The 57,671-nt window shown below is 51.4% G+C and carries 46 protein-coding genes and 2 pseudogenes (1 of these 48 only partly in view); 31 read left to right on the forward strand and 17 right to left on the reverse strand.

The features are described 5' to 3' along the window. The first annotated feature begins 42 nt into the window (after nt 1-42). The 10 genes from atzF (at nt 43) to AC0IWZ_RS09525 (ending at nt 14,274) form a co-directional block, all read left to right on the forward strand. Nucleotides 43-1,839: an allophanate hydrolase gene (atzF, locus tag AC0IWZ_RS09480; RefSeq protein ID WP_471677481.1), complete on the forward strand. Its 1,797-nt coding sequence runs from the start codon at nt 43-45 to the stop codon at nt 1,837-1,839. A gap of 10 nt (nt 1,840-1,849) precedes the next feature. Then, nucleotides 1,850-5,470, forward strand: coding sequence for an urea carboxylase (gene uca / locus AC0IWZ_RS09485; protein WP_471677480.1), 3,621 nt, complete (start codon nt 1,850-1,852; stop codon nt 5,468-5,470). Then, entirely contained in the window at nt 5,467-6,147 is a 681-nt protein-coding gene (locus AC0IWZ_RS09490; RefSeq protein WP_471677479.1) for a GntR family transcriptional regulator, read from the forward strand. The genes uca and AC0IWZ_RS09490 overlap by 4 nt, the downstream gene beginning before the upstream one ends. 20 nt (nt 6,148-6,167) lie before the next feature. After that, nucleotides 6,168-7,439, forward strand: coding sequence for an urea ABC transporter substrate-binding protein (urtA, locus tag AC0IWZ_RS09495; RefSeq protein WP_034495292.1), 1,272 nt, complete (start codon nt 6,168-6,170; stop codon nt 7,437-7,439). Nucleotides 7,440-7,522: 83 nt separating this feature from the next. Beyond that, nucleotides 7,523-9,031 carry an urea ABC transporter permease subunit UrtB gene (urtB, locus tag AC0IWZ_RS09500; protein WP_471679069.1) on the forward strand — a complete coding sequence of 503 codons (1,509 nt, stop codon included), beginning with the start codon at nt 7,523-7,525 and terminating at the stop codon, nt 9,029-9,031. Next, nucleotides 9,031-10,104 carry an urea ABC transporter permease subunit UrtC gene (gene urtC / locus AC0IWZ_RS09505; RefSeq protein ID WP_471677478.1) on the forward strand — a complete coding sequence of 358 codons (1,074 nt, stop codon included), beginning with the start codon at nt 9,031-9,033 and terminating at the stop codon, nt 10,102-10,104. Before urtB ends, urtC begins: the two co-directional genes overlap by 1 nt. Continuing rightward, nucleotides 10,104-10,901 (forward strand): urea ABC transporter ATP-binding protein UrtD, encoded by a 798-nt coding sequence (gene urtD / locus AC0IWZ_RS09510; RefSeq protein WP_471677477.1) that lies wholly within the window; start codon nt 10,104-10,106, stop codon nt 10,899-10,901. Before urtC ends, urtD begins: the two co-directional genes overlap by 1 nt. Nucleotides 10,902-10,997: 96 nt before the next feature. Next, the gene (gene urtE, locus AC0IWZ_RS09515; RefSeq protein WP_471677476.1) at nt 10,998-11,696 is read left to right on the forward strand and encodes an urea ABC transporter ATP-binding subunit UrtE; all 699 of its coding nucleotides are present in this window, start codon (nt 10,998-11,000) and stop codon (nt 11,694-11,696) included. Between the two features lie 118 nt (nt 11,697-11,814). Then, nucleotides 11,815-12,618, forward strand: coding sequence for a hypothetical protein (locus AC0IWZ_RS09520; RefSeq protein ID WP_471677475.1), 804 nt, complete (start codon nt 11,815-11,817; stop codon nt 12,616-12,618). A gap of 480 nt (nt 12,619-13,098) precedes the next feature. Then, entirely contained in the window at nt 13,099-14,274 is a 1,176-nt protein-coding gene (locus tag AC0IWZ_RS09525) for a GNAT family N-acetyltransferase (RefSeq protein ID WP_471677474.1), read from the forward strand. A gap of 76 nt (nt 14,275-14,350) precedes the next feature. Here AC0IWZ_RS09525 and ydeE read toward each other — a convergent pair whose 3' ends face one another. Then, the gene (gene ydeE, locus AC0IWZ_RS09530) at nt 14,351-15,553 is read right to left on the reverse strand and encodes an efflux MFS transporter YdeE (protein ID WP_471677473.1); all 1,203 of its coding nucleotides are present in this window, start codon (nt 15,551-15,553) and stop codon (nt 14,351-14,353) included. A 188-nt stretch (nt 15,554-15,741) separates the two neighbouring features. Here ydeE and eamA point away from each other — a divergent pair, with 188 nt between their 5' ends. After that, nucleotides 15,742-16,635 carry an O-acetylserine/cysteine exporter gene (eamA, locus tag AC0IWZ_RS09535; protein WP_471677472.1) on the forward strand — a complete coding sequence of 298 codons (894 nt, stop codon included), beginning with the start codon at nt 15,742-15,744 and terminating at the stop codon, nt 16,633-16,635. Between the two features lie 45 nt (nt 16,636-16,680). Here eamA and marB read toward each other — a convergent pair whose 3' ends face one another. Genes marB through marR form a run of 3 tightly spaced genes read right to left on the reverse strand, consistent with a single transcriptional unit; the run spans nt 16,681 to nt 17,772 of the window. Then, a complete protein-coding gene (gene marB, locus AC0IWZ_RS09540) occupies nt 16,681-16,890 on the reverse strand; it encodes a multiple antibiotic resistance regulatory protein MarB (protein ID WP_034495306.1) in 210 nt (69 codons plus the stop codon). Nucleotides 16,891-16,942: 52 nt separating this feature from the next. Next, a complete protein-coding gene (gene marA, locus AC0IWZ_RS09545) occupies nt 16,943-17,317 on the reverse strand; it encodes an MDR efflux pump AcrAB transcriptional activator MarA (RefSeq protein WP_034495308.1) in 375 nt (124 codons plus the stop codon). A 20-nt stretch (nt 17,318-17,337) separates the two neighbouring features. Further along, the gene (marR, locus tag AC0IWZ_RS09550) at nt 17,338-17,772 is read right to left on the reverse strand and encodes a multiple antibiotic resistance transcriptional regulator MarR (RefSeq protein ID WP_034495310.1); all 435 of its coding nucleotides are present in this window, start codon (nt 17,770-17,772) and stop codon (nt 17,338-17,340) included. Between the two features lie 200 nt (nt 17,773-17,972). Here marR and AC0IWZ_RS09555 point away from each other — a divergent pair, with 200 nt between their 5' ends. Further along, the gene (locus AC0IWZ_RS09555) at nt 17,973-18,644 is read left to right on the forward strand and encodes a MarC family NAAT transporter (protein ID WP_034495311.1); all 672 of its coding nucleotides are present in this window, start codon (nt 17,973-17,975) and stop codon (nt 18,642-18,644) included. A gap of 43 nt (nt 18,645-18,687) precedes the next feature. On the opposite strand, the gene AC0IWZ_RS09560 is transcribed toward AC0IWZ_RS09555, so the two are convergent. Beyond that, nucleotides 18,688-19,881, reverse strand: a complete 1,194-nt coding sequence (locus AC0IWZ_RS09560; RefSeq protein WP_034495313.1) for a sugar transporter — start codon at nt 19,879-19,881, stop codon at nt 18,688-18,690. A gap of 167 nt (nt 19,882-20,048) precedes the next feature. Here AC0IWZ_RS09560 and AC0IWZ_RS09565 point away from each other — a divergent pair, with 167 nt between their 5' ends. Further along, nucleotides 20,049-20,843, forward strand: coding sequence for a PhzF family phenazine biosynthesis protein (locus AC0IWZ_RS09565; protein ID WP_471677471.1), 795 nt, complete (start codon nt 20,049-20,051; stop codon nt 20,841-20,843). Here AC0IWZ_RS09565 and ptrR read toward each other — a convergent pair. Continuing rightward, nucleotides 20,840-21,700, reverse strand: a complete 861-nt coding sequence (ptrR, locus tag AC0IWZ_RS09570; RefSeq protein WP_471679068.1) for a putrescine utilization regulator PtrR — start codon at nt 21,698-21,700, stop codon at nt 20,840-20,842. The genes AC0IWZ_RS09565 and ptrR overlap by 4 nt on opposite strands. A 101-nt stretch (nt 21,701-21,801) precedes the next feature. On the opposite strand from ptrR, the gene sad reads away from it, so the two are divergent. From sad to AC0IWZ_RS09595, 5 genes are all read left to right on the forward strand, one after another. Next, nucleotides 21,802-23,178, forward strand: coding sequence for a succinate-semialdehyde dehydrogenase (gene sad, locus AC0IWZ_RS09575; protein WP_471677470.1), 1,377 nt, complete (start codon nt 21,802-21,804; stop codon nt 23,176-23,178). A 49-nt stretch (nt 23,179-23,227) separates the two neighbouring features. Continuing rightward, entirely contained in the window at nt 23,228-24,154 is a 927-nt protein-coding gene (gene glsB / locus AC0IWZ_RS09580) for a glutaminase B (RefSeq protein ID WP_034495321.1), read from the forward strand. Nucleotides 24,155-24,298: 144 nt separating this feature from the next. Next, complete coding sequence (locus AC0IWZ_RS09585) at nt 24,299-25,738, forward strand: GGDEF domain-containing protein (protein WP_471677469.1); 1,440 nt, start codon at nt 24,299-24,301, stop codon at nt 25,736-25,738. A gap of 152 nt (nt 25,739-25,890) precedes the next feature. After that, nucleotides 25,891-27,342, forward strand: a complete 1,452-nt coding sequence (locus tag AC0IWZ_RS09590) for a tagaturonate reductase (protein WP_471677468.1) — start codon at nt 25,891-25,893, stop codon at nt 27,340-27,342. Between the two features lie 169 nt (nt 27,343-27,511). After that, the gene (locus tag AC0IWZ_RS09595) at nt 27,512-28,447 is read left to right on the forward strand and encodes a zinc-dependent alcohol dehydrogenase family protein (protein WP_471677467.1); all 936 of its coding nucleotides are present in this window, start codon (nt 27,512-27,514) and stop codon (nt 28,445-28,447) included. Nucleotides 28,448-28,471: 24 nt separating this feature from the next. Here the strand turns inward: AC0IWZ_RS09595 and dsbG are convergent, their stop codons facing one another. Further along, nucleotides 28,472-29,236: a thiol:disulfide interchange protein DsbG gene (dsbG, locus tag AC0IWZ_RS09600; RefSeq protein WP_471677466.1), complete on the reverse strand. Its 765-nt coding sequence runs from the start codon at nt 29,234-29,236 to the stop codon at nt 28,472-28,474. 134 nt (nt 29,237-29,370) lie between these two features. On the opposite strand from dsbG, the gene AC0IWZ_RS09605 reads away from it, so the two are divergent. Continuing rightward, complete coding sequence (locus AC0IWZ_RS09605) at nt 29,371-29,658, forward strand: VF530 family protein (protein WP_410372466.1); 288 nt, start codon at nt 29,371-29,373, stop codon at nt 29,656-29,658. 47 nt (nt 29,659-29,705) lie between these two features. Here the strand turns inward: AC0IWZ_RS09605 and AC0IWZ_RS09610 are convergent, their stop codons facing one another. Continuing rightward, complete coding sequence (locus tag AC0IWZ_RS09610; RefSeq protein WP_471677465.1) at nt 29,706-30,905, reverse strand: NAD(P)/FAD-dependent oxidoreductase; 1,200 nt, start codon at nt 30,903-30,905, stop codon at nt 29,706-29,708. A gap of 224 nt (nt 30,906-31,129) precedes the next feature. Between AC0IWZ_RS09610 and AC0IWZ_RS09615 the strand changes: the two genes are divergently transcribed. Beyond that, the gene (locus AC0IWZ_RS09615; RefSeq protein WP_034495333.1) at nt 31,130-31,639 is read left to right on the forward strand and encodes an RrF2 family transcriptional regulator; all 510 of its coding nucleotides are present in this window, start codon (nt 31,130-31,132) and stop codon (nt 31,637-31,639) included. Between the two features lie 3 nt (nt 31,640-31,642). Here the strand turns inward: AC0IWZ_RS09615 and AC0IWZ_RS09620 are convergent, their stop codons facing one another. From AC0IWZ_RS09620 to AC0IWZ_RS09630, 3 genes are all read right to left on the reverse strand, one after another. Next, nucleotides 31,643-32,647, reverse strand: coding sequence for a FecCD family ABC transporter permease (locus AC0IWZ_RS09620; RefSeq protein WP_471677464.1), 1,005 nt, complete (start codon nt 32,645-32,647; stop codon nt 31,643-31,645). After that, nucleotides 32,647-33,603: an ABC transporter substrate-binding protein gene (locus AC0IWZ_RS09625; protein WP_471677463.1), complete on the reverse strand. Its 957-nt coding sequence runs from the start codon at nt 33,601-33,603 to the stop codon at nt 32,647-32,649. The genes AC0IWZ_RS09620 and AC0IWZ_RS09625 overlap by 1 nt, the downstream gene beginning before the upstream one ends. A gap of 113 nt (nt 33,604-33,716) precedes the next feature. Then, entirely contained in the window at nt 33,717-34,430 is a 714-nt protein-coding gene (locus AC0IWZ_RS09630) for an ABC transporter ATP-binding protein (RefSeq protein WP_471677462.1), read from the reverse strand. Between the two features lie 380 nt (nt 34,431-34,810). On the opposite strand from AC0IWZ_RS09630, the gene AC0IWZ_RS09635 reads away from it, so the two are divergent. The 3 genes from AC0IWZ_RS09635 (at nt 34,811) to AC0IWZ_RS09645 (ending at nt 37,497) form a co-directional block, all read left to right on the forward strand. Further along, a complete protein-coding gene (locus AC0IWZ_RS09635) occupies nt 34,811-35,401 on the forward strand; it encodes a lipid-binding SYLF domain-containing protein (protein ID WP_034495347.1) in 591 nt (196 codons plus the stop codon). A 230-nt stretch (nt 35,402-35,631) separates the two neighbouring features. Beyond that, a complete protein-coding gene (locus tag AC0IWZ_RS09640) occupies nt 35,632-36,798 on the forward strand; it encodes a methyl-accepting chemotaxis protein (RefSeq protein ID WP_410372461.1) in 1,167 nt (388 codons plus the stop codon). Between the two features lie 246 nt (nt 36,799-37,044). After that, nucleotides 37,045-37,497: an SgcJ/EcaC family oxidoreductase gene (locus AC0IWZ_RS09645; RefSeq protein ID WP_471677461.1), complete on the forward strand. Its 453-nt coding sequence runs from the start codon at nt 37,045-37,047 to the stop codon at nt 37,495-37,497. Between the two features lie 66 nt (nt 37,498-37,563). On the opposite strand, the gene AC0IWZ_RS09650 is transcribed toward AC0IWZ_RS09645, so the two are convergent. Continuing rightward, on the reverse strand, nt 37,564-39,177 hold the full coding sequence (locus AC0IWZ_RS09650; protein WP_471677460.1) for an ABC-F family ATP-binding cassette domain-containing protein: 1,614 nt from the start codon (nt 39,175-39,177) through the stop codon (nt 37,564-37,566). Nucleotides 39,178-39,377: 200 nt separating this feature from the next. Between AC0IWZ_RS09650 and AC0IWZ_RS09655 the strand changes: the two genes are divergently transcribed. The 5 genes from AC0IWZ_RS09655 to AC0IWZ_RS09675 all read left to right on the forward strand — a co-directional run bounded on the left by AC0IWZ_RS09655 (nt 39,378) and on the right by AC0IWZ_RS09675 (nt 50,591). Next, nucleotides 39,378-39,833 (forward strand): NUDIX hydrolase, encoded by a 456-nt coding sequence (locus AC0IWZ_RS09655; protein ID WP_034495352.1) that lies wholly within the window; start codon nt 39,378-39,380, stop codon nt 39,831-39,833. A 10-nt stretch (nt 39,834-39,843) separates the two neighbouring features. Beyond that, the gene (locus tag AC0IWZ_RS09660; RefSeq protein ID WP_034495354.1) at nt 39,844-40,206 is read left to right on the forward strand and encodes a VOC family protein; all 363 of its coding nucleotides are present in this window, start codon (nt 39,844-39,846) and stop codon (nt 40,204-40,206) included. A 120-nt stretch (nt 40,207-40,326) separates the two neighbouring features. Next, nucleotides 40,327-40,491 carry a YnfU family zinc-binding protein gene (locus tag AC0IWZ_RS09665; protein WP_156104872.1) on the forward strand — a complete coding sequence of 55 codons (165 nt, stop codon included), beginning with the start codon at nt 40,327-40,329 and terminating at the stop codon, nt 40,489-40,491. A 182-nt stretch (nt 40,492-40,673) separates the two neighbouring features. After that, nucleotides 40,674-49,262 (forward strand): GH36-type glycosyl hydrolase domain-containing protein, encoded by an 8,589-nt coding sequence (locus AC0IWZ_RS09670; RefSeq protein ID WP_471677459.1) that lies wholly within the window; start codon nt 40,674-40,676, stop codon nt 49,260-49,262. A 477-nt stretch (nt 49,263-49,739) separates the two neighbouring features. Then, on the forward strand, nt 49,740-50,591 hold the full coding sequence (locus AC0IWZ_RS09675; protein ID WP_471677458.1) for an FKBP-type peptidyl-prolyl cis-trans isomerase N-terminal domain-containing protein: 852 nt from the start codon (nt 49,740-49,742) through the stop codon (nt 50,589-50,591). A 30-nt stretch (nt 50,592-50,621) separates the two neighbouring features. Here AC0IWZ_RS09675 and AC0IWZ_RS09680 read toward each other — a convergent pair. The 5 genes and pseudogenes from AC0IWZ_RS09680 to AC0IWZ_RS09700 all read right to left on the reverse strand — a co-directional run. Then, nucleotides 50,622-50,798: pseudogene (locus tag AC0IWZ_RS09680) on the reverse strand (IS3-like element ISKpn37 family transposase); the annotation flags it as partial. Between the two features lie 257 nt (nt 50,799-51,055). Beyond that, nucleotides 51,056-51,706 (reverse strand): helix-turn-helix domain-containing protein, encoded by a 651-nt coding sequence (locus tag AC0IWZ_RS09685; protein WP_471677457.1) that lies wholly within the window; start codon nt 51,704-51,706, stop codon nt 51,056-51,058. 272 nt (nt 51,707-51,978) lie between these two features. Next, nucleotides 51,979-52,095, reverse strand: a pseudogene (locus AC0IWZ_RS09690) (transposase); the annotation flags it as partial. A gap of 26 nt (nt 52,096-52,121) precedes the next feature. Continuing rightward, complete coding sequence (locus AC0IWZ_RS09695) at nt 52,122-53,759, reverse strand: PglL family O-oligosaccharyltransferase (RefSeq protein ID WP_471677456.1); 1,638 nt, start codon at nt 53,757-53,759, stop codon at nt 52,122-52,124. A 110-nt stretch (nt 53,760-53,869) separates the two neighbouring features. After that, entirely contained in the window at nt 53,870-54,511 is a 642-nt protein-coding gene (locus AC0IWZ_RS09700; protein ID WP_471677455.1) for a helix-turn-helix domain-containing protein, read from the reverse strand. Nucleotides 54,512-54,903: 392 nt separating this feature from the next. On the opposite strand from AC0IWZ_RS09700, the gene AC0IWZ_RS09705 reads away from it, so the two are divergent. The 3 genes in view from AC0IWZ_RS09705 to AC0IWZ_RS09715 are tightly spaced (at most 49 nt apart) and all read left to right on the forward strand, a layout consistent with a single transcriptional unit that may run on beyond the window. Next, nucleotides 54,904-55,440, forward strand: coding sequence for a fimbrial protein (locus AC0IWZ_RS09705; RefSeq protein ID WP_471677454.1), 537 nt, complete (start codon nt 54,904-54,906; stop codon nt 55,438-55,440). A 49-nt stretch (nt 55,441-55,489) separates the two neighbouring features. Beyond that, nucleotides 55,490-56,041, forward strand: coding sequence for a fimbrial protein (locus AC0IWZ_RS09710; RefSeq protein ID WP_471677453.1), 552 nt, complete (start codon nt 55,490-55,492; stop codon nt 56,039-56,041). Next, nucleotides 56,041-57,671, forward strand: the 5' portion of a protein-coding gene (locus AC0IWZ_RS09715) for an outer membrane usher protein (RefSeq protein ID WP_471677452.1). It continues 889 nt past the right edge of the window; 1,631 of the gene's 2,520 nt are visible here — the first part of the coding sequence; its start codon is at nt 56,041-56,043; its stop codon lies off the right edge, out of view. The genes AC0IWZ_RS09710 and AC0IWZ_RS09715 overlap by 1 nt, the downstream gene beginning before the upstream one ends.

The following is a 57,671-nucleotide window of genomic DNA, read 5'->3' on the forward strand; positions in this document are numbered from 1 at the left end:
CTTTATTGATTCCATCTTGTATACCAGATGGGATTCCAGTTTATGTCTGTAGCAACTTTGTCTGAATGGGTCGCGAGTTACCGCCAGCACCCGCAACAACTAGTGGCGGCATATCAGCAATTAAATGCGAAGTTATCCCGCGATGATAATGCGTGGATATATATCGCCACGCAGGATGAAATCTATGCGCAATTAACCACAGTTTTTCAGGCAATTAATTCTGGTGAAAAGCAGGCAGCAGACTTTCCATTATTAGGCGTTCCTTTTGCGGCGAAAGATAATATTAATGTCGCCGGAATGCCCACCAGCGCGGCGTGCCCGGCATTTACTTACACCCCTGGAAAAGATGCGACTGTGATAGCCCGCCTGAAAGCGGCGGGGGCCATTGTGGTAGGCAAAACAAATCTCGACCAATTCGCTACCGGGCTTGTCGGCACCCGCTCACCGTTTGGCGCAGTCAAAAATACCTTCAACCCTGAATACGTGAGCGGCGGCTCAAGCTCCGGTTCTGCATCGGTGGTAGCGCGCGGCCTGGTCTGCTTCTCATTGGGTACCGATACCGCCGGTTCCGGGCGCGTACCGGCGGGCTTCAATAATATCGTTGGCCTGAAACCGACAAAAGGCTGGATTTCCACCGCAGGCGTGGTGCCTGCTTGCCGCCTGAATGACTGTGTTTCGGTGTTCGCATTAACGGTAGAAGATGCTGAAACGGTCGCCGCCGTGGCGGGCGGGTACGATCCACAAGATCCGTACTCGCGTTCGAACCCGCATACGGCCCCGGCACGTTTTAATGAAAAACCTCGTTTTGCCATTCCCGACCAGCTTGAGTTTTTTGGCGACAAATATAGCGAGGCGGCGTTTGCCAAAACGTTGCAACGCCTGGAGCAGCAGGGCGCAGAACTTATTCCGATCGATTTCACCGCCTTTAACCAGTTAGCCGAGCAGCTTTATTACGGCGCATGGGTGGCGGAGCGAACCGTTGCGGTAGGCGAAATTTTCAAAAATCAGCCTGAAGCGATGGACCCCACCGTGCGCGGTATTGTGGCCAACGGCCTGAAGTACACGGCTTGCGATGCCTGGCAGGCGGAATACACCCGCGCGGAACTGGCGCAAAAAATCAACGCGCAACTGAGCGAGTTTGATGCGCTGGTAGTGCCAACGTCGCCGACCATCCATACCCTCGCTGAAATGGCGCAGGAACCGGTGCGATACAACTCGCAATTTGGCACCTACACCAACTTCACCAATCTGGCCGACCTCTGCGCGCTGGCGCTGCCGGGAGATTTCCGTGAAGACGGCTTACCAGCAGGCATCACGATTATCGCCCCCGCATGGCACGACCAGGCCTTGAGCCACTTCGGGAAAAGCTGGCAACAGGCGCTGAACCTGCCGCTGGGTGCCACTGAAAAAACGCTTCCTGCGACCCTTGCCGCAAAAATCTCTGCAAACCACGTTCGCGTTGCCGTTGTCGGCGCACATTTGCGTGGAATGCCGCTCAACCACCAGCTCACCACACGTCATGCGGTGTTTATCGAAGAATCCCGCACCGCGGCCAATTATCGCCTTTACGCGCTGGCCAATACTCAGCCGCCAAAACCCGGCCTTGCCAAAAGCCCCTCCGGGCAGCCGATTGCCGTCGAGCTATGGGATATCCCGCTGGCTCGTTTTGGGGAATTTGTGGCGGAAATCCCCGCGCCGCTTGGGATCGGCACTTTGACTCTGGAAGACGGCAGGAGCGTGAAAGGGTTTATTTGCGAACCCGCAGCACTACACGACGCCACGGATATTACCGCGTGGGGCGGCTGGAAAGCCTGGCTTGCCCGTCACCACAGCGCCTGAGGAGATGAAAATGTTTAGCTCAGTATTGATAGCAAACCGCGGTGAAATTGCTGTTCGCGCCATTAAAACACTCAAGAAAATGGGTATCGCCAGCGTTGCGGTGTACTCCGAACCCGATGCCAATGCACAGCATGTGATGGACGCCGACGTCGCCATCGCGCTGGGTGGCGAAAAAGCAGCGGACAGTTACCTCGATATCGGGAAAATCATCGCGGCAGCCAAACAAAGCGGCGCCCAGGCGATATTCCCTGGCTACGGTTTTTTGTCCGAACGGGCTGAATTTGCCCAGGCGTGCGCCGAAAACGGCCTTGTTTTTATCGGCCCCACGGCGGAACAAATCCGTGACTTTGGGCTGAAACATTGCGCTCGTGACCTGGCGTTTAAAGCCGATGTGCCGATGACGCCGGGAACCGGTTTGCTGTTAACCCTCAAAGAAGCGCAGCTAGCGGCGGCAGAAATTGGCTATCCGGTGATGCTAAAAACCACGGCGGGCGGCGGCGGAATAGGGCTGACTCGCTGTGATGATGAAGCGAACCTGATTGAAGCCTGGTCGAGCGTAAAGCGTATGGGTCAGCAGTTTTTCAGCGATGATGGCGTGTTTATCGAGCGTTTTGTCGACCGCGCTCGCCATCTCGAAGTGCAAATTTTTGGCGATGGTAAAGGCAAAGTAGTGGCGCTGGGCGAGCGTGATTGTTCATTGCAACGCCGCAATCAGAAAGTGGTGGAAGAAACTCCCGCGCCAAATCTGCCGCAAGCCACGCGTGAAGCGATTCACGCCGCCGCCGTGGCACTCGGCGAATCAGTCAATTACCGCAGCGCAGGCACCGTGGAATTTATCTACGACGCCGCCCGCGATGCGTTTTACTTCCTCGAAGTGAACACCCGTTTGCAGGTCGAGCACCCGGTGACAGAAATGGTCACGGGTCTGGATCTTATCGAATGCATGATTAACGTGGCCGCGGGCGTCACGCTTGACTGGCAGCGTTTAGCACAGCCACCCAAAGGTGCCGCCATTGAAGTGCGAATTTATGCCGAAGACGCGCTGAAAAACTTCCAGCCAAGCCCTGGCGTGCTGACCGACGTTTTCTTCCCGGATGATGTTCGCGTCGATGGATGGGTTAGCACCGGCAGCGAGGTGAGCGCGTTTTACGATCCGATGATCGCCAAAGTGATCGTTTATGGCGACGATCGCCAGCAGGCGTTAAGTAAATTGAACACGGCGTTGGCCGCCACGCGTTTACACGGTATTGCGACTAACCTCGATTACCTGCGCCAAATCGTCCAACTGGCTGAATTTAAAGCCGGAATGATGTGGACGCGCCTGCTGGATAGCGTGGTTTATCAGGCTCATGCCATTGAAGTGCTGGAACCCGGCACATGGAGTAGCGTGCAGGATAGCCCTGGCCGCCTCGGTTATTGGGATATCGGCGTGCCGCCGTCTGGCCCGATGGACGATTTTGCGTTTCGCCTCGCAAACCGCATTGTCGGCAACCATCCGTCAGCCGCCGGGCTGGAATTTACCCTGCAAGGGCCAACCCTGCGTTTCCATAGCGCTGCGACCATTGCGCTAACCGGCGCTGATTGCCCGGCAACACTTGATGATGAAGCGGTTCCTTACTGGCAGCCGGTGATTGTGAAAGCGGGGCAAACGCTAAAACTGGGGCGTGCGACTTCAGGCTGCCGCACCTATCTGGCGGTGCGTAACGGTATTGATGTTCCAGTTTATCTCGGGAGCCGTTCGACGTTTGCCCTCGGGCAGTTTGGCGGACACGCAGGGCGCACCTTGCGCGTGGCGGATGTGCTGGCAATTTCTCAGCCGTGCTTGCCAGCCTGCACCACGCCTGCGCCGATTTCACTGCCGCAAACGCCGGAGCCGGCCGTGATTCCGCAGTACAGCGATGTGTGGGAAATCGGCGTGTTGTACGGGCCACACGGCGCGCCGGATTTCTTCACGCCGGAATCCATGCAAACGTTTTTTGAGTCCGAATGGCAGGTTCACTACAACTCCAACCGCCTCGGCGTGCGGTTAGTTGGCCCGAAACCGGAGTGGACGCGTGCTGACGGTGGCGAAGCGGGCCTGCACCCTTCCAATGTTCATGACTGCGAATATGCGATTGGCGCGGTGAATTTTACCGGAGATTTCCCGGTGATTTTGACGCGTGACGGCCCAAGCCTCGGCGGGTTTGTTTGCCCGGTGACTATCGCGAAAGCGGAGCTGTGGAAAGTCGGGCAGGTGAAGCCGGGCGATCGTATTCGCTTCCATGCGATCACCTTTGAACACGCTCAGTCGCTGGAAATCGCCCAGGACGTGGCGGTGACTAATTTGCTGCATGTGCTCAATCTGCCAGATTTGCACCCGTCGATTACACCGACTACCACGTCGAGTGCGGCAATCCTCGCAGAACTGGACGCACAACAAGGGTTGCCTGCGGTGGTTTACCGCCAGGCGGGCGATAACTATGTGCTGATTGAATACGGCGACAACGTGCTGGATTTGGCATTGCGCCTGCGAATTTACCTGCTGATGAAAGCCATTAAACAGGCTGGCGTTTCCGGTGTTGAAGAGCTTTCCCCCGGCGTGCGTTCACTTCAGGTGCGTTATGACAGCCAGCATATTTCCCAGTCGCAACTGCTGACGTTACTGCTCGGGCTGGAGAAACAGCTCGGCGATGTCACGAAACTCAAAATCCCGTCGCGCATTGTCCATTTGCCGATGGCTTTTGAAGACAGCGCCACGCTTGCGGCGGTGGAACGTTACAAAGAAACCGTACGCGCCGATGCACCGTGGCTGCCCAACAACGTTGATTTTATTCAGCGCACCAATGGGTTGGCGCACCGCGATGAGGTGAAACAGATCCTGTTTGATGCCAGCTACCTGATTCTCGGCCTCGGGGATGTGTATCTCGGCGCACCTTGCGCTGTGCCGTTAGATCCGCGCCATCGCTTGTTGAGTTCGAAATACAACCCGGCCCGCACCTGGACTGCCGAAGGCACCGTCGGTATCGGCGGCATGTATATGTGCATCTACGGCATGGATTCACCGGGCGGATACCAACTGGTCGGGCGTACGCTGCCCATATGGAACAAATTCCTCAAAAACGAACAGTTTGGTGACGAGCCGTGGCTGCTGAAGTTCTTTGACCAGGTGCGTTTCTACCCGGTTTCTGAAGACGAGTTGACCGAGTTGCGCAGCGCATTCCGCGAAGGACGCGCCCAGGTTCGTGTCGATGACGTCGATTTTGATTTCGCCGCTTATAACGCGTTTTTGAACGATAACGCCGATGACATTACAGATTTCCGCCGCCGCCAGCAGTTGGCCTTTAAGCGGGAAGTGGCGAACTGGAAAGAGCAGGAAACGGCCGCCGTTGCCAGCGCGATGTCCGTGGAACAAGCCGTGCCAGACGAACAAGAAGGTCAGTTAGTGAGCGCGGATCTGAACGGCAATATCTGGAAGATCCTCGTCGAACCGGGCCAAACCGTGAAGCAGGGCGATCCGTTGATTGTGGTGGAAGCCATGAAGATGGAGCTGATGGTGAGCGCACCATGCAACGGAACGGTTATCCGCATTAGTTGCCAGCAGGGCCGTCCGGTGGGGCCGGGTGATGCGTTGTTGTGGCTGGAGGCGGTGTGAATAAGAAAACCGAGGGCGTTGCCGAGCGTATCTACCGCTTACTGAAACAGGAAATCTTCGATTTCCAGCTGCTGCCGGGCGATCGCTTTAGCGAAAACGATATCGCGCTACGCATGGCTGCCAGCCGAACTCCGGTGCGTCAGGCGTTGTATGCCCTTGAACAAGAAGGCTATGTCGAGGTGCAGCCGCGCAGCGGTTGGCAGATAAAAGCGGTGGACTTCGACTATCTCGAGTCGCTCTACGATCTGCGCATTGTGCTGGAGCTTGAGGCGGTGAAACGGCTGTGTGCATTACCCGCCGAAGTACGCCCGCTGCCGTTACAGGCGCTCAAGCAGTTCTGGATAGATTCCGCACCGCTACCCGATGGCGGGGAAGTCGCCAGTCACGACGAGGTTTTCCACATGACGCTGGTAGAAGCGGCGGGAAACCCGGAAATGGCGCGAGTTCACCGGGACATTACTGAAAAAATTCGCATTGTGCGGCGGCTGGATTTTACCCAACGGCCTCGCGTTAGTGCGACTTATCTCGAGCATGGGCAGATTTTGCTCGCTATTTTGAACCGTCAACTTCAGGAGGCGCAAACCCGCTTACACGACCATATCGCCGCAAGTCAGAAAGAGGTTCGTCAAATTACTCTCCATATGCTTCATCAGGCGAAGCATGGGGTTTTACCTTAATACTTTTGGAGTGAAACATTATGCAGCGTCGCACCTTTATTAAAGCCTTTGCGCTCTCAGCGTCCGTTATCAGCATGGGTTTGGCCTTTAGCGCTCAGGCCGCCGACACCATCAAAGTGGGCATCATGCATTCGCTTTCCGGCACGATGGCGATTTCTGAAACGCCGCTCAAAGATGTGGCGCTGATGACCATCGCCGACATCAACGCCAAAGGCGGCGTGCTGGGCAAGCAACTGGAACCGGTGGTGGTTGATCCGGCCTCAAACTGGCCGTTGTTCGCTGAAAAAGCCCGCCAGTTACTGAGCCAGGACAAAGCGGCAGTGGTGTTCGGCTGTTGGACATCAGTCTCACGCAAGTCGGTGTTGCCAGTGTTTGAAGAGCTGAACGGGCTGCTGTTCTACCCGGTGCAGTATGAAGGCGAAGAGATGTCGCCAAACGTGTTCTATACCGGGGCGGCGCCGAATCAGCAGGCGATTCCGGCGGTGGAATACCTGATGAGCGAGGACGGCGGGGCGGCGAAACGCTACTTCCTGCTGGGCACGGATTACGTTTATCCGCGCACCACCAACAAAATTCTGCGCGCGTTCCTGCATTCCAAAGGCGTGCAGGATAAAGATATCGAAGAGGTGTATACGCCGTTTGGTTACAGCGATTACCAGACCATTGTTTCCAATATCAAGAAGTTCTCCGCTGGCGGCAAAACCGCCGTTATCTCCACCATTAATGGCGACTCCAACGTGCCGTTCTACAAAGAACTGGCAAACCAGGGCCTGAAAGCGACCGATGTTCCGGTGGTGGCGTTCTCGGTCGGCGAAGAAGAGTTGCGCGGTATCGACACCAAACCGTTAGTCGGCAACCTGGCGGCGTGGAACTACTTTGAGTCCGTGGATAACCCGACCAACAAAGCGTTTGTCGCCGAATGGAAAGCGTATGCCAAAGCTCACAAGCTGCCGAATGCCGATACGGTTGTGACCAACGACCCGATGGAAGCGACGTACGTCGGTATCCATATGTGGGCGCAGGCCGTTGAGAAAGCGGGGACTACAGATGTGGACAAAGTTCGCGCGGCGATGGCGGGGCAAACCTACAAGGCACCGTCTGGTTTTACGCTGACTATGGACGCCACTAATCACCATCTGCATAAGCCGGTGATGATTGGTGAAATCGAAGGGAACGGCCAGTTCAACGTGGTGTGGCAGACCGATGCTCCGGTACGCGCCCAGCCGTGGAGTCCGTTCATTACTGGCAACGATAAAAAATCTGACGAGCCTGTGAAAATGGCGAGTAACTAAAGCAAAAACAGTGTCGGGTGACGCTAACGCTTACCCGACCTACAAAAGCCTTTGTAGGGTGGATAAGCGCAGCGTCATCCACCATAAATCCAGGAGCCATCATGAAACTATTTCGCTGCCTGTTAATCGCATTCTGGCTGCTGCCGTGTTTCGCTCATGCCGGAGACGCTGAGGATTTTGCCGCGGCGAACCGCGCGCAACAGGCGAAAATGCTGCAAACCTGGGCGGCGGCACCGGACGCAAAACGTTTACCGTTACTCAACGCTCTGGCGCAAGAAAATCTGGTGATTAACGCTAAAAAAGTCCGCCTGACTAACCGCTTACGCATTCTTGCGGGCAGCGCGCTCGCCAGTCATCGCCTGATAAGTGACAATGTCACTGAGCGGTTGCAAGCGGCAAAAGCGCTACAACGCGACGTACAGCCTGATTTGCTGCCGCTTGTGCAGCAACGGCTAAAAGCTGAACCTGATGAAAATGTCCGCCATGCGCTTGAAGGCGTGCTGGCACAACTGCAACTCGCCAGCACCGATGCGAAAGTGCGCCTGAACGCGGTGGAGTTACTCAGCCATTCCTCGGCCCCTGATACCCAGGCGTTGCTCAAACCGCTTACCGATCCGCAAATCGAAACTAACGAGCCGGTGCGCAAAGCCGCAGCGGAAGGGCTGCAAAAAATCCAGCATCGTTTAATGCTGGGCGACATTCTCGGCCAGGCGTTTATGGGGTTGTCGCTGGGGTCCATTTTGCTGTTAGCCGCACTCGGGCTGGCGATTACCTACGGTTTGCTCGGCGTGATTAATATGGCACATGGCGAAATGCTGATGCTCGGCGCGTATTCCGCCTGGCTGGTGCAGAGCGCTTTCCAGCACTACGCCCCGGCATGGCTGACGTTTTACCCGATAGTGGCGCTGCCCGTGGCGTTTGCCATCACTGCCGGAATCGGCATGGCGCTGGAACGCACGATTATTCGTCATCTGTATGGTCGCCCGCTCGAAACGCTGCTGGCGACCTGGGGCATCAGCCTGATGCTGATTCAAATTGTGCGCATGGTGTTTGGTGCGCAAAACATGGAAGTCGCCAACCCGGCCTGGCTGTCGGGTGGCGTGCAGGTGTTGCCGAACCTGATTCTGCCGTGGAACCGCCTTGTGGTGATCGGTTTTGTGATGCTGGTGCTGCTGTTTACCTGGCTGCTACTGAACAAAACGCGTCTTGGCATGAATGTGCGAGCCGTGACGCAAAACCGCGCCATGGCCGCCTGCTGCGGAGTGCCAACCGGGCGCGTGGATATGCTGGCATTTGGCCTTGGTTCTGGCATTGCCGGGCTTGGCGGTGTGGCGCTTTCGCAGCTCGGCAACGTCGGCCCGGAACTGGGGCAAGGCTACATCATCGACTCCTTCCTGGTGGTGGTGCTCGGCGGCGTTGGGCAACTGGCGGGAACCGTGGCCGCCGCCTTCGGGTTGGGTATCTTTAACAAAATACTGGAGCCGCAAATTGGTGCGGTGCTGGGCAAAATTCTCATCCTTGTGCTGATTATTCTGTTTATCCAGAAGCGCCCGCAAGGCCTGTTCGCCCTGAAAGGGAGGGTTATTGATTGATGAGCCAGCCGCTAACGTTAACGCTCGCCCGCAAAGCGCCGCGCCTCTCTATGGCGCTGGGTTCTCTGATTGTGGTGCTGATGCTGACATTGCCGTTCTTAACGCTATTGCCAGCCAGCCACCCGCTAAGTCTTTCCACTTATACGCTCACATTGGTCGGCAAAATTCTCTGCTATGCCATCGTCGCCGTGGCGCTGGATTTGGTGTGGGGATATGCCGGGCTACTGTCACTCGGGCATGGGATTTTCTTCGCCCTCGGCGGTTACGCGATGGGCATGTATCTGATGCGCCAGGCCGCTGGTGACGGGCTTCCTGCTTTTATGTCGTTTTTATCCTGGGATGAGTTGCCATGGTTCTGGTGGGGCACTGAACATTTTGCCTGGGCGCTGGCTTTGATTGTGCTGGTGCCGGGGCTGCTTGCGCTGGTGTTTGGCTTTTTTGCCTTCCGCTCAAAAATCAAAGGGGTCTATTTTTCGATTATGACCCAGGCGCTGACCTATGCGGGCATGCTGCTGTTTTTCCGCAATGAAACCGGCTTTGGCGGCAACAACGGTTTTACCGGGTTCACCACGATTTTAGGCATGCCGATCACCGCGACAGGCACACGCATCGGGCTGTTTATCGCCACGGTTTTGCTCCTGATGGCAAGCCTGGGGATAGGTTTTGCTCTTGCGCGCAGCAAGTTTGGCCGCGTGTTGACGGCGGTGCGTGATGCAGAAAACCGCCTGGTATTCTGCGGGTATGATCCGAAAGGTTTCAAGCTGCTGGTATGGACGTTATCTGCCGTATTGTGCGGGCTGGCGGGGGCGCTGTATGTCCCGCAGGTGGGGATTATTAACCCCGGAGAAATGTCGCCGACCAATTCCATCGAAGCGGCAATTTGGGTGGCACTCGGTGGGCGCGGCACATTGATCGGCCCGATCCTGGGTGCTGGCCTGGTGAATGGTGCAAAAAGCTATTTCACCATGGCGGTGCCGGAGTACTGGCAAGTGTTCCTCGGCCTGATTTTCATCGTCGTGACGCTGTTTTTACCGCGTGGCGTGATTGGCCTGCTGCGTAAAGGAGAGAAATAATGCAACCCGGCGAACCGCTATTTACCCGCCAGCATGAAGCTGACCGCTTCCGTGACCAGACCGACCCGGTGCTGATGCTGGAGAATATCAATGTCAGTTTTGACGGTTTCAAAGCGCTGACGGACTTGTCGCTCAATATCGGCGTGGGCGAGTTGCGCTGCGTGATTGGCCCAAACGGCGCCGGGAAAACGACGTTGATGGATGTGATCACCGGCAAAACCAAACCGCAAAGCGGCAGAGCTTTTTACGATCAATCCACCGATTTAATGCGTTTAGAACCTGCGGATATTGCTCAATGCGGCATTGGTCGCAAATTCCAGAAACCAACGGTGTTTGAAGCGCTGACGGTGTTTGAGAACCTGGAAATTGCCCAGAAAGCCGATAAATCAGTCTGGGCGAGCCTGCGGGCAAAACTCAATTCTGAACAGCGTGACCGCATCGACGAAATGCTAACGACTTTGCGGCTTGGCGCGGAACGAAATCGTAAAGCGGGGTTGCTTTCACACGGGCAAAAGCAGTTTCTTGAAATCGGCATGTTGCTGGTGCAGGAACCTCATTTGCTGCTGCTCGATGAACCCGCCGCAGGCATGACGGACGCGGAAACGGAATACACCGCCGAGTTGTTTCGCGGGCTGGCGGGGAAGCATTCGCTGATGGTGGTGGAACACGATATGGGGTTTGTCGAAACCATTGCTGACCACGTGACGGTGTTGCACCAGGGGCAAGTGCTGGCGGAGGGTTCGCTGCGTGAAGTGCAGGCTAACGAGCAGGTGATTGAGGTTTATTTGGGGCGGTGATTTTGTGGTGGGGGATTGATGCCCTCTCCCTCAGGAGAGGGGATCGTTCGTTTTTCTCCTTCTCCCTCAGGGAGAAGACCGGGATGAGGGTGGTTAATGCTACAAGTCAACGATCTAAACCAATACTACGGCGGCAGCCATATTCTGCGCGGTGTTTCTTTTGAAGCCAAAATCGGCGAAGTCACCTGCCTGCTGGGGCGCAATGGCGTGGGCAAAAGCACGCTGCTCAAATGCCTGATGGGGCTGATCCCGGCGAAATCGGGTGTCATCAACTGGCAGCAAAATAATATTACCGCGCGTAAACCGCATCAGCGCGTGCAAGCGGGCATTGCCTACGTGCCGCAAGGGCGGGAGATTTTCCCGCGCCTGACGGTGGAAGAAAATCTGCTGATGGGCCTTTCGCGCTTTAGCGGGCGTGAGGCTAAACAGGTATCGGAAGAGATTTATCAGCTCTTTCCGGTGCTAAAAGAGATGAAACAGCGTCGCGGTGGGGATCTTTCCGGCGGGCAACAACAGCAACTGGCGATTGGTCGCGCCCTGGCCTGTAAGCCGCAACTCTTAATCCTCGATGAACCCACCGAAGGGATTCAGCCTTCGGTGATTAAAGAGATCGGACAGGTTATTAGCAGCCTCGCTGCAAAAGGCGATATGGCTATTTTACTGGTCGAACAGTTTTATGATTTTGCCGCTGAACTTGCCGACAATTATTTAGTGATGTCGCGCGGGGCAATTATTCAGCGTGGCGCAGGTGCGAATATGGAAACCGATGGGGTCAGGGGGCTGGTGGCGATTTAGACACATTCTCTTAAGATAATTAATCCCGAAAGTTAATTTTAATGAAGGATAAATGTTTTCTCTGAATTAATATCGTCCCGATATTTTATTGGGATTGATATTATCAGGAGGGAATGTTTTGAAGAAATCCATTCATATAATAAATGGTAATGCGTATGCCTTTACTACCGAAGCGAATAAAACGTATTTGACATTTAAATCTACGAGTCGTCCCGCAACTGAGAATTACGTCGAAAATTGTACCCTTCCGGGTTGCAAGAATGTCACCAGAAACAATGGTGATATTCTTTTTGCGCTTGCCCTAAAGAAAGGGACTGACGAGAAATTTGAAATCCTCACCGCGCAGCAACTCTATGATATCTATGCCTGGCAGTGGTTTGAACCTTTGGCTGATAATTATCATGAGTTGATTTATTTGAGCAATGCACCTGAAACCTATCCGGTTTATAAGCATTTTAGACGGCAGGATATTGTAGATTTTTCTGCGATTGACCGTTTATCAGCCTCGTACTATACGGGCATGCCTGGAGACTGGAAGTCCAGCGCAAATGGTGGTGATGGATACTTAATGGTTATGATCAACGAGGTTCCTTATTGGACGGATGCAGTAGGACAGATTCCTTTTGCGGTGGATACATATAGGTCAAATCGGGATATGAAATATGTCGTTCGTACAGGGATAACGTGGGGAGGTGGTTCAGTAACCAGCGAAGCTGATGTAAGCAATAGATATGACAACTTTTTTGTACTGAGAGGGGCTTTATTTGCAAGTAAAAAATACAGTTATTACTTCTCAACTTCACCAGGGAACTACACTAACACGCAAGTTAATGAAGTCATTAATAATGTTGATAGTAATTGTATTTCACAACCTATTACCGAATTGGAATTGATGACTTACGGGGTGTGGAATGAAAAATAAATGGGTGTTATTTTTCATTAGAATCAGCTCTGCTTTATTGGCTGGTTTTATTATGATTTTTATTCATGACTACGGGCGTTATCTCTATATAAAAAATTTCCAACCCGTAAGCCATGGAGTGATGCTCGGATTTGTTGCGTTTTTTATTTTATATATTATGTTGCCCTCGTTGTTTGTCATGAGTTTCGTAAGCAGAGCGTTATTCTTGTCTATATATTGTGTTGTTTCAATTTTATTGATTTTTTTATGGTTTACTGGGAATCCATTGAGAGTCTCTCTAATGTTGATGGCATACGCAGTAGCCTCTCTATGTCTGTTTTTTATGACCCGTTATCTGGACAAAAAAAGCATCCCTATTCCATAGCGTAAGTCGTATTGATTTATGGCCTGCCAACTCCCCCAAATTATGGTTCTGTTAGTTATGCCATAACTTGTTTATATTCAGGTAACTTATCGTCATTGCGCCCGTGGAGGCCTGAATTGACTGGCATAACAAATGAATATCAGCAACCTGTGGGCAACTCTCTTCCCGACTGGAAACCATGCCCTCGCCCGGAGCGGATCACGCTGCAAGGGCGCTATTGTCGCCTGGAGCCTTTATCTCGTACCCACACCGATGATTTATGGGCGGCGTGGAGCACCGCGAAAGATAGCCGGGGCTGGACGTATCTGAGCATCGGGCCATTTAGCGGGAAGCAGCAATTTTCTGAATTTATTGAAACCGCGGCGCAGAGCAACGATCCGCTGCATTATGCGGTGGTCGATAACAGCGGCAAGGCGGTGGGTACGCTGTCGTTAATGCGTATCGACCCGGCAAACGGCGTGGTGGAAGTCGGGTTCGTGATGTATACCCCATTGCTGCAACGCACGGTTCAGGCGACCGAAGCCCATTATCTGTTGATGAAATATGCTTTCGAGCTGGGTTATCGTCGCTATGAATGGAAATGTGACAGCCTGAATGGCCCGTCGCGCCATGCGGCAATCCGTCTTGGGTTCCGTTACGAAGGTTTGTTCCGCCAGGCGGTGGTGTATAAACAGCGCACCCGCGATACCGCGTGGTTTTCGATTCTCGACAGCGAATGGCCGCAGATTAAGCTGGCATTTGAAACATGGCTGTCGGCTGAAAATATGCCGGAGGGTGTGCAGCAGCAGGGTCTGACGCAGATTCGTGAAAGTCTGAAGGGCAGTATCCCAGCTAAGAACAGAACCGTGGTGCAGGTCAGGGCGCTTGAAGCAAATGACCGGGCGGCATGGTTGCCGCTGTGGCAGGGTTATCTGACGTTCTACAATTCGCAACTGCGTGAAGACATCACCGAACTGACATGGCAGCGCATGCTTGATGCATCTGAACCCATGTTTGCGCTGGGTGCGTTTGATGAGCAGGGGAAAATGCTCGGGTTTACGCATATGGTTTACCACCGGGGCACATGGTCGGCGGAGGATCATTGTTATCTTGAGGATCTGTTTACTGCAGCGCTTTCACGCGGCAAAGGCGTTGGACGGGCGTTGATTGAAGGCGTTTATCAACATGCGCAGAGCAAAGGCTGTGGGCGCGTGTACTGGCATACTCATGAAACCAACGCGGCAGGCCAGGCGCTATACGACAAAATGGCGGATAAGCCAGGGTTTATTCAGTACCGTAAAGATCTTAAGTAGTTTTGTCGGATGACGCTTCGCTTATCTGACCTACGATTCGATTTGTAGGGTGGATAAGCGAAGCGTCATCCACCATTTAGTTCAAAGCCAGTTGCGGTTTCACCGCCATCCCTTTCACAATCATCAGGTAAGACAAACCAATCGCCACCATCAGCGCCACGAACAGCATATAGGGCGGCAACCAGGTCAGAATCAAACCGGTGAAAAGTGGGGTGCACGCGCCGCCTAACCAGCCGAGTTGCTGGGCTGAGAAGTAGCTGGCTTTCAGTCCTGCGGGGGCGATGTTGTCCACCAGCATATATTCACCCGGTGCAAAGATTAGCTCGCCGAGGGTAAATACCGCAGCAGAAATGCCCCACAGCAGCAGGTTATCGCCCGAAATCATAAAGCCCGCCAATCCTGCCATAAAGAACAGTGTGCCGTAGCCCATCAGCTTTTTGATATTGTCCGGGCGAATACGTTTGCCGACCATATACTGAAAAACCACCACCACAAACGCATTCACCGGCAGCACAACGCCAACCACTTTTTGCGCCAGATCCGAATCCGAGATAGCAATCGCGTACTGGGATAAGCAGGCGGCGAAAGAGCCAAACACCAGTGAACCGAGGAATGCCGAAAGCGTGAAATACATCAATGCTTTGTCTTTGAGCATCTGCACCGGTGAAAGCCTGACGTTGTTGTTTTCCTGCGTTTCGCTCGCCGACACGCTGTGTACATAGCGGCTAATCACGATAAACGGAATGATGGCGGTTAATGCGGATAACCAGAACGGCAAATTAGTGCTGTAAAGCACCGCCAGCGTGCCAATCGGCGGGCCAACCGTCCAGCCGATATTGGCAAAGGTGTAGTTGAGCGAGAAGATTTTCGGCTTCTGGTGAATTTCCAGCACATCGGAGAAATAGCCTTTTAACACCGTGGCGAACACCGAGTACGCGCAGTTTATCAGCGAATAAAACACCACCACCAGAACGGCATTATTGACCAATGGGATCGCCACAAACCCGCCGAGGAAAATAATAATCGACAGCAGCATGTACATTTTTTTGTCGAATTTATCAGCCAGAATGCCAAACCACAGGCTAAATACCACGCCTGTCGTCAGGGCGATGGTGAGCGCCATCCCGATTTCATTTAGCGGCATGCCGTACTGCCGGGAGAGATAAATCGTCATAAACGGCAGCGTTAAACCGCGCCCCACGGTGAGGAGCAGCGAAGAGAGCAGTAAAACGCTGATGGAGAGTTGCTTGCCAGAAAAGCGTGTCGTCAGGGAAACCATTTTATCGTTTTTTTTAGAATGTATTTGTTGGGGGGAGACAAGATTTATCATGAAGGATCAACAAAGTATAGGTTGTGCTTATGTTAATTTTCTCTCTGTACCGCCACTGAAAAGTGCGATCTGTATCTATTCATTTTTTGGGTATAGCCTTAGATTTTAACAAAATTGCAATAAAACAGGGGCCGGGTATGACGCGCAAAGATGGGCTGCTGGCGATGCTGGTGGTCGTGGTGTGGGGACTGAATTTCGTAGTGATTAAAATGGGGCTGCACAATATGCCTCCGCTGTTACTGGCCGGTTTGCGTTTTCTGCTGGTGGCCTTCCCCGCGCTGTTGTTTGTCGCTCGCCCTAAAATTCCTTTTCGCCTGCTGGCCGCGTACGCACTGACTATCAGCTTCGGCCAGTTTGCGTTTCTCTTCAGCGCGATAAAGTTCGGTATGCCTGCCGGGCTTGCGTCACTGGTGCTTCAAGCGCAGGCATTCTTTACCATTATTCTCGGTGCGTGTGTGTTCGGGGAACGCCTGCAAGGCAAGCAACTGGCGGGGATCACGCTCGCGGTTATCGGCGTATTGGTTTTGATTGAAGGCAGTCTTGGCGGCCAGCACGTTGCCTTGCTCGGGTTTATGCTGACGCTGGCAGCCGCCTTTAGCTGGGCCTGCGGCAACATTTTCAATAAGAAGATTATGCAGCTCGAGCAGCGCCCGCCGATTATGTCTTTGGTGGTGTGGAGCGCGTTAATTCCGGTCATCCCGTTTTTTGTCGCCAGTTTGCTACTCGACGGTCCGGCGCTGATGTGGCAAAGCCTGATTACGATTGATATGACGACGGTGTTATCGCTGATGTATCTGGCATTTGTGGCAACGATTGTGGGTTACGGTATTTGGGGAAGCCTGCTTGGGCGCTACGAAACCTGGCGTGTGGCTCCGCTGTCGCTGCTGGTGCCGGTGGTGGGAATGGCCAGTGCGGCATGGTTGCTGGATGAAACGCTGTCTGCGACACAACTTGCGGGTGCGGCGTTAATTATGGGTGGGTTGTATATCAACGTATTTGGTTTGCGGATCCGGCGGGCGGTGGTGAGTTAAACCGGAAAGCTGGCGGGCAAAAATGAAGGCCCGCCAAACAGAGAATCAGTTGGCATTTTCCTGGTAGTACGGTGTACCCAGGAATTCTGACTTATCGCCAATCGTGTTGCTATTCTGTGCGCGGCTTTCAGACGGGGGAATGATCATGCCGCCGTGATTAGCCTGGGTGGTGCTGAAATTGCCTGATTGCTCCGCCATAACGTTTGCGGAAGCCAGAATCAGAAGCAGGCTCGCAGCGGAGATAATACGTTTCATAAATCCTCGGTGTCTGGATAACCAGACGGTTGCATAGCGTTTGTTAACTGTTTTAATGATTTAGCGGATGAATATACTTTCCTTCGCCACCTGAACATGCAACGCGGAATCTGTGAGGTGGCACAGAGAAGTAATTCTTGAACGTGCGGGTCAGTGTCTGTTGCGACTCAAACCCATAGCGCTCCGCTAAGTACAGAATCGGCTCGTTGCTTTCTTTAAGCTTGAGGGCGATTTCCGTCAGTTTTCGATTACGGATGTATTGGCCTAACGAATGACCGGTCTCTTTTTTAAACATCCTTTGCAGGTGCCACTTCGAGTAACCAGAACGCTGTGAAACCTTCTCAAGTGAGAGGGGGTTTTCCAGGTTCTCTTCAATCCAGTCCAATATGCTTTGTATTGTTATTGAATCATTGTTCCGTCTGGACATCGTTTCACCTCTTTTCAGGTTTACGGTAATACCTTTGTTAACAGTTGATAAAGCGTGTCGACTTCATCAGCGGTCAGATTTTTTATCAGTTCCTGGTGCATGCTTTTCCCCAAAAGGCTGCGGCATTTCTCGCAAAGCGTGGCTCCTTCCGGAGTCAGTCTTATCAGCACACCACGTTTGTCGTTGGGATTCGGTAAGCGTGCGACCCATCCTTTGCAAATCAGGCGGTCTAACATGCGAGTTAACGCACCGAGGTCCACAGAAAGCGATTTCTTCAACTCCATCGGGGTAATGCATTCTTCGCGATAGATGGTGCAGAGCACTTTAAATTGGGTCGAGGTGACATCCAGCGGGGAAAGATGCTCGTTGAGCAGGCGCTCCTTGTACTGGTTAACCATGTAGATCAGTTGTCCGAGAGGGATCATTTCGTTGAACAGATCGTTTTTATCTTTCACTATGGTTGCCCAGGCAAGTATATTTAATCACGGCAGATATTATTGCTCAGGCAAGCATAAGTCAACGTTATGAATTAGTGATGACACGAATAGCTAAAACGGTTCAGTTTTTAACATTGATACAATTCTGATAACCAACGCAGAGCAGGTTGGCTGCTATACTCTGCAGCGCAAAAAGACACCGAAATAAAGGACAGCAGATGATGGATTTGGTTAAGGCTATTGGGCTGGGGTTAGTGGTATTACTGCCGCTTGCTAACCCGTTGACCACAGTAGCATTGTTCCTCGGGCTTGCCGGAGATATGAACAAACAGGCGCGCGATAAAACCTCGTTGATGGCCTCCATCAATGTCTTCATCATCATGATGGTTGCGTACTACGCCGGGCAAGTTGTGATGAATACGTTTGGTATCTCCATTCCCGGTTTGCGTATCGCTGGCGGTTTAATTGTTGCGTTTATTGGTTTCCGCATGCTTTTCCCGCAACAAAAAGCCCATGAGTCGCCGGAGGCTCACAGCAAAGCGGAGGAGCTTGAACAAGAACCTGATACCAATATCGCCTTTGTCCCACTCGCCATGCCAAGCACGGCCGGGCCGGGTACGATTGCGATGATAATCAGTTCTTCTTCAACCGTGGAACACGGTGTGAACTTCCCGGGCTGGGTTGTGCTGGTGGCTCCGCCAATCATTTTTGCACTGGTTGGCCTGATTCTGTGGGGCAGTTTACGCAGTTCCGGGGCGATAATGCGGCTGGTAGGTAAGAGCGGTATTGAAGCGATTTCTCGTCTGATGGGCTTTTTATTAGTCTGTATGGGTGTGCAGTTTATTATTAACGGCATACTGGAAATAGTGACCCATTTCCCGGCAAATTAAGCGGTAAAAAGGGCGACGGTTTATTGCCGTCGCCCTTATTTCATTAATGGTTATGCTGTTCTTCTAAAGATACCGGCCAGCGGCGGAAAATTAATACTGACCCAATCAGGGCGATCAAAGCTGGCACTGCTCCCACCATGCCAATGCTGGACATCTCAAAATGCAGGCTCACCTGGTTACCGACTAACGCGCCCGCGCCAATCCCGATATTGAAAATCCCTGAGAATAGCGCCATCGACACATCGGTCGCATCCGATGCCAGCGCCAGAACTTTCACCTGCACTCCCAGCGTGATAACCATAACCGCGATGCCCCAGAACAGACACAGAATGGTGAGGTTCACGGTGCTTTGGGCCGCAGGTAACAACAAGGCGAGGCACAGAACCAGCAGGCCGATGGAGCTGCTGACCAGGGTCGATGAATGTCGGTTGCCCAATTTGCCGAACATCACGCTGCCAATAATCCCGGCACCACCCAACACTAACAGCAGGAAAGTCGCCATATTGGCGCTCAAGCCCGCAACGTTTTGCACGAACGGTTCAATGTAGCTGTAGGCGGTGTAATGCGCGGTGACGACCACAGCGACTAACGCATACAAGCTCACCAGCGCCGGGCGTTTGAACAGTTCAGGCACACTTTTCAGCGAGCCCGAATGCTCGCTTGGCAATTTTGGCAGCAGCTTAATGACATAAAACAGTGTCAGGGCGGCGATTGCGCCAATACCTAAGAAGGTGGTGCGCCAGCCGAAATATTGCCCCACCATGCGCCCGAGCGGCAAACCTAAGACCATCGCCAGCGCGGTTCCCGTGGCAATCAGGCTCATCGCCTGCGCCTTTTTACCGGCAGGAGCCATACGAATGGCCAGTGATACGGTAATCGACCAGAAAATTGCGTGGGCAAAGGCGATACCGATGCGGCTGATCACCAGTACGGTGAAGTTCCAGGCGGCAAAAGAGACGACGTGGCTGGCGATAAACAGAGCGAAAATGCAAATCAACAACCGCTTACGCTCGACCTTATTCGTCAGCAGCATAAACGGCAGCGACATCAACGCGACGACCCACGCGTAAATCGTCAGCATGATCCCGACTTGTGGCGTTTGCATACCAAAACTATCGGCGATGTCAGAAAGCAAACCAACCGGAACAAACTCCGTGGTATTAAAAATAAAGGCGGCGACCGCCAGCGTAACGACGCGTAGCCACGCCGTTTTGCGTGATACGTTGCTTGTTGTCATAGATGGGTTTCGCGCTGATAAATGAAAGGTTTGGTGAGCAGGCGATCATAAAACCATCAATCCAGCCATACAACTGATTTTGTGATTTAACTCTCATTTTATTGTTCCGCGAATCACGCAAGGCGTGGCATGGTAGATGTTATCAGGCCACACAGGAAGAAAAGACCATGCAGCAAATTGATTTTTATATGGTTGATGCGTTCACCGATACCACTTTCGGTGGCAACGCCGCGGCGGTATGTCCACTCACCGAATGGCTGCCAGATGAAACGTTACTGGCGATGACACGCCAGCATAACCAGTCGGAAACGGCATTTTTTATTACCACCGACAGCGGTTTTGAATTGCGCTGGTTCACCACGCAAGGGGAGATCAATCTCTGTGGCCACGCGACACTGGCTTCGGCTCATGTGATTTTCGAGTACCTGAATTACCCGGAAACCACGATCCATTTTGAGACGCGTTTTGTTGGCCCGCTGACGGTGACGCGCAATGGCGACTGGTTGACACTTGATTTTCCGGCGTCGGGCAGTGAACCCATTGAACCGCCGCAGTTGCTGCTGGACTCGCTCGGGATCAGCGAATACCAGGAAGTGCGGCTGGGGCGCACCTATACCGTGCTGCTCGCGAGCCAGGCGCAGGTTGAGGCGATTAATCCTGATTTTGATCTGATGCGTCAGCTGGATCAAAAAGTGTGTATCACCGCGCCCGCGCAAACAGAAGGCTATGATTTTGTCAGCCGTTTCTTTTCTCCGAAGGCGGCGCTGACAGAAGACCCGGTTACCGGGTCGACTCACACCATGTTGATTCCGTACTGGGCGGAAAAGTTGGGTAAAACGCAGATGCTGGCGCGTCAGGTTTCCGCGCGCGGCGGGGATATACGTTGCCAACTGGTGGGCGACAGGGTGTTAATGTCCGGCCAGGCGACCACCTATTTAGTCGGCAAAGTATTACTGCGCTAAGACGTTTGCTCAAGCAGCCCGATAAACGCCTCAAGTTGTCGGGTTTTTGCCCCTCGTCGCCAGATAAGCCAGGTGTTGAGATAACGCCAGTCAGCTGGCAACGGCGATATCGACACCTGGTGGCTGCCGGGCATGCTTTCCAGCATGCTGCGCGGCATTAGCGCAATACCCGCTCCGGCAATCACGCACGCCAGCATTCCGTGATACGACTCCATTTCATGAATTTTGCCCGGCACCGAGTGGTGGGCGTGAAACCAGCTTTCAAAATGCCTGCGGTACGAACAGTTGGCGCGAAACGCATAAATGCTGGCGCCGCTGACCTGATTTGCATCCGTAATGGCGTCATGATCCGCCGGGGCGACAATCACCATTTCTTCTTCGTAAACCGCAATACCGTCAAGGGAAGGATGCAATATCGGGCCGTCGACAAAGGCCGCCGATAGCCGCCCATCCAACACGCCATCAATCTGATCGCCCGAAGGCCCGGTGGCAAGCGAGAGCTGAATTTTCGGGAAACGCTGGTTAAACATCGCGAGCAAACCCGGAATCCGCACCGCTGCAGTGCTTTCCAGCGAACCTAGCGGCAGCGTCCCTTGTGGCTCGTCACCGGAAACCGCCATCCGCGCTTCATCAACCAAAGCCAGAATACGTTTGCTGTAGCTGAGAAAACTGTGCCCGGTTGGGGCGAGGCGCAAACGCTGGTTTTCGCGAATAAACAACTCAACACCGAGATCGGCCTCAAGCTGTTTAATGCGCGTGGTGAGATTGGACGGCACCCGGTGAACCTTCGCCGCTGCCGCGCTGATGCTGCCGGTTTCCGCTACCGCATTAAACATTTCAAGCTGCGTGAGATCCATAAGCCTTTCTCGATACGTGAATGACTCGCTCATTATTATTCATTTTTCATGATTGTCACGCAGGTTTAAGGTATGGGCATAACGCGAACACAGGAGCAACCATGAACCATTACGCTATTTCAATGAACCCGGCCACCGGCGAGCAGCTTTCTGCCATGCCGTTTGCAACGCCCGAGCAGCTCGATACCGCGCTGGCGGGGAACCACGCGGCATTTAACGTCTGGCGCAATGTGCCGCTGGCTCTGCGGGCGGATAAATTACGCCATCTGGGCGCGGCGTTGCGTCAGCACGCTGAAACGCTGGCACAAATGATCACCGCAGAAATGGGTAAGCCGATTACCCAGGCTCGTGCGGAAGTGGCGAAAACGGCGAATTTGTGTGACTGGTATGCAGAACACGGGCCAGCCATGCTGGCAACCGAAGGCACTCTGGTGGAAAACCATCAGGCGGTGATTGAGTACCGGCCTTTGGGTGCCATTCTGGCGGTGATGCCGTGGAATTTCCCGCTTTGGCAAGTCCTGCGCGGTGCGGTGCCGATTCTGTTGGCGGGCAACAGTTACGTTCTCAAACATGCGCCAAACGTCATGGGATGCGCGTTACTGATTAAACACATGTTCGCCGAAGCGGGATTCCCGCAGGGCGTATTTGAAGTAATTAATGTCACGCCTGAAGGGGTAAGCCATGCGATTAATGATGCGCGAATTGCGGCTGTCACCGTGACGGGAAGCGGGCGTGCGGGGGCGGCGATTGGTGCGCAGGCAGGTGCTGCATTGAAAAAATGCGTGCTGGAACTCGGCGGTTCAGACCCGTTTATCGTGCTCAATGACGCTGATATTGATGAGGCGGTGAAGGCGGCAGTTGCAGGGCGATTCCAGAACACCGGGCAAGTCTGTGCGGCAGCGAAACGCTTTATCATCGAAGAAGGGATTGCGGACACATTCACCCAGAGGTTTGTTGCAGCCGTTCAGGCGCTGCAAATCGGCGATCCCACTCTTGATACAACGACTATCGGCCCGATGGCGCGTTACGATCTGCGTGATGAATTGCATAAGCAGGTGACAACGTCACTTGTGCAGGGGGCGACATTACTGCTCGGCGGCGAGAAAATGGCAGGCAAGGGCAATTTCTACGCGCCAACCGTTTTAGCGAATGTCACGCCTGATATGGTGGCATTTCGTGAAGAGTTGTTTGGCCCGGTGGCGGCTATTACCAGAGCGCGTAATGCCGAACATGCCCTGGAACTGGCAAATGACAGTGACTTCGGCCTTTCAGCCACGTTATTCACTTCTGATACTGATCTTGCCGATGACTTTGCGGCACGTCTTGAATGCGGTGGCGTGTTTATCAATGGCTATAGCGCCAGCGATCCACGTGTGGCGTTTGGCGGCGTGAAGAAAAGTGGCTTCGGGCGCGAGCTTTCGCATTTTGGCCTGCATGAGTTTTGTAATGTGCAGACAGTATGGAAAGACCGCCGCTAGTTGCTGATATACTGGCGGGCGTAAAATACCCGCCAATCAGGAGTTTGCAGTGCCAGGTCTGTTAGATAATCAATTGCTGGAAGATATTCTCGCCCAGGTTCGCCCGCTTATTGGCCGCGGTAAAGTGGCTGATTACATTCCAGCTCTGGCAGAAATTCCCGGCAACAAACTGGGAATTTCAGTGTGTACCGTCGATGGTGAAGTTTTTAGCGCAGGGGATGCGACGGAACGTTTCTCGATACAGTCCATTTCCAAAGTGCTGAGTCTCACGCTTGCCATGGGACGTTACGATGAACATGAAATCTGGCAGCGCGTGGGGAAAGAGCCTTCGGGGCAACCGTTTAACTCTTTGCTCCAGCTAGAACTTGAACAAGGCAAACCGCGCAACCCGTTTATCAATGCGGGCGCGTTAGTGGTGTGCGATATGTTGCAGACTCGCCTGAGTGCGCCGAAACAGCGCATGCTGGAAGTGGTGCGCGCGTTGGCGGAACAACCCGATCTGGCTTACGACGGCAGAGTCGCGAAATCTGAGTTTGAACATTCGGCGCGTAATGCCGCGATTGCCTGGCTGATGAAATCCTTCGGTAATTTTGATAACGACGTGATTACCGTGCTGCACAACTACTTCCATTATTGCGCGCTGAAAATGAGCTGCCTGGAGCTGGCGAAAACGTTTCTGTTTCTGGCAAACCAGGGGCGGGCATTGCATCTTGATGAACCGATTATCACCGCACAGCAAGCGCGGCAGATTAACGCGTTGATGGTGACGAGCGGCATGTATGACGGTGCGGGTGAATTTGCGTATCGGGTAGGGATGCCGGGGAAATCCGGTGTTGGCGGCGGGATCATTGCTATCGTTCCGCATGAGATGTCTATTGCGGTCTGGTGCCCGGAGCTGGATGCATCAGGAAATTCGCTTGCCGGTACCGCCGCACTCGAAATCCTGGCTCAGCGAATCGGGCGTTCAATCTTTTAAACTGCAAGCCTGGCATATTTGTCTATATCGATTGGGCCACAGGCCGTACCAGATAAAATATGCTAAGCTAAAAATTATTTTTTGCACTCATACAGTTGTATTAAATTATTGCGCAGTGCACGTATAAATACGAGTCAAAATAGCATGGCTAATCTAGCTAAGTTTATGTTCTGTTCGCCTGAAAAACGGTTGGCTAACGCCGTTTCTATTTTTGTCATTACGACATTGTTTTACTTTTTTGGCGCCTCGCTTCGCCTGATTGATGAGTTGTCGCTCTTCTGGCCGCTGAATGCGGTACTGGCCGCGGTGTTCGTGCGCTCCCCGTTCCTCAATCGCCCGGTTTATTATTTCGTTTGTTATAGCGCAATGATTGTCTATGACGCACTCACTACGAATTGGGGATGGCAGTCAGCGATAATCAATCTCTCTAACATGGTGTTTATTATTGTTGTTGCCCGCTTATTACTGCGTTATTCCCGTACGCAAGATGAAAGTAATTGGGCGCTGAATGCTTTTAATCTTTTCTACGCCTGCCTTATTGGTGCGATTCTTAGCTCTTTATTAGGATCGATGGGATCGACCGGGCCTTCGTCGGATTATCGTCAATTTATCTCACTGTTTGCCGACTGGTTTAGCGAACAATTTTCAACTGGCGTGTTGATGATGCCATTTTTGCTGATGGCGAAATGGCCGCAGTGGAGTAAGTTGCCCGCTTTTCATTTGTCGAAAATTTATCCGCTGGTGGCGGTTGTCGTCTCTGTGATGGCCTCGGTGGTGATTGGCGGGGCCGGGAGCCTTGCGTTTCCGCTCCCGGCACTGATCTGGTGCGCGATTCGTTATCCGCTTCCGATAACCGCATTAATCACGTTTTTGACGGGCGGCACGGAAATCATTCTTGTAGCAAACTCGATTGTCGTGATTCATCACAATGTCCCACTGGTGGTGACGGAGATGTTCTCCGCACGTCTTGGGATTGCCACGATGGCGATTTGCCCGCTGATTGTGTCGGTGAGCGTTGATGCGATTAACCGCCTAATTCAGCAAACCTCGCTGCGAGCAGATTACGACTATCTTACCGGCGTTTATTCCCGTTCCGGTCTGTATGAAGCGCTAAAAACCAACATGCCGACGAAGCATCTGCCCAACCAAAAACTGTGCGTGATGCTGCTGGATATTGATTATTTCAAACGCATCAACGACAGCTATGGTCATGAATGCGGTGACGTGGTGCTGGCCGCGTTTGCCGAGCAATTGCGAAAAGTGGTGGGGGATGAAGGGCTGGTGGCCCGTTTGGGTGGCGAAGAGTTTGTGGTGGCTTGTAGCACTTGTACCGAAGAAAAAGGTCTCGCTATCGCCGAGAAAATTCGCCAGACCATTGAGCTTACGGCGTTTCGTTATCAGCAACAGACGTTGTTCATTACGGTGAGTATCGGCCTTGCAACCGTGACGCCCGAAAAGCAAACCCTGCTTGATGCGTTTAACTCGCTGCTGGCAGAAGCGGATAAATATCTCTATTTATCCAAGCGTAATGGTCGTAATCAGACCAGTACCGCGTCGTATAAAGAGCTTGCGCTGAATAGTTAGCGCCTGTTGAGAGTTGTTCTACCAAAAAACATCAATAAAAAAATTGGTATAACAACTCTAGTTTGATCAAAACGGGGTTTCACATTGTTGAGTTCTGATAGTTTGGAGAGGATTTTTATTCGCCCATCCTGTACTCACCAAGGAACAACATAGTGAAAACACTTAATCGTCAAGACTTCCCTGGCGCTCAATACCCTGAACGTATTATCCAGTTTGGTGAAGGTAACTTTTTGCGTGCATTCATTGACTGGCAAGTTGATTTACTGAATGAACACACCGATCTGAATGCGGGTGTTGTTATCGTACGTCCAATCGACAGCGCATTCCCGCCGTCGCTGTCTACTCAGGATGGGCTGTATACCACGGTCATCCGTGGCCTGAACGAGCAGGGCGAAGCGGTAAGCGACGCGCGTCTGATTCGCTCAGTGAACCGTGAAATCAATGTTTATCAAGAATATGAAACCTTCCTGAAACTGGCTCATAACCCAGAGATGCGTTTCGTCTTCTCCAACACCACCGAAGCGGGCATCAGCTACCACGCAGGCGACAAATTTGAAGATGCACCAGCGGTAAGCTACCCGGCAAAACTGACGCGTTTGCTGTTCGAACGTTTCAGCCACTTCAACGGCGCTGCGGACAAAGGTTGGACCATCATTCCTTGCGAACTGATTGATTACAACGGCGACGCGCTGCAAGAACTGGTTCTGCGTTACGCGCAAGAGTGGGAGCTGCCAGCAGCGTTTACCCAATGGCTGAACGAGGCTAATACGTTCTGTTCTACGCTGGTTGACCGTATCGTTACCGGTTATCCGCGCGACGAAGCATCAGCAATTGAAGAATCTTTGGGTTACAAAGACAGCTTCCTGGCTGCGGCTGAACATTTCTACCTGTTCGTGATTCAGGGGCCAGCAACGCTTGCGCAAGAACTGCGTCTGGATAAGTTCCCGCTGAACGTGCTGATTGTCGATGACATCAAACCTTATAAAGAACGCAAAGTGGCGATTCTGAACGGTGCTCACACTGCGCTGGTGCCAGTCGCTTATCTTGCGGGCCTGAACACCGTGGGCGAGTCCATGAACGATGCTGAGGTTTGCGCATTCGTGGAAAAAACTATCGCGGAAGAGATTATTCCGGTGCTGGATTTGCCTCGCGACGAGCTGCAATCCTTTGCACAAGCGGTGACCAGTCGTTTCCAGAACCCGTACATTCAGCATCAGTTGCTGTCTATCGCGCTTAACGGCATGACGAAGTTCCGTACCCGTATTCTGCCGCAATTGCTGGCAGGCCAGCAGGCGACCGGCACTTTGCCTCCGCGTCTGACTTTCGCCCTGGCAGCGCTGATTGCTTTCTACAAAGGCGAGCGCGGCGAAGAAACCTATCCGTTGCAGGATGACGAGCACTGGCTGGTGCGTTATCAGCAGCTGTGGGCGGCTCTGGGTGACAAACAAATCAACGAACAGCAGCTGGTTGAAGCGGTACTGAGCGACAGCGTTCACTGGGATCAAGACCTGACTAAGGTTCCGGGTCTGGTGGCGAAAGTGAGCGAAGATTTACAGGCGATTCAAAGCCTGGGCATGCGTGCTGCGCTCGCACGTTACTGCTAAGTTTTGTGATATCGGTGGATGACGCTTGCGCTTATCCACCCAACAAAGGCCGAATGGCGTTTGGGTTTATCCACCCGAGATGTAGGTCGGATAAGCGAAGCGTCATCCGACTGAACTAAGGGTAAAACCTTGATATAGTGCCTGTAACGTTGCTTACAGGCATTTTTTTATGCACAACACTGCTCTTTGGTTTCGCCAGTTTGGCCAACCTGAACACGTTATCACCCTCGAACATTCACAAATCTTACCGCGCCCGAGCGGTATGCTGCGCGTGCTAATGCGTTATGCGCCGATTAACCCCTCCGATTTAATCCCCGTTACCGGTGCCTATCGTCATCGCGTTAGCCCGCCGCGCGTTGTTGGCTATGAAGGGATGGGCGTGGTGACGGATGCCGACAATCCCGCGATGATTGGCCAGCGCGTGCTCCCGTTACGGGGCGAAGGAACATGGCAGCGTTGGCTGGATTGCTCTCCGCTTTGGGCGGTTCCGGTTCCTGATGCGATTCCCGACCTGTTAGCGGCGCGAGGTTACATCAACCCGCTGGCGGCATTTGTGATGCTAAAAAAATGGCCGGTAAAAGGAAAAATAGTATTGCTGACCGCGGCGAACTCCTCCTGTGCGGCGCTGCTGGCGCAGTGGGCGGTGATTTATGGCGCGGTGCATGTCTACGGTGTTTGTCGGAGTGAAGGGCAAAAAGCGGCTTTGCTCCAGAACGGCATTACGCCCGTTCTTATTAACGACACCGCAATGCTTCGCGGTGTCGCACAACAGGCTGATGTGGTGTTTGATGCCGTCGGGGGAGCACTTGCTACATTGTTACTGACCAATCTGAACGCAGAAGCTGATTTTGTTTCATACGGTTTATTGAGCGGGCAACCTTACGATGCGCGCAGTGCGCAGGCAAAACCGCAGCGTTTTCATTTGCGGGATACCCTGGCCGTGACGGATTCGCTTGAATGGCAGTCGTGGTTTTCCGATCTATGGCCCTTGCTTGCGAATAGCCGATTGCCGGAAGTGAAGGTGTTTAACCTGGAAGAATGGCGGGATGCGCTACGTGAGTTTGCTACGCAAGGGCGACGTTGCAAGCCAGTACTGGCTCTTTAGCGTGACAACGTCATCTTTAAAGCGTTACTTATCGCTGCCCATGATTGCTTTCATGGTTTCTTCATCAGGTAAGCCCTGATGTTGTTGCAGTCGTCCGTCTTTATTCAGGTAATAAATAGAAGGCGTGGCCGTTCCTCCTAATGTATCCATCAGCGCCAGGTTGTCTTCCAGTGCTTTCGTGATTTCAGGCTTGATGGCGGCAGGGATTGCCAGCTCCATTTTCCCTTTGGAATTTTCATATTCTGCAAGGGTTTTGGCCGGATCTTTCGCCATCATTATCGCTGCGGCTTTCTGGCCGCTATCCGGGCGCAACATGCCGACCATTAGCACGCGCAGTTGCACTTTGCCTGATTTCAGCCACGGCTGCGCATTTTCCCAGAACTGTGTGCAATACGGGCAGTACGGGTCAGCAAAGGTGTAAACCACATGGGGGGCATCCGCTTTGCCCGCGGCTATCCAATGATTTTTCTCGAGTTTTTGCCACATTTCTTTTGCCATGGGCGCATAAACCCATTTCTCGACCTGCTCATCACTGAGGTTTTTCCCCGCGGCATCGACCAGATTTCCCATAATGGCGTGCTGTTTATCGGGCGTCAGGAACACCGTGGTGCCTTGCCCCTGGATTTGCATCACGTAGCCAGGTAAATCGCCGGGGCCTTTAAATTCGCCTTTAAGCTCAAAGCCTTGCTGCTGTAGGGCGATGATTGGAGCAGGGAGCTTAACTTCTGCGGCCAGAACGGAAGAACTGAGGCACAGGGCAACCGAGAGAGTCCATACTGCTTTTTTCATTACGTAATCCTTATCATTCTCTTGATGAATGTATGCCCAGCTAGGCTACAGGTCGTTGGCACGGAAGGAAAGAAAGATGAATCTGCGTTATTTTGTTATGGTATGCGCAATTTTTTAGAATCACTGGACTCACTATGACCCATCCTTCAAAAGATCCTCTACACGGCATGACTCTTGAAGCCATTGTCAATGCGCTGGTTGCGCGTTTTGGCTGGGAAGAACTGGCGAAACGTATCAACATTAATTGTTTTAAAAGCGATCCAAGCGTTAAATCCAGCCTGAAATTTTTGCGACGCACGCCGTGGGCGCGAAAAGAAGTCGAAGATTTGTATATCGATTCGTTAGAAATGGATGGGGTTGAAAACGATATTCCGGCTGATAGCCCGTGGGCGAACTGGCAGAGTAAGAAAGGGCAGGAATAATAGAAGGCGAGTGAAATCTCACTCGCCATGATTTTTTAGATTAGAACTTAAACAAACGCCGCCAGCGGATCGGCCGCCGCAAAGGCAATTTCTTTCTCAGCTTTCGGCGGGTAAATCAGTTCGTTGGTAATCGCTACTTTGATTTTCTTGCCTTCTGAGCGCGTCGATTTCACCACCTGATCCCAACCTTCGGTGTAAACCGCGCCAAATCCGCCCAAATCCAGACAGGTGACGTAATTCACCTGGCGATACGGGTGCGGAGCCACACCGAGCAGTTCAGCGGCGACGTTGTTACCAACAAAACGCCCTAACATAATCGCATGTTGGCAGGTCATCAGCGCGGTATTGCCCAGGTCATCGGTACGGGCGAACGCCACATCGCCGGTCGCGTAAATGTCATCCTGGCCTACTACTTTTAAGTTTTCATCGACATGTAAACGGCCTTGCGCGTCGCGTGTGGCAGGGATTTGTGACGTCAACGGACTGGCCTGCACACCCATGGTCATCACCACGGTGTTGGACGCGATAAAATCGCCATTCTTGAACGTCACACCTTGTGCATCTATTGCCGCAATTTCAGCATTGAGTTTCCATTCCACGCCCAGCTCTTCACTTGCCTGGGTGATAACAGCGCTCAGTTCTTCACTATAACGGCCACCCACAACCGGGCTGCGGTCGGCGATAATCACACGTGTTGATGCACGTTCACCCAAAATAGCACGCAAGCGCGCAGGCAGTTCTGTCGCTAGTTCGATACCGGTAAAGCCGCCGCCACAAACCACCACCGTATTACGCGCATCACTTTCTGGTAGCTGTGCCAGCTGATTTAAATGCTGCTCAAAGCGTGCAGCACTTTCCAGTTGATCGACATCGAAGGCATGTTCTTTCGCGCCGGGGAACATCGGGTTGATGTGACTCCCGGTCGCCAGCACGAGGCGGTCGTAATGCATGGCGGACAGGTTTTCTTGCGCGGTGTGATACCAGACCTGTTTGTTCGCCACGTCAATCTCACTGGCAGAACCGGCAATAAACTTAACGCCAGTCGCGGCAAATAACGGCAGCAGCGGTGCGGCAAAGTTTTCAACACCATCTTCATAAAAACGCGGGCGAATGCGCAGTTCTGGCTGCGGTGCCAGGACGGTGATTTCAATATCGTTGCTGTCGTGAAGATCGGTTAAACGTGCTGCACTCAGTGCCGCCCACATGCCTGCAAAACCTGCACCCAAAATAAGAACTTGCTGTTTCATGATGTATCCCTGGTATCTAAGTGGTCATTTGATTTCTTAACTGCGATCATATTTGTCGTAGTTAATGTTTTCAAGGTTTTTGCGTGCTGAATACAAGCAATTACATATAACAATTTGAATTTATTTGATATTTAAAACTTAACTGAAATTTACCGCATGCGGTAATTGCCTGGGCAGAAGGAAGGATTTATCATCTAACTAAGAATCATTCGGGCGGAGAATTTATGGCGTTTTACAGTTCAGGTGTGGAATATGGCATCCATAGCCTCATGTGTTTAGTGGATAGCAAAGGCGACGGGCGTGAGATGAGCGTGCGTGAAATTGCAGAGTTGCAAAATGTTCCTTACGACTACCTGGCTAAAATTTTCACCAAGCTCTCTAAGGCCCAACTGGTTGAAAGTACAGAAGGAAAAGGCGGGGGCTTTCGCCTCGCGAAACCTGCCGACCGGATAACCGTGCTCGATATTGTGGCGGCAATTGATGGGGAAAAATCCATTTTCGATTGTAAGGAGATCCGCCAACGCATGGCTATTTTCGATGAGCCAGCTCCCGCATGGGCATGTGAGGGCATCTGCGGCGTGCGCCAGGTGATGCAGGTTGCTCAGCAGCGGATGGAAGAAGCACTAGCGCAGCATACGGTGTTAGATCTGGCGCGCAGAATGTTCAGAAAAGCGCCGGAAGCGTTGCCCATCCAGATTGAAGAGTGGATAGGCAACCGCCGTAAAGATGCGTGAGTGCTAACCGGTGCGGCGCAGCAAAATGACCAGCACAAACACACCGCCAACACCCGCCGTGATAATCCCTATCGGCAATTCCTGAGGGGCAGTGAGGGTTCGGCTAAGAATGTCGCCTGCGGAAAGCAGTATTGCGCCGAGAACGCCCACCAACGGTAACAGTCGCCTGTGGCGAACGCCGGTAAATGGCCGCGCCAGATGTGGCACCATCAAGCCGACAAAACCAATCACTCCGGTCAGAGAAACCAAAATTGCGGTCGCCATCGAACAACAGATAAACACTTCGGTTCTTAAGCGACTGACATTAATGCCCAGTGACCAGGCCGTTTGCTCACCCGCCAGTAAGGCATCCAGGGCGCGGCCGCGCCTTGAAATCAGCACGATAAGGATAACTAGCGCGGCGGCAGCAAATCCCAGGTTTTCCCAACGAGCAAGACCTAAACCTCCCAGCGCCCAAAACAGGGCATTGCTGGCTGCACGCTGGTCGCCGGAAAAGATCAGGAAATTGGTTAAGGCGCCAAATAAAAATGACACCGCCAGCCCGCAAATAATCAGCTTTTCCGTGCCTTTATGTGATTGAGACATAAAGATGATGATCACCGCTGCGGCCGATAACATGCCGCCGACAAAAGCGGCAATAGGCAGCGTCCAGGCACCAAGGCTGTCGCCCAGGCGGGTTATCACCAGCACCACACCCGCAGACGCGCCGGAGGACAGGCCGAATAAAAAGGGGTCGGCAAGGTCGTTACGCGTCGTGGTTTGCAGTAGTGCGCCGACGAGCGCCAGCCCAGCCCCGGCAATGATGCCGAGCAAAGTGCGTGGCAAACGTAGCTCCAGCACAATGCTTTTGGTCATCTCGTTGATATCGCCGTGTGCCAGACCCAGTGCCGTTAAAACGTCGTTAAACGAGAGCGGCACGCTACCTGTCGCGACGCTGGTAAGAATCAGCCCCAGCAGCAGAAGTGGGGCCACAATCCATGCCAGTATGTAGCGTTTATTGCCGAACATTAATTAAATGCAGCCGGATAGAGCGCCCGGGCAAGTTTGTTAATGGCGGTAATGTTGGCGGGGCCTGGGGTCAATTCCTGGTATTTCAATTTGAGATAACGATGATGAAGCACCGCAGGCGTTTTTTTCATCAACGGATGCTGTTCCAGGAAGCGCCGTAGCCCGTCGGCACCCCCGTTATAATCAGACTGATAATCCATTAGAATAATGAATTCCGGTTCCGTGGCGGCGACACTTTCCCAGTTGGTGTTCGCCCAGCTTTTATTCAGGGTATCCATTACATTTTTGCCACCCGCTGCTTCGATAATCGCCGTGGGCATGGCGTACGCACCGCTGGTAAAGGGTTTGTCTTCGCCAGAGTCATAAAGAAAAACGCGTACGGGTTTAAGCCCTGCGGTTTTTGCCCGTGTGGTGGCTACCTGTTTTTTCCAGCTATTAACCAGTTTTACTGCGTCTTCTTCTTTGCCAAATACTTTGCCCAAACGCACCATATCTCCGTACAGCAGCTCCATGCTGGCACGTGGACGATGGCTATCAACATGAATACAACTTTCAGTCAGGATCAGCGTTTTGATATTGAATTTTGCCAGCGCCTGAGGCGTGACATCGCCCCGTAAACCGTAGTTCCAGCCTGCAAAAAACAGATCGGGTTTCACTGCCAGCAGCGTTTCCATCGAAGGATATTTAGGCGCAATTTCAGGGATGGAACCCTGTAGGCGGTTAAATGCCGGGATATCTTTGTACCAGCCGGTAATTCCGCTGACGCCCACCATGCGGGGTTGCAAGTGCAAGTCGAATGCCATTTCAGACATGTTGATATCATGAACCACCATGCGTTTTGGCGCTTCGGTGAAGGTCAATGATTGCCCGCAGTTATCAATGGTGACGGGAAAACCGGAGGCGATAGCCGGGCTGGACATCACGACCAGTAACGACGGGATGGCTAATTTGTTCACATATACTCCTGATTCATGAGGAATTACACCTCACTTAACAGCCGGAATAATTCCAGCCGCTGCACCATACAGGAATTGATGCACTGAATAGGTCTGCTGAGATCAAACTATGATTAATTAATTTCGCCAGGCAGGGCTTCGAAGATGCGCAGGGTTTTACCGCTCAACGGATGTGTGACGTGCAGACTTTGCATGCCGAAAACCTGCTCCAGCCACGATGAGTCCAGAACTTGTGCAGGCGTTCCGCTGCACACCAGTTCCCCCTGATTCATCATCAGAACCCGGTCGGAGAAGGGCTGAATCAATTCCAGGTCGTGCAACACGGCAACGGTCGTCATATTTTTGTGTTTGATAAGGCTAAGTAACTGGTGCCGGGCCAACGGGTCGAGGTGATTCGTCGGTTCATCAAGCAATAGCAGCGCTGGCTGCTGGGCTAAAACGCGTGCAAACCCCGCGCGCTGGCGCTCACCGCCGGATAATTTCCCTAAAGAAACATGCTGTAAATGCGCGATACCGACCTCGTTGATCGCATCGGTAATCACTTTTTCATGTTCACCATTCGAGTATTCAGCCTGCCAGGGAATACGCCCCAGGGCCACATATTCACTGACCGTAAGACGCAAATCGGCGTTGTCATGCTGAGTCAGAAGTGCCACGGTGCGAGCGCGTTCCAGCGGCTTCATGGTTTGGAGCGTTTTACCCTGAATGACAATCTCACCGCCGGCGGGTTGCAGTTCGCTGATGATCAGCCGTAACACGGTAGATTTCCCGCTCCCGTTCGGCCCGATGATCGACACAAATTCTCCGGCATCAATATCGAAAGACACCGAATTAACCTGCGGAGTTTTACCGGAAAAACAGTGTGTAAGGTGACGAACTGAGAGTAAGGATTCAGGCTGTGGCGATTTCATCGGGCATGTCATTTACTAAAAATTTGGCGGGTAGCATAACAGCCATGTTGCCCTGGGCAAGTCAAAAGCCGCGATAATCAGTTGCCAGATAGGCATGATTCCTAAGAGTCGGAGATAAATGCAGGTGGGGCGATTAATCCAGCCCTAATTTATGCAAAATTAAACAATTTAGATTCAGAACTCGCACAAAAAAATAATAGTTTAGTGGCTCATTCCTCTAACATGCGCGCTCTTTTTGGCAGCTTTACCCGCTAAGTGCTTAAGGTTGCCGATTGTCTTTTTGTTTTAGGGTGCACATGAATTATAAAAAATTGATCCTTATTGCTGTATTGGCGATGGCAGGTTGTAGTGCGAAAGGGGATACCGCGAGTCAGCAACGAAATAGTATCCAGCATATGCGAATTGATACGCTATCGAAACTGTATAAGATTCATCCCGAAGCGCGAAGTGAAATTCTGAACTCAAAAGGGTATGCCGTTTTCTCCAATAACAGCAGCAAGATTTTTGTCTTCGGATTTGGCAGTGGCTACGGCGTGGTAAAAGACCTCAAAACGGGCAAAGACACATACATGAAAATGGCTCAGGCCGGTGCCGGGGTGGGTATCGGCGTGAAACAATTGCGTACCGTACTGGTGTTCAATGACAGCAAAGCGTTGAGCGATTTTGTTAAGAATGGCTATATCGTGGGGGCAGATGCAAATGCCGCCGCTAAATATGACGATAAAGGATTGCCAGCCGTTGGCGCATCAGCCAGCGCCGTAGCACCGGGTACTATCTCGGTTCCAAAACCTGTCGATGTGTATGAGATTACTGAAAAAGGCCTTGCTGCCCAGGCGATGGTCAACGGCTATAAATACTGGCCTGATGACGCTCTGAACGGTAAATAATGTCGGTCGGATAATCGAAGCGTCATCCGGCATCACAAAGGTAAACGGTGGATGGGGCTTGCGCTTATCCACCCTACAAAACCCATTTATCACGCGACAAGTAAAGAAGTTTAAAAGACTCCTTCATTTACTTATGTCAGGAGATAGCTTCAATTTGTATTCCGGACTGGATTTTCCCTGAATACCCGCAATAAATAAAGGTACCAACAAAATAGTCTCCAGAGTTAAACATGCTTAACAATTACAGCGTCAGAACCGTTATCATTGTTTTTACAGCAGCCTCTCTGGTCATGATGGATGTCATGGCGTATTTATTATCAGCAAATATGCATTTTTACCTCATGCTGAATGGGATCGGCATCGTATTACTTTTAACGCTTTGGTTTTATATGACGCGATATCTGGTGAAGCCGATTAATGAAGTAAAAAGAAATATTGATGAAATCAACTCCGGGAATTTATCAATATCTATCCGCGAATTTGGTAATAACTGTGCAGGTAAATTAATCCCTGGCATAAACAGCCTCGCTAGAGAAATTTCCAGTCTGGTGATGGATATTAGAAAGTCTTCTAATTCGGCCAGTGTATTATCCGCAACGCTTGCTAATCAGAGTGCCGAACTGTCAGTAAAAACAGAACAGCAATCCGCCATGCTGATGCAAACCGCATCAAGCATGGAAGAAATCTCGGCTGGGACGAAAAGTAACGCCGAAAACACCCGTCAATTAAATACCATTACCAGCGAGGCTCATCAGTCCGCAGGCCATGGCAGCGAGCTAATGCAGAAGCTGACCGAGAACATGGTATCGATTACCCATTGCTCGAAGAAAATGACGGAAATCATCAGCATCATTGATGGCATTGCCTTCCAGACCAATATTTTAGCCCTGAATGCCGCCGTTGAAGCCGCGAGAGCTGGCGAACACGGTAAAGGTTTTGCGGTGGTCGCTGGTGAGGTCAGGGTGCTGGCGCAAAAAAGCTCAGAATCGGCGAAAAACATTAAATCGCTGATTGAAACGACCAATACCAATGTTTTGCAGGGGGCCAAACTGGTCTCAGAGGCAGAAAAAAATATGCAGGCCATCGTATCGGGGTCAGAAGATCTTAATGTTTTGATGGAGCATATTTTCTTATCGACAAACGAGCAGGAAAAAGGGATTCAGCAAATCACGATTGCCTTGTCCGAGTTGGAAAAGGTCACGCTGAGTAATGCCGCAGTCGTTGATGAACTCGCTGAATCCTCTGACGTGCTTAAAAACCAGGTCGTCGAATTGCAAAACAGAACCAGCAATTTGCGTTTGAGTGATGAGCAAAATGTCGCGGCGGCGGTAATTGCACAACCGGTGCCAAAGAAGTTAATTAAAAATGCACCAGAAGGGCACTGGCAGACATTTTAACTCGTAGGTCTTACAGCAGCGTCATCCGACACCACTGGTGTAAAGGGTGGATGACGCTAACGCTTATTCACCCTGGCTAACCTGAACGCTATATGTACAACCACGCGCAAAAACCACACAAAATTAATTGCTATACGTGAGTTATAGTAAATGCATGTAACTATTCTTAAGTTGAATTGCTTCCCTTAGGCTAAATTGATATTTCTGTACACGAAAAATTTAACCTCATAATCAAAGGGATAGAGCATGAAAAAGTTACTCGGCATCGTTGGTTCACTTGTTTTGATTTCTGGTTCAGCGATGGCTTCGACAACGCCGGATTGCGTTAAAGTAGATAAAGCTCAAATTGAAGGTCTGTTTGATAAATGGAATGATTCCTTGCAGACAGGTGATGCGAAGAAAGTCAGCGAAAACTATATGAGCGACGCCGTTTTGCTGCCAACCGTCTCAAATAAAGTGCGCCTCACCGATGCTGAACGCGTGGATTATTTCGAGCACTTCCTCGAGAAGAAACCATTTGGCAAAATTGACTCACGCACTGTGCGCCTTGGCTGTAATAAAGCGGTAGATGCAGGCACCTATACGTTTACCTTCGCGGATAAGTCGAAAGTTTCAGCCCGTTATACTTTCACTTATGCGTGGGATGGAAAGGACTGGAAAATCTCCACTCACCACTCCTCTGCAATGCCAGAAGCATAAAAAGCGGAGCAGTTTGAATATATCGCCCCCGGCCAGGGGGCTTTTTATTTGGGCGACTTAACTCAATCACCAGTCTTCAAGACACCAACTCCCTTCAGCAAGCGATAAACGCTCGGTTAAATTCAGATTCTTCAGGAACACCTCATCGTGTGAAACCACAACTATTGCCCCCTGGTAGTGGCACAACATGGTTTCGAGTGCCTGAATTGACGGTAAATCCAGATGGTTGCCAGGTTCATCAAGCAAAAGTAATTGCGGCGTGGGATCGGCATACAGCACACAAGCTAGCGCGGCTTTCAGGCGTTCGCCGCCGCTCAGTGAGCCGCTGGGCGCCTGGATTTTATCTGCGTCCAGGCCAATCTGCGCCAGCCGCATACGCAAATCGGCTTCCCCTGATATGCGATTGGTTTCCAGGATTTGCTCAAGAACCGTGCGCCGTGGATCAAGTGTGGCGAGGTGTTGATCAAGCCAGACACTCTGCTCAACAACCCGGCACTCTCCGGCTGAAGGCTTGAGTTTCCTCGCCAGAACTTTCAATAAGGTGGATTTCCCACAGCCGTTATTCCCGACGACACCGATACGTTGCTGGGCGGTTAACGTCAGATTCAACGGCGAGACAAAGTTAGCCACGAAGGGAAGTTGGACATCATTTAGTTCGCCAATCTGGCGACGCGAGGGCGAACTCACTGCCAGCGAATGCACGACGATGGCGGCGTTTTCCTCCACCTGGCTTGCCGCTTCGCGCACCCGTTGGTCGAGAGTCGAGAGCGTGGCGGCATGCTGCTGGTGCAATTTACCCGCTGACGCTTCACTTCGTTGCTTCTGTCCGCCGAGTAAAATTTTAGCCTGATTGGCTTCGCGCCCCTGGCGGTTTCCTCGCGCCTGCCGTTTTTCAAGGCGTTCTTTTTGCTCGCGAAGGGCTTTTTGTTCACGCTGACGCTCGCGTTTGCGTAATTCATACTGTTGCAGCGTGGCTTGTGTTTCCTGCGCTTTGAGCTGTGCATAGAGCGAATAGTTACCGCCGTAGCTGCTCAATCCTTGCGATGATAGCTCCACAATTCGCGGTAGGGATTGCAGTAAATCCCGGTCATGACTGACTACCAGTAATCCTCCGGGCCAGCGCTGTAACTGTGCAATCAGTGCCTGTCGGGCGGCGCGGTCGAGGTGGTTGCTGGGTTCATCCAGAATCAAAAAATCGGCGTCGGAAAGCCATGCGCCAATCAGCGAAACGCGCATAGATTCACCGCCGCTTAACCGTTGGGCGGGCGTTGATGCTTCCAGGTATCCCAGGCCGCAGCGCTCCAGTTCATGTTGTAGCTGCTGACGGATATCCCAACGGTTGCCGACAGTATCAAAATCCAGGGGAGACACACTGCCCATTTCGATACGTTCCAGCGCAGCAATAATATTCCCGACACCCGCCAGTTCAGCGACGGTTTTGTCTGCCCAGGCGGTAACTTGTTGCGCCAGGTAATACACCGAGCCTGAACGGATACAGCGCCCGGACGACGGAGGGATTTTGCCCGCCAGAATTTGTGCAAGCACGCTTTTCCCCACGCCATTGCGCCCGACCAGGCCAGTGTGTCGTGAGTCGAAACTTTCGTTAAGTTGGGTGAACAGCGGTGTGCCGTCAGGTAAGGTAAAACCAACGCTTTCCAGCGCGATATAAATATTCGTCATAGGTACTCCACAGATGCCAGAAACTGACCCGGGAAGCCGGGGCAAGAACATTGGCCGTCACGGTGACGGCAGCATCAATAGCGCATTGGACGAATACCTATAGAGAAGAAATGAAGTGAGCTATTTTAATTCAGGAAACGATAAAGTAAAGAATCGGATTTTTTTTGAGCAGAATCGCCTCGTCAGACAGGAGACTAAAATTGAGAAAGCGACCCGCAGCCAGATTGTTGATTATTGACGAAGCAGGGCGACTATTACTGTTCAGATACACCCACAAGGATGATGCGCTGGCAGGCAAGTCTTATTGGGCCACGCCGGGTGGTGGAGTTGAAGCAGGTGAATCCTTCGAGCAAGCCGCCATTAGGGAACTACAGGAAGAAACGGGCATTGTTTGCCAGGATATGGGGGAGTCTGTCGCGCGCAGAGACTTCATCATGAAGCTACCCAGCGGGGAAATCGTTCAGGCGCAGGAACGGTATTACGTGGTGCGCTCGGGCAGTCATGCGATAAATACCCAGTGCTGGAGCCATAATGAAGTTAAAATTATCAGCGACCATCACTGGTGGAGTGCGGACGAGTTACGCGCGACTTCTGATTTGGTTTATCCGCACAATCTGACTGAAATGATCGAAACAGCGTTTAAAAGCCATCAATAAGGAGAACTTTATGAGCGCAGAATTTAAAGGTGGGATTGATATTGCCATCAAAGTTCCGCCCCATCAGTTTCAACAGACACTCGATTTTTACCGCAATGTTCTCGGGCTTCCTGAGATCACCGATAAACCGCCTGCCACCGGGTTCGAACTTGGCCCGAACCGCTTGTGGATAGATGAAGCGCCTGCATTAAGCCAGGCTGAAGTTTGGCTCGAACTGTTTACCCCGGATTTCAAGCAGGCTGAAAAACATATTGCTGATTCTGGCGTTGTTCGCTGTGATGCGGTCGAGCCACTACCAGAGGGTTTTAAAGGAGGATGGGTGATGAGCCCATGCAATATCGTTCATATGCTTCGCGAACCTGAGGCCTGGTGAGATTTCGTTAACGGCGCACAAAAACGCAAACTAATCTATTGAAGCAGAGCAACCGATAACTGTGCGTTATTTATTCAGGGCGTGATACGATGAACCTCATTCATTGAAAGGTAAATCATCATGTCCTTCTTAGATTCCGCAATGAAACGCTTCAAAAATGCCGCTAACGGCACCGTGACATGTCCGATCTGTGGCAACAAATCCCAGTTTGCCGCCAGCAAAATCCGTCAGGGGCAAACTTTGCTCTGCCCAAAATGCAAATCACTCTTCGTCGTTCCGCGCTGATTATTCTTTTTGGCACGCCTGACGAAAATCCCGCAAGAATAAAACGAACAAGTTTTAACCTATACTTTGAAGAATCTTGCAGCTGTTAAATCCCTGATGCCTGACACCCCATCCTGAGAGAAAGTTTCTGATTTGATTGAACAACTGCTCCTGCGCGTTCACATCGCCTGACGAGCAAATTCATGAAATTAAATTTAAAACAGTGGTTTACCGCGAGTAACACACTGGAGCCCCATTCAGAAATTCCTGGCTGGTTGGGTACAGAACCCGCAAACGAAAGTCCTATCAAATCAGAGCTATTTTCTGCTGCTCAAATGGAACGTTACGGTCAGAAGCTGGCGCGTTCCCACAAAATATCGACCACCAGGCTGCCTTACTATTTGCTTAAACGCCTGGAAGATAACGAAGCGATCATTACCAGCAACTGTTATCTGCTCAACGCGGGTGAAAAATCAGGTATTACGCCTGCGGGTGAATGGCTGCTGGATAACTATTATCTGATCGAAGAACAGATCCGCGTGGTTCGCCATCATTTGCCCAAGAACTTTGGCAAGGGGCTTCCACCGCTCGCCGCTCCGCACAATTGCCCACGTATTTATGATATTGCCTCCGAAGCCATTGCGCATGCCGATGGGCGTTGGGATGCGGTCAGTCTCACCAGTTATATTGCGGCGTATCAGCAGGTAACGCCGTTAACACTCGGCGAGCTTTGGGCGCTGCCGGGCATGTTGCGCCTGGCGCTGATTGAGAATTTACGCCGCGTCAGTATCGAAGTGGCCGAGGCTCAGAAAGAACGTAATCTGGCGGATGTCTGGGTGACGCGAATTTTTGAATGTGCCGAAAACACCCCAGCCGATTTGATTATGGTGATTGCGGATATGGCACGTTCGCGCCCGCCATTAAGCAGTGCTTTTGTGGCGGAACTGGTTCGCCGCTTACAGGGGCGAGGGAATATACTCTCTTTGCCGCTGACCTGGGTTGAACAGCGCCTGGCGGAGACCGGTGTCACGACCGACTACCTGATTCATCGCTTTAACCAGCAACTTGCCGCCAGCCAACTTTCCGTCAGTAACAGCATCGCCGGTTTGCGCCTGCTGAGTGAAACCAACTGGGCAGATTTCGCCGAAGCCATGAGCCTGGTTGAACAAACATTGCGTAGCGATCCGTCGGGGATTTACCCGGCCATGCATTTTGATACCCGCGACCATTATCGGCACATCATTGAAATACTCGCCAGGCACAGCCATCACAGTGAGCCGGAAGTTGCGTGTCATATTCTGGGCATGGCTCAGGCTGCGGACGCCGAATCGCCGGGGCATCATGTGGGGTATTACTTAATCGGTGAAGGGCGCGTAGCACTTGAACAACAGCTTGGGGCCAATACGTCCTGGGTGGTGCGGTTGCGCCACAGCTTTAATCAAATTCCGCTGCTTTCCTGGCTGGGTAGTCTCAGCCTGTTGACGACTGCCTTTACTGCCCACGTATTGTCCCGTCCCCATGAACAAGGTATGACCTGGCCGCTGGTGCTTCTGGCGCTGCCGTTGGTGGTGATAGTCAGCCAGTTAGCAGTCAATTTGCTGAGTGAAGCCACAACCCGCTTTCGCTCACCCATGCCGTTGCCACGCATGGATTTCTCGACGGGCATTCCGCCTGAGTTTTGCTCGATGGTGGTGATTCCTTGTCTGCTCACCAGTCGGGCGGGAATCGACCGTCTGCTTAACAGCCTGGAAGTGTGCTATCTCGGTAATAACACGCCAAACCTGTACTTTGCATTACTGACGGATTTCGCCGATTCCCCGGATGAAAATTCGGTGGCAAATGACGAGTTGCTGCACTGGGCGGAAGCGCAAATGCAGAATCTGAACCGGCGCTATGCCTCTGTCTCCCAGCCTCTGTTTTTCCTGCTTCACCGCTCGGCGCAGTGGAATGAACAGCAAAACGTCTGGATGGGGTATGAGCGTAAGCGCGGCAAACTGTCGATGCTGAACAGTTGGTTACGCGAACCCGCAGCGCAGTTTTCTGAAGTCCACGGCAATGTCATCACGCCACCCTCCGGCGTGAGATATGTCATCACCCTGGATAGCGATACCGTTCTGCCGCGAGATACCGCTCATAAACTGGTGGCGACGATGGCGCACCCGCTCAATCACCCGGTATACGACCCGGTAAAACAGCGCGTCGTGAAAGGGTATGGGATTTTGCAGCCTGGGCTTGCGGAGGAAATTCCGCGTGACGGGCAGGGGCGTTATGCGGCGATGTCCAGTAATGTGCCGGGGAATGACCCGTACTCGATGATGTCATCGGATATTTATCAGGACTTGTTTGGCGAAGGATCTTTTGTCGGGAAGGGCATTTATGATGTCGATACTTTTGCGCAAGCCACGCGCAACACCTGCCCGGAAAACCTGGTGCTGAGCCATGATTTACTTGAAGGATGCTATGCCCGCTCGGGGTTGCTCAGTGAAGTTCTGCTTTATGAGCAGTACCCGAATAATTACCTGACCGATGTATCCCGTCGTACCCGCTGGATACGCGGTGACTGGCAGTTGCTTAACTGGCTGAAATTCAACGTCAGAAAGGCAGACGGAACGCATGACAAAAACCCGCTGACCACGCTTTCACGCTGGAAATTGCTGGATAATTTGCGCCGCAGCCTGGTCGCTCCGTCATTTCTGATACTGCTGTTTTGCGCCATTTTACTGGTGCCGAATCCCTTGTTCTGGCTGGCGGTGCTGGCCGTTGCGCTGCTACTTCCTGGCGCGTTGGTTCTGGCCCAGGATATTGTGAATAAACCCGCCCGACGACCGTTCTTGCAGCATCTCAAACTGGTTTCTTACGGAGGGCTTAAACGTCTGATGCGCGTTGGCATGGGGTTTATCACGCTTCCTCATGAAGCCGGGTATTCGCTTCAGGCCATTGCGGTAACGTTATGGCGTCTGAGCATTAGCCATCACAACCTCAATCAGTGGGCCAGTTTTGACCAACACGTGTCAGGAGCCCAAACATCACCGCTGCGTTTTTATCGTGCGATGTGGCTCAATGTGGTTTCAGGTATGGCGTTAATTGCTCTGGCATCTTGGCTTTCACCGATGCTGCTGTTTTTTGCGGTGCCCATTGGCGTTCTGTGGTGCCTGGCTCCTTTGTTATTAAGCTGGTTGAGCCGCGAACCTGTCCGCCAGGCCATCACGTTTAATGCTGAAAACAAACGCCTGGTGCGCCAGAGTAGCCGCGAGATCTGGGCCTTTTTTGAAACGTTTGTCACTGAGAAAGAAAACTGGCTGCCGCCGGATAACTACCAGGAAATTCCCCAGCCGGTGATTGCGCACCGCACTTCGCCAACCAACATTGGTTTGTCGCTGATGGCCAACCTGACGGCGTGGGATTTTGGTTATATTCCGCAAGGTGACATGTTGCAACGCATCACGCTGACGCTCGACACGCTGGACAAAATGGAGCATTACCGGGGGCATTTATATAACTGGTATGACACGCGCACCCTGGCTCCGCTCAATCCGCGCTATGTCTCAAGTGTGGATAGCGGGAATATGGCCGGGCATTTGCTTACCCTTAGCGCGGGTTTAACCGGGCTGCGTAACCAACCTATCCTTAACACCCGGCAATTGCTGATGGGGCTTGAGGATACGTTGCAAATTCTCGAGAAAACCTGGGGTCAACATGCCCCGACGTCGTTGCGCCAGTTGCACAACCATTGCAAAACGGCGTTGACACTCCATCCGTCGTTACTCTTCCCAGAACTGAAAAATATGCGGGCGCAAAGTAATCGCCTGCACGCCCTGTGTAGTCACGAGGACGGGAGGATTCGCCGCTGGGTGGATCATCTTCAGCATCAGTTAGTGCTTATCTGCCACGAGTGGGCGCACTTTCTCAGTTGGCTGCCCGCGCAGTGGGAGAGTGAATCGCTACCCACGCTGTCCTGGCTGGCGCAGGCGAAACACAGCGGCGAAGGCACACCCCCGGAATCCGTGATTCGCCAGGCGCGCACACGTCTGGATATTATTACCGAGCTGGAACAACGCCTGACTGAACACGCCCGAATGGATTTCGTCTTCCTGTATAACGAAGTCACCAGCCTGCTGAGTGTGGGATATAACTGCGATAACAATAAGCTCGATAACAGCCACTACGATTTGCTGCCCTCTGAAATTCGCCTGACCAGTTTCCTCGCGATTGCCACCAATCAGTTACCGCTGAAAAGCTGGTTTGCGCTGGGGCGACTTTTTACCACCATTGATAACGAAACGGCGTTGATGTCGTGGAGCGGATCAATGTTTGAATATCTGATGCCAAACCTGGTGATGCCGACCTATCCCGGAAGCCTGCTCGAAGAGATGAGCCAGTCGGCGGTGAAACGCCAGATTGACTGGAGCAAAGAGCGGGGCGTGCCGTGGGGGATTTCAGAGTCGGGCTACTATTCCTTCGATGCGCTGCAAAATTATCAGTATCACGCTTTTGGTGTGCCAGGGCTTGGCTTACGCCGTGGGCTTGCGGATGACATGGTGATCGCCCCATACGCCACCATGATGGCGTTAACTATCTCGCCGCATAAAGCCTGTGAAAATCTGCTGAAACTTGAGAAAAACGGCGCTCGTGGTGAATACGGTTTTTATGAGTCGCTGGACTACACGCCGTCACGCCTCGCCAGCGGCCAGATGTATGCCGTGGTGCGTTCGTGGATGGCGCACCACCAGGGAATGGCATTCCAGGCACTTTCGCATGTGCTTTCAGGTGCGCCGATGGTAGACAGATTTATGACCAGCCCGGCGTTTCAGTCGGCACGTTTGTTATTGCAAGAACGGGTGCCTGATGCGGTTGAGTTGTACAGCCCGCGCCGTCATTTCGAATCTCACGAAGGGGTACTGCAACCGGTTCAGTATGAAACCCGCGAGTTTACTGATGTTGATAGCCTGATTCCCGAAGTCCAGTTGTTATCGAATTCAAATTATCACCTGATGGTTAGCCAGTCAGGCGGCGGTTACAGCCGCTGGAAAGACCTTGCGCTAACCCGCTGGCGCAGCGACGCGACCTGCGATAACTGGGGCGCGTTTTGTTATATCAGTGACCCTGTCACAAATGAAGTGTGGAGTAATACCTGGCAACCGCTCGGTGAGCCCGTCACCCAGTACGATGCCATATTTACCGATGCCGGAGCCGAGTTCAAACTTGTGGCGGGAACGGTTGGCGTGAAAACGCAGATTGTTGTCTCACCCGAAGATGATATTGAGTTGCGCCGCGTGACGCTGCTGCACCGCGGGCGGCAACCGCGCACCATCGAGCTGACGACTTATGCCGAAGTGGTTCTGGCACCCAATGAAAGTGACATGGCGCATCCGGCATTCAGTAATTTGTTTATTCAGACGGAGCTGGTCCCTGAGCAGCACGGCATTCTTTGCCATCGTCGCCCTCGCGCGCCGGATGAACGTTGCCCGTGGATGTTTCATACCATGGTGGTACACGGGCAGGCGCAAAACGAAATCTCGTTTGAAACTGACCGCGCCAAATTCCTGGGGCGCGGAAGAACGCCAGCCAATGCCGTTGTGACTGAACAAGGCGGTTTGCTCAGTAACAGTGTCGGGCCAGTGCTCGACCCAATTCTGGCCATTCGCCAGTCCATCGTTTTACAGCCTGGCTTGCCGGTTACGGTCGATATTATTTATGGCGTGACGGAAAGCCGCCAGCAAAGCCTGGCACTGGTCGAGAAATATCATGACCATCCGATTGCCGATCGCGTATTTGAACTCGCGTGGTCGCATAGTCAGATAGTCTTGCGCCAGATTAATGCCAATGAAGACGATGCAACGCTGTTTAACCGCCTGGCAAGCGCGGTGCTTTTCCCAGGCCCAGAACTGCGTGCGGATGCGAAAACGCTGTGTCGTAACCGGCGCGGGCAGTCAGGTTTGTGGGGATGGTCTATTTCCGGCGACCTGCCGATTGTCATTCTTAATATCACCAGTGATGAAAGTATTCTGCTCATCACCACCATGATTCAGGCGCACCATTACTGGCGCTTAAAAGGCCTGGCGGTCGATTTGGTGATTCTCAACGATAATCCTGGGGGTTATCAGCAGGAGTTACAAAATCAAATAGTGGAACTGCTGATGGCCGGTTCTGAAGCCAGCCAGATAGACAAACCCGGCGGTATCTTCGTGCGTAACGGCGAGCATATGTCGGCGGAAGACCGGCTTTTGCTGCTGAGTGTGGCGCAAATTGTCCTGGACGATCGCGCTGGTGGCCTGAAAGAGCAGCTCAATCAGCGGCTTCAGGTCACGATCCCAACCCAGCAGGCGTTTATTCCGCGCATTGCTACACCGGCTAATCAGCACGAACCGTGGCAGCCGGATACCCGCGCTCTGGTGTTTTTCAATGGCCGCGGCGGGTTCTCGCAAGATGGCCGTGAATACCAGATTACGCTTGATGAAAACGACCAGACGCCCGCGCCGTGGGCAAATGTGCTGGCGAATGCCAGTTTTGGTACGGTCATATCTGAAGCAGGGCAAGCCTATACCTGGTATGAAAATGCCCATGAGTATCGCCTCACTCCGTGGGAAAACGATCCGATTAGCGATCGTTCCGGGGAGGCGTATTACCTGCGCGATGAAGAAAGCGGCGCCGTCTGGTCGCCCACCACGTTACCGGTGCGCGGCAACGGGCACTATCTTTCCCGTCACGGCTTTGGTTATAGCGTTTTCGCGCACCGTGAAACGGGCATCGACACAGAATTAACGGTGCTGGTGGCGGAACATGCTCCGGTCAAAATCGCTATTCTGACGCTCAGTAACACGTCCGGGCGCACACGCAAAATCTCTGTTACCGGTTATGTGGAATGGGCGCTGGGTGAGTCTCGTGGCAAATCGGCGATGCATGTGGTGACTCGAGCTTCGACGACCGGCCTTGGCTGTGGGGTGCTGGCGAATAATTTCTACAGTAGCAATGGGTCGGAAAGAACCGCTTTCTTTGCGGTGACGGGCGTGCATTGTTCCGTCACGGGCGACCGCCGGGAGTTTTTGGGGCGCAACGGTTCACAGCGTGATTCGGCGGCCATGAAACAGCGCACTTTGTCGGGTAAAACCGGTGCGGGGCTGGACCCGTGCGGTGCGATTCAGTCTGCCACCACCCTCATTGACGGCGATCAGCGGACATTTATTTTTGTGCTGGGTATCGGGCAGAACACGCAGGATGCGGAGCAGATGATAAATCAGTATCTGAATGAAGATGCCGCCCGCAGCGAGCTGGCGAATGTTCACAGTTACTGGCATCGCATGCTCGATCAGATTGTCGTTTCCACGCCTGACCCGGCGGTTAACTTGCTTGCCAATGGCTGGCTGCTGTATCAGACCATCGCTTGCCGCCTGATGGCTCGCAGCGGTTACTACCAGTCTGGTGGCGCTTTCGGGTTCCGCGATCAGCTTCAGGATTCGCTGGCTTTGAGCCATGCCGCGCCAGAACGCCTGCGCGAACAAATTCTGCTCTGCGCTTCGCGTCAGTTTGTGGAAGGGGACGTGCAACACTGGTGGCATCCGCCGTTAGGCAATGGCGTTCGCACCCGTTGTTCGGATGATTATCTCTGGCTGCCGCTGTCAATTTGCCATTACGTGACGACGACCGGTGATGTCGGTTTACTCGAACATTCTTTGCCATACCTTGAAGGCCGTGAATTGCAGCCGGGTGAAGAGTCGGCCTATGAACAGCCGATTATCAGCGCGCTGGAAGAAACGCTGTGGCAACACGGGGTAAAAGCCATTCGCCACAGTTTGCGTTTTGGTCAACACGGTTTGCCTTTGATGGGCGCGGGAGACTGGAACGATGGCATGAATCTCGTCGGGCTGGAAGGCAAGGGCGAGAGCGTCTGGCTGGGGTTCTTCCTCTACGATGTTTTGCAGCAATTTGCGAAGCTTGCCGAGCAAATCCACGATGACGAAACCGCCACGCTGTGCGGTGATGAGGCGGCAAAACTGCAAATCAAACTTGAGGCGAGTGCCTGGGATGGCGCCTGGTATCGCCGGGGCTATTTTGATAGCGGGGAAGCCCTCGGTTCGCAGAGTGCGAAAGAGTGCCAGATTGATGCTATTGCCCAAAGTTGGGCGGTGTTGTCGGGGGCGGGAAGTGCGGAACGTTGTGCGCAAGCGATGCAGGCGCTGGACTCGCGCCTGGTTGATAGCGAGGCCGGGCTGATAAAACTGCTGACTCCACCATTTAACGGCAATGGGCCAAACCCCGGTTATATTCAGGGGTATCTGCCTGGCGTGCGTGAAAACGGCGGGCAATATACTCACGGGGCTATTTGGGCGGTGATGGCTTTTGCCCGCAGCGGCAATATCGAACGGGCCTGGCAACTCTGGGCGCTGATCAATCCGATAAATCACGGCCTTAATGCAGATGCGATAGCGCGTTACAAAGTCGAGCCATACGTGATGACGGCGGATATTTACAGCATTGCGCCGCATACCGGGCGCGGTGGCTGGAGCTGGTATACCGGTTCGGCAGGCTGGGCGTATCGGTTAATCATCGAAACGTTGCTGGGGATTGAACGCCACGGCGATTCGATCACCGTTCACCCGTTACTACCGCGCGACTGGCCTTCAGTGAGCCTGGTTTATCGCTACGGTTCAAGTGATTATCAGATTAACGCGCAGCGTAGTACGGGGGACTATCAACTGATAATGGATGGCGTGCCGTTACCCGGAAATACCATACCGTTGTTGGATGATGGTCAACGGCATGTGGTGGAAATAAGCCTGGGGGCTACGGCCTAAAGGCGGCCAACCGCTATGGTCCCCACGCCGTTAGCTCAGGTGGCCATCCCCGGTGTCGTTTATCGAGTGCTTGATTCGAAGGAACTGTCAGCAAATCTGATGATGGTCAGTCGTAAAGACGAACCCAGCGCCGCGGTAATGGCTTACTTGAATCACTGCCGTCGATACGGTTGTCGCGCTGGAGAATGAAATATCAGTGGTATTAGTCACCAGGGGAATGGGGCGGATTAATAAATGGATTCCGCCTTACCTTAGTTGTTTTCCTGTGCCTTAACATTCCGGTCTGAAATAAGACTTTTTAATGTTTTGAAAACCATAAAGTTTAAATGATGATGCTTTAACCTTGCCTTATCGGCGTAAATTTTTTGACAGTTGACCCAAATGAAATGTAAATCACTTTTATATTTAACCATCGTGACATGTTTATATTCGCAAACACAGGCATGGGCCGAATCTCCCCCTCCATCATCTGTGAATGTGGATGTACCCGCTCAAGCCGAGGTTCCGGACGCGAAGCCTGAAGACACCACGAAAATAACGCCGCCAGCCGCTACAGTCCCACCGGCCAATGAGGCCAATGCACCAGTGCCTGAGGAAAGTAAAAATTCCGCCCCCGAGCCGACGTCGCTGCCGGTGATCCCGGCCGAAACGGTGAGTGAAGAAAAACCGGCGGAGGCGGCTAAAGAGAGCGCACCAGTATTTAAACTCGACAGCGAAGAACAAAAACGTGCCTACGCATCTGGCGTGGGCATGGCCAAATATATTGAAGATCAGATAGCTGAACAGAAATTACTGCATATGACGCTGGATAAAGACATTCTGCTGGCCGGGATGATGGACGCCTTTAACCATCAGCAGAAAATGAGCGATAACGAGGTGCGTGACACTTTGTCTGTGTTTGACGAGCAAGTTAAGGTTCTGACGGCGGCTGAAAATGATAAACGTCTGGTTACCAGTAATACGTATATCACTAATTTCTCGCAACGTGAGGGGGCTAAAAAGTCGCAGAAAGGTTTCTATTACATTGTGGAGAGCGATGGAGAGGGGAGTAATATTACTGATAACTCGACGGTGGCGATTCGTTTTAAAGGGACGTTGATTGATGGCACCGTGGTTGATGAACCTTCGGTACAAAACGCTAACCAGATATTCCGCGTTAAAAATATGATGCCTGCATTGCGTGACACCGTTAAATTACTGCACGCAGGCGGAAAAATTCAGGTACTGATCCCGCCTTCTCTGGTTGAGGACACCGTCAGACTTGAACATCCCGTGCCAGTGAACTCTCTGCTGATTTACAGCATGGAGATTGTTGATGTAACTGGCTAACCTAAATCGGGTTTGAAATATGAACAGACACATGTTTGGTAATGCCGGACTGTTGTCTTCATTTATCCGGTAGCGATGTTTAGCAGGCTGGCGGCTCGTCAGCCAGCACTCCTGCATCAGTCAGCTACCGGCCTGCATCAACGCCACTCTGGCGTACATCTGGCTGATTACCCGAATACCTGCAGCGCCACGACTGAGAGCATGGAGGCTAGATAGCTTCGAGTTTAGTTCTGGGGAAGATGCGCGTTTAGTCCGACGAGTTTTGATCATGGATTACCTCTCGTTCACTGTTTTAACATTAACAGGATTTCGAGGTGTCCTGAATTACTGATCCACAACGGACAAAGTCCCCACAGCTGTATGGACACACATTAAATGAGTGAAATTTATTTCCTGGTAACATGTGCAAGAGACACTGAGGTTTTCTAAATTCATGTATTTTATGAAAAATACATGAATTTAGTTTAAAATTTCTTCGGCAAGGATTCTACACTCACTAACACCCCTCGATTAACCTCTATATGCCCGCCTTTTTTTAATGTCGAAATGATCATCATGATATGGCTACGGGATAGCAGAGTTCTGTCCTGAATATAGCGCGCCAAATTCGTTTTGCTCTTTATCTCTTCCGGCTCACTGTTTAGCGTGAGAATTTGAGTGCGGATCCTCTCATACGAAGTGGGAGTAACCTGTTTCAGATTCTGATGCAGAAAATGACTGATGGTGAAAAGCAGCAAATGAGAAAAAGGTCGCCATAAGTTTCCTTCTTCCAGTTGCGTGGCAAGTACGTCCAGCGGTAACACCCCTAGTCGCATTGGTTGGTTGGCCGTGATGTAAGTGGCATCCTGCGCAACGATATAATTACCTGTCCCCAATATCGCAGGTCCATAGGCAGAACTTATCACTCGCCCGTCAGCGGCACGGTGAATGGTGACGTCTCCCTCTTCAATCAAATAGCACATGGCTTGGCCATTGCTCAGATAGTTAAAACGCTGACCTCTACGAGCAGAAATAAAAGTGGCATGCGTTGCAAGTGTTTTGATCAAAAAATCCACATCTTTTACAGGTTTTAAATCCCGGAGAGTCACAGGCGTAGTATCTTTAGTATTGTTCATCTTCTAAACCCTGGGGCGATATGTCTGTATCAGATTAATAGTAGCTTAATAAATGGTAACATTAATAAATTGGAGACCAAACGCCCACCACTCTCAGCATATTTGCGACATTGTAAAACCGTCGGTTTCTTCTGCACGACCTGTCAGATTACGTAGGTCTGGTGACGTTTCAACTCACAGAGGCGGATTAACGGGTTCATGTTCTTCAACCTTTCAGTACTCAACTTTGATGTTCATCTCGGCTTAGTTATCTCGTCATGAGTTACCGATTCGATATTCCAGGTAGAAACGCCCAGACGATCGGAAACTTCGGCAACGGAATAGCCGCGTTCTGTTATTTGGCGGACAGCTTCTTCCTTAAATTCTGGGGTAAATGGTGGTTTGCCCATATGCTCAAACTATAGGGTAGGATCGTCTACTGGAGCGGGGTCAGTCCAGATAGCGGTTTGATGATAGCCAGTTGCTCTCTCAATTTTTGCTCCTCAACATAATTATGCTGATGGTGGGCAATGGAAATCAAAGTGCGGTAAACATTTTCGTCGTTATGTTGGCGGACATATTCGCTGCCCCAAAGATAAAAATGATTAAGTATTGCGGCGTCATGAGTATGATTAAATTGCAGCAGCATTGCGATGTGGCGGTCGTAGTCGTAGCGCTCCCACTGAACTAACGGGTTAATCAACTGCGAAACAGGGCCGTAATCTTTCATTCCTGTTCGTTCAAATTCAGTCAGCACCTGGTTGGTTTTAAAGCCGCTGGCAAAAAATACCACCGCGCAGAAGGATATACTGACCACCGATGCGGCCACAACTTTGTGCGTTTTCTTTTGCGCAAGTTCTGATGGTTGTTCACTGATGCACAGGCGGCACAACAGAATAAGCGTCAACCAATGGGCTGCCGATTGGTAAAGCGGGTATTCGGTCATGGTGTGCAGTGCAATCGGCAAACTAAGTACCCACAATGGTAATGCGGAGCGGTTATTATCTTTTATAAGCATAAGGTAGCCTGCAGCGATGGCCAACATGCCCGCAGCAGCGGCAATACCACCTTCTGCCCAACCAAATAAAAACTCATTGTGAGCGTGGGGGATGGGGTATGGAAATGTATGGTGAAGCAAGTGTGGGGACACTCTTGCAATAACGTATTCGAAATGGCCATAACCCCAACCCATAATCGGGCGCTGGCGAATCATTTCAATAGTGGATTTTATAATGTAAATCCTTTCGCTGTTCGAGCCTTCTTTATCGACAATTGCATCTAATGATTCCAGCCAGTGGCTATTCTTCAATAACTCACCGATAGCAACGCCGCAAAGGGAAAGGGCGATCAGCAGCAAGATTTTTCGGGGCTGGTGGCGGTAAATGACACACATCATGGCCAATACAGCTGTGCTACCAAGGTAGCCGATCCGTGACTGAAGAATCACCAACATCGCAGGAAGCAAAAACACAGCGAGGCGGCAAAAATTTGTTAGCAGGCGGTTTGCTGTATTCAAGCAAAACCATAGTGCGATGGCATAGCCGGTGGCAAGGAAACTGGCAAGCACGTTGATTTGCTGGAATATACCGTATGGGCGCGTCCCAGGAACGAACTCCATCCAGTTATCATAGCTATGTGTTGTGAACTGCCAGAGCGTGATACTCCACTCCATCAACGCGCCAACTAACACGCTTAACAATAGTAACTTTCTTTGCTGTGAGCTAAAAGGCATCAGGGTTAACACCCAAAATAGCGCGATCCCACCCCATAAACCCGCGAGGCGAATATAGGCAGTGCTGGAGACAACTTGTGAAGTGTAAAGTGCGGGTAGGCTCAACAAGATGCCACCTAGAATAAAGAGTTTAAGTGACTGGGGTAGGGCGTGCACGGGTAAGCTAAATAATAAAATCCCGGCAACAAAAATAACTAGCGAAATAATACCCCAACACAAAATATTGCCAGGTAGTTTCAAACCTAAACCACCCATATTGGGAATGTAAATATGCATAATAATCATGAAGTAACAGCTGATGAGAAACACCACGCTGTAGGTTAAGCGTTTGTGGGTTAACATTGTTTTATTGCTCAGGTAAAAAGTTGCATAAAGGTACAGCTAAGAAAAACCTGCTCATTTCAACAGCATGAGCAGGTTTTTCTTTTCTATATGTCTGACAGTTATTAAGGTCAGAATTTATCTGGTAGTTTCTCGATGTTCACCAATATCCCATTTTTGATCGTTATGTAGTTTCCTGCGCTTAACTCTTTGAGAATGTCCATCACCCTGCTGCGTGAAAGCATGGAGCGGCTTGTAATGAATTTGGCAGCTGTTGTGGTGTAACGGTCTTCTATTGGTAGAGCCATTAATAACCCGAGATGGTGTCTGACAATATGATAAGCATCTTGGGCGACGAGGTTGGTATCACGAATCACATAGGCCTTAATAATACGCCCTAATACCAGAGATACTTCTCGCCATAGCCCTTTTGTCTCAATGGATTCTAATGCCGATTCTCTGGGGATGTACCAAAGCGTCATTGCGGTGTGGGCTTGCGCAATGACATCAGCATGTTGAAATGCATGGGCTAATCCCAAAATGGCTGGTGCCTGGGTTTCATGAATCAGCAGACGGTCACTTTTGCGGTAAAAGCCGATAGTGCCTTTCTCAACCAACATCACTTGCTCGTCATCACGATTAAAGTCCATAAATACGTCATTGCGTTTCAAACTTTTTTTTTCAGCCAGTGGCATTAACGTGGCGAAAAGCCTCTCTAATGCCTCAGGATACTGCGTGTCGACATCCAAAAGACGGCTAAACGGTCTCTGCATCACACCCTCCGCATACTAATTTAGAATGATAATTCTATACGAATTTTAACGAAATTATCTCTAAATCATAGAGCATCCTGATAAGTAACGGATAAATAATAGATAATAAATATATCAGAAATGTCTCTCTGCTTATTAAAGGGAAAGATAAATCATTATAGTCTCGTTAAAGATAATTCAATATAAAAATAATCACAGCAATTATATTTCATTATTTGGGATTTACGATCCGATACTGGATCCAAAGTCCAGTAAACACATTACGTTTACATGGTGTTGTTTATGAATATCGCTATTATGCATCTCAGCACTTAATGCAAATGGGTGTGGATGGAGCAAACGGTTTGCATCCATATTTGTTAATCATGATATCTATAGGAACTACTTCTTAAATGAAAATCTCTAAAATTGTTTTGGCTTTGAGCCTGGGTATGACTTTAGTAACAGCTGCACACGCTGATTTAAAAGACCAGGGTCATGGTACTGTTCACTTCAATGGTTCGATCATTGATGCTCCATGTTCAATCGATCCAGAATCTGTTGATCAGACTATCCCAATGGGTGCGATTTCTAACACAGCGCTGAAAGATGGTGGCCGTTCAGAACCAGTGAATTTCAAAATTTTGTTGACCCAGTGTGACACGGCTCAACTGACTGACGGTGTGACTGTAACCTTCAGCGGCTCACCAAGTACCGGTAACCCGGATCTGCTGGGCATCACTGGTTCTGCAAGCGGCGCAAGTATCGCTCTGATTGATGGCGCGGGTAGCCCGGTTGTTTTGGGTACACCATCCGTCGCTCGTCCATTGGTTGACGGCAGCAACGAATTGGACTTCGCAGCGTTCTTGCAAGGTGATGAAGGCGCATCTGCAGCTATCGTCCCTGGTTCGTTCACAAGTGTTGCTAACTTTTCTTTGAGCTACAACTAAGTCAGTCGCATAAGCTAGTCACAGAATTAACTTTATATAGGCCGGTGTAATGGATTACGTAAAACGAATTGCTTTAGTGCAATTACTGTTATGGCCTTTAATATCCGCTTACGCTGCCAAAAGTGGCGTAAGCGGATATGATGACCATGGTCGTGCAACAATGTCGGGGTCAATTATGGGCTCTGCATGTACCATCGACACCAATAGTCAGGATCAGAGTTTAAGTCTTGGTGTGGTTTCAGCAGCTGAAATAGCACAAATTGGCCATAGTAGTGAGACATCCTTTATAATTAAGTTAAATAATTGCACGTTTGTTTCTGCCAGTAAAACAGAACCAAACTGGAGTTATTTTAGCGTTACGTTCGATGGTAATTATATCGACGGTAATTTATTTGGGCTTGATGGTGATGCTCGCGGTTTTGGCCTTGATATTAAAGATGAATATGGTAATTCAGCCCTGCCAGGACAAGCCATGTCTGCAGGTGTTATAGATGCTGAGAGTATTACTCTTAATTATCGACTTCGTCTTCAAAAAGACAATAACTCGTTACAAGCAGGGAGCTATCACACAGTAATCAGATATCAACTGGAATACTACTAATGGTTAATAAAAAATTGACGACAATTACTTTATCAAAGTTGTACCGATTGTCGCCCTTGGCAATTTTTACTAGTCTTCTATTACACAGTGTTCCCGTATGGTGTAGCGATACAGTTGAATTTAATACTGATGTTCTTGATGTGAAAGATCAAAAAAATATCGATATTTCTCAGTTTGCTCGGGCAGGTTTTGTTATGCCAGGCAACTATCAAATGGATATTCATATCAATAAACAGATTGTCACCGACCAACCAGTAATTTATATGGTCCCGCCAGATGATGCTAAGGGTAGTGTAGTGTGCCTTGCACCCGAGCAAGTTAAATTTTTAGGTCTAAAAGAAGAATACCAAAATAAACTTATCTGGTGGAATGATGGCAAATGTCTCGATCTAACTTCTTTGCAAGGAATGGAAGCTAAAGGCGATCTGGGAACTAACTCCCTGTATTTAAACATTCCGCAAGCCTACCTCGAATATACAGCAGAAAACTGGGATCCACCTGCGTTGTGGGACGATGGCCTGCCTGGTGTCTTGTTTGATTACAACCTGAATGCCCAGCGCAATCGTCCACAGTCAAGTGCTGCTAACACGAACATCAGTGGCAATGGTACTACTGGTGCGAATCTAGGATCCTGGCGTTTTCGTGCTGACTGGCAAGCACAGAAAAACAGTGGCAGTGACGAAAGCTCATCATTTGATTGGAGCCGTTATTATGCCTATCGAGCGCTGAAATCCATTCATGCAAAATTGACCATGGGTGAGGATTATCTCGACTCCGATATGTTCGATAACTTCCGTTTCGTCGGAGCCAGTATTAAGACTGACGACAATATGCTGCCGCCTAACCTGCGTGGTTACGCACCTGAAATTGTGGGTGTGGCAAAGACCAACGCCAAAGTTACGGTGAAGCAAAAAGGACGTGTGCTGTATGAAACCCAGGTCGCAGCAGGACCATTTCGTATTCAGGATATGAACGATGCAGTAAGCGGTAAACTGGACGTTACTGTCGACGAGCAAGATGGCACCACGTCTACGTTTCAGGTGGATACGGCGAGTATTCCATACCTTTCGCGCCCAGGTTCTGTGCGTTTTAAAGCCGCTGCAGGCAAACCGGATGACACTGACCACAACTCACAGGGGCCGGTATTTGGTACGGGTGAATTTTCATGGGGGATCAACAACGGTTGGTCACTCTATGGCGGTTTGTTAGGTTCCGGGGAGTATAAAGAAGCATCAATTGGTATTGGCCGTGATTTATTAATCTTCGGTGCGCTCTCTTTCGATATCACGCGTTCGAATGCACAACTGGATGATGGCACGCATAGTGGTAACTCGTACCGTATTAGTTATTCAAAGCGTTTCGATGATTACGATAGCCAAATTACTTTTGCAGGGTATCGTTTCTCAGAAAAAGAATTTATGAGTATGGATAACTTTCTCGATGCACGTTATGGCGACAATGAAAGTTATAGCGACAAAGAGATGTATACGGTGACATTTAATAAGCAGTTTAAAGATCTCGGTGTCAGCGTATATGCCAACTATAGTCACCAGACTTATTGGGATAGCCCGGCAGATGACCGTTTCAACGTGTCACTATCCAAGTACTTTGATATCGGCAGCTTTAAAGA

The sequence above is a fragment of the Buttiauxella sp. AC142 genome, assembly GCF_979253435.1.

What these genes read in the sequence shown, in the direction of transcription:
- atzF (WP_471677481.1), top strand. Translation starts at nt 43, where the DNA reads ATGTCTGTAGCAACTTTGTCTGAATGGGTCGCGAGTTACCGCCAGCAC.
- uca (WP_471677480.1), top strand. Translation starts at nt 1,850, where the DNA reads ATGTTTAGCTCAGTATTGATAGCAAACCGCGGTGAAATTGCTGTTCGC.
- urtA (WP_034495292.1), top strand. Translation starts at nt 6,168, where the DNA reads ATGCAGCGTCGCACCTTTATTAAAGCCTTTGCGCTCTCAGCGTCCGTT.
- urtC (WP_471677478.1), top strand. Translation starts at nt 9,031, where the DNA reads ATGAGCCAGCCGCTAACGTTAACGCTCGCCCGCAAAGCGCCGCGCCTC.
- urtD (WP_471677477.1), top strand. Translation starts at nt 10,104, where the DNA reads ATGCAACCCGGCGAACCGCTATTTACCCGCCAGCATGAAGCTGACCGC.
- urtE (WP_471677476.1), top strand. Translation starts at nt 10,998, where the DNA reads ATGCTACAAGTCAACGATCTAAACCAATACTACGGCGGCAGCCATATT.
- ydeE (WP_471677473.1), bottom strand. Translation starts at nt 15,553, where the DNA reads ATGGTTTCCCTGACGACACGCTTTTCTGGCAAGCAACTCTCCATCAGC.
- eamA (WP_471677472.1), top strand. Translation starts at nt 15,742, where the DNA reads ATGACGCGCAAAGATGGGCTGCTGGCGATGCTGGTGGTCGTGGTGTGG.
- marB (WP_034495306.1), bottom strand. Translation starts at nt 16,890, where the DNA reads ATGAAACGTATTATCTCCGCTGCGAGCCTGCTTCTGATTCTGGCTTCC.
- marA (WP_034495308.1), bottom strand. Translation starts at nt 17,317, where the DNA reads ATGTCCAGACGGAACAATGATTCAATAACAATACAAAGCATATTGGAC.
- AC0IWZ_RS09555 (WP_034495311.1), top strand. Translation starts at nt 17,973, where the DNA reads ATGATGGATTTGGTTAAGGCTATTGGGCTGGGGTTAGTGGTATTACTG.
- AC0IWZ_RS09560 (WP_034495313.1), bottom strand. Translation starts at nt 19,881, where the DNA reads ATGACAACAAGCAACGTATCACGCAAAACGGCGTGGCTACGCGTCGTT.
- AC0IWZ_RS09565 (WP_471677471.1), top strand. Translation starts at nt 20,049, where the DNA reads ATGCAGCAAATTGATTTTTATATGGTTGATGCGTTCACCGATACCACT.
- ptrR (WP_471679068.1), bottom strand. Translation starts at nt 21,700, where the DNA reads ATGGATCTCACGCAGCTTGAAATGTTTAATGCGGTAGCGGAAACCGGC.
- sad (WP_471677470.1), top strand. Translation starts at nt 21,802, where the DNA reads ATGAACCATTACGCTATTTCAATGAACCCGGCCACCGGCGAGCAGCTT.
- AC0IWZ_RS09585 (WP_471677469.1), top strand. Translation starts at nt 24,299, where the DNA reads ATGGCTAATCTAGCTAAGTTTATGTTCTGTTCGCCTGAAAAACGGTTG.
- AC0IWZ_RS09595 (WP_471677467.1), top strand. Translation starts at nt 27,512, where the DNA reads ATGCACAACACTGCTCTTTGGTTTCGCCAGTTTGGCCAACCTGAACAC.
- dsbG (WP_471677466.1), bottom strand. Translation starts at nt 29,236, where the DNA reads ATGAAAAAAGCAGTATGGACTCTCTCGGTTGCCCTGTGCCTCAGTTCT.
- AC0IWZ_RS09605 (WP_410372466.1), top strand. Translation starts at nt 29,371, where the DNA reads ATGACCCATCCTTCAAAAGATCCTCTACACGGCATGACTCTTGAAGCC.
- AC0IWZ_RS09610 (WP_471677465.1), bottom strand. Translation starts at nt 30,905, where the DNA reads ATGAAACAGCAAGTTCTTATTTTGGGTGCAGGTTTTGCAGGCATGTGG.
- AC0IWZ_RS09615 (WP_034495333.1), top strand. Translation starts at nt 31,130, where the DNA reads ATGGCGTTTTACAGTTCAGGTGTGGAATATGGCATCCATAGCCTCATG.
- AC0IWZ_RS09620 (WP_471677464.1), bottom strand. Translation starts at nt 32,647, where the DNA reads ATGTTCGGCAATAAACGCTACATACTGGCATGGATTGTGGCCCCACTT.
- AC0IWZ_RS09635 (WP_034495347.1), top strand. Translation starts at nt 34,811, where the DNA reads ATGAATTATAAAAAATTGATCCTTATTGCTGTATTGGCGATGGCAGGT.
- AC0IWZ_RS09640 (WP_410372461.1), top strand. Translation starts at nt 35,632, where the DNA reads ATGCTTAACAATTACAGCGTCAGAACCGTTATCATTGTTTTTACAGCA.
- AC0IWZ_RS09645 (WP_471677461.1), top strand. Translation starts at nt 37,045, where the DNA reads ATGAAAAAGTTACTCGGCATCGTTGGTTCACTTGTTTTGATTTCTGGT.
- AC0IWZ_RS09650 (WP_471677460.1), bottom strand. Translation starts at nt 39,177, where the DNA reads ATGACGAATATTTATATCGCGCTGGAAAGCGTTGGTTTTACCTTACCT.
- AC0IWZ_RS09660 (WP_034495354.1), top strand. Translation starts at nt 39,844, where the DNA reads ATGAGCGCAGAATTTAAAGGTGGGATTGATATTGCCATCAAAGTTCCG.
- AC0IWZ_RS09665 (WP_156104872.1), top strand. Translation starts at nt 40,327, where the DNA reads ATGTCCTTCTTAGATTCCGCAATGAAACGCTTCAAAAATGCCGCTAAC.
- AC0IWZ_RS09670 (WP_471677459.1), top strand. Translation starts at nt 40,674, where the DNA reads ATGAAATTAAATTTAAAACAGTGGTTTACCGCGAGTAACACACTGGAG.
- AC0IWZ_RS09685 (WP_471677457.1), bottom strand. Translation starts at nt 51,706, where the DNA reads ATGAACAATACTAAAGATACTACGCCTGTGACTCTCCGGGATTTAAAA.
- AC0IWZ_RS09695 (WP_471677456.1), bottom strand. Translation starts at nt 53,759, where the DNA reads ATGTTAACCCACAAACGCTTAACCTACAGCGTGGTGTTTCTCATCAGC.
- AC0IWZ_RS09700 (WP_471677455.1), bottom strand. Translation starts at nt 54,511, where the DNA reads ATGCAGAGACCGTTTAGCCGTCTTTTGGATGTCGACACGCAGTATCCT.
- AC0IWZ_RS09705 (WP_471677454.1), top strand. Translation starts at nt 54,904, where the DNA reads ATGAAAATCTCTAAAATTGTTTTGGCTTTGAGCCTGGGTATGACTTTA.
- AC0IWZ_RS09710 (WP_471677453.1), top strand. Translation starts at nt 55,490, where the DNA reads ATGGATTACGTAAAACGAATTGCTTTAGTGCAATTACTGTTATGGCCT.